General features: G+C 57.6%; 47 protein-coding genes, 1 tRNA gene and 2 pseudogenes (1 of these 50 only partly in view). 38 read left to right on the top strand and 12 right to left on the bottom strand.

All coding sequences use genetic code 11. The features are described from left to right. The first annotated feature begins 49 nt into the window (after positions 1-49). A complete protein-coding gene (locus QPL96_RS00730) occupies positions 50-658 on the top strand; it encodes an isoprenylcysteine carboxylmethyltransferase family protein (protein ID WP_303284927.1) in 609 nt (202 codons plus the stop codon). A gap of 27 nt (positions 659-685) precedes the next feature. Here QPL96_RS00730 and djlA read toward each other — a convergent pair whose 3' ends face one another. Beyond that, positions 686-1465, bottom strand: a complete 780-nt coding sequence (djlA, locus tag QPL96_RS00725; RefSeq protein ID WP_303284926.1) for a co-chaperone DjlA — start codon at positions 1463-1465, stop codon at positions 686-688. A gap of 234 nt (positions 1466-1699) precedes the next feature. Here djlA and alkB point away from each other — a divergent pair, with 234 nt between their 5' ends. From alkB to QPL96_RS00710, 3 genes are all read left to right on the top strand, one after another. Next, positions 1700-2350 carry a DNA oxidative demethylase AlkB gene (gene alkB, locus QPL96_RS00720; protein WP_303284925.1) on the top strand — a complete coding sequence of 217 codons (651 nt, stop codon included), beginning with the start codon at positions 1700-1702 and terminating at the stop codon, positions 2348-2350. A 101-nt stretch (positions 2351-2451) separates the two neighbouring features. Continuing rightward, complete coding sequence (locus QPL96_RS00715) at positions 2452-3939, top strand: SulP family inorganic anion transporter (protein ID WP_303284923.1); 1488 nt, start codon at positions 2452-2454, stop codon at positions 3937-3939. Between the two features lies 1 nt (position 3940). Further along, on the top strand, positions 3941-4867 hold the full coding sequence (locus tag QPL96_RS00710) for a universal stress protein (protein ID WP_303284922.1): 927 nt from the start codon (positions 3941-3943) through the stop codon (positions 4865-4867). Positions 4868-5021: 154 nt separating this feature from the next. Here the strand turns inward: QPL96_RS00710 and QPL96_RS00705 are convergent, their stop codons facing one another. The 4 genes and pseudogenes from QPL96_RS00705 to QPL96_RS00690 all read right to left on the bottom strand — a co-directional run bounded on the left by QPL96_RS00705 (position 5022) and on the right by QPL96_RS00690 (position 8628). Beyond that, the gene (locus QPL96_RS00705; protein WP_303284921.1) at positions 5022-6215 is read right to left on the bottom strand and encodes an NAD(P)/FAD-dependent oxidoreductase; all 1194 of its coding nucleotides are present in this window, start codon (positions 6213-6215) and stop codon (positions 5022-5024) included. A gap of 42 nt (positions 6216-6257) precedes the next feature. Then, positions 6258-6377, bottom strand: a pseudogene (locus QPL96_RS00700) (isomerase); the annotation flags it as partial. A gap of 99 nt (positions 6378-6476) precedes the next feature. Further along, positions 6477-7133, bottom strand: coding sequence for a response regulator transcription factor (locus QPL96_RS00695; RefSeq protein WP_303284919.1), 657 nt, complete (start codon positions 7131-7133; stop codon positions 6477-6479). Further along, a complete protein-coding gene (locus QPL96_RS00690; RefSeq protein ID WP_303284918.1) occupies positions 7126-8628 on the bottom strand; it encodes a sensor histidine kinase in 1503 nt (500 codons plus the stop codon). Before QPL96_RS00690 ends, QPL96_RS00695 begins: the two co-directional genes overlap by 8 nt. A 152-nt stretch (positions 8629-8780) precedes the next feature. Here QPL96_RS00690 and QPL96_RS00685 point away from each other — a divergent pair, with 152 nt between their 5' ends. The 6 genes from QPL96_RS00685 (at position 8781) to QPL96_RS00660 (ending at position 15865) form a co-directional block, all read left to right on the top strand. Beyond that, positions 8781-10409, top strand: a complete 1629-nt coding sequence (locus QPL96_RS00685; protein ID WP_117619975.1) for an acyl-CoA synthetase — start codon at positions 8781-8783, stop codon at positions 10407-10409. Positions 10410-10504: 95 nt separating this feature from the next. Beyond that, positions 10505-11881, top strand: coding sequence for a solute carrier family 23 protein (locus QPL96_RS00680; RefSeq protein ID WP_117619976.1), 1377 nt, complete (start codon positions 10505-10507; stop codon positions 11879-11881). A 241-nt stretch (positions 11882-12122) separates the two neighbouring features. Further along, the gene (locus QPL96_RS00675) at positions 12123-12947 is read left to right on the top strand and encodes a metal-dependent hydrolase (RefSeq protein ID WP_303284916.1); all 825 of its coding nucleotides are present in this window, start codon (positions 12123-12125) and stop codon (positions 12945-12947) included. A gap of 117 nt (positions 12948-13064) precedes the next feature. Next, positions 13065-14015: a DegV family protein gene (locus tag QPL96_RS00670; protein ID WP_303284914.1), complete on the top strand. Its 951-nt coding sequence runs from the start codon at positions 13065-13067 to the stop codon at positions 14013-14015. A gap of 143 nt (positions 14016-14158) precedes the next feature. Further along, positions 14159-15193 carry a hypothetical protein gene (locus tag QPL96_RS00665; RefSeq protein WP_303284913.1) on the top strand — a complete coding sequence of 345 codons (1035 nt, stop codon included), beginning with the start codon at positions 14159-14161 and terminating at the stop codon, positions 15191-15193. A 57-nt stretch (positions 15194-15250) separates the two neighbouring features. Beyond that, positions 15251-15865, top strand: coding sequence for a LysE family translocator (locus QPL96_RS00660; RefSeq protein WP_303284912.1), 615 nt, complete (start codon positions 15251-15253; stop codon positions 15863-15865). Between the two features lie 67 nt (positions 15866-15932). Here the strand turns inward: QPL96_RS00660 and fdxA are convergent, their stop codons facing one another. From fdxA to QPL96_RS00640, 4 genes are all read right to left on the bottom strand, one after another. Further along, the gene (fdxA, locus tag QPL96_RS00655) at positions 15933-16256 is read right to left on the bottom strand and encodes a ferredoxin FdxA (RefSeq protein ID WP_117620474.1); all 324 of its coding nucleotides are present in this window, start codon (positions 16254-16256) and stop codon (positions 15933-15935) included. Positions 16257-16408: 152 nt separating this feature from the next. Next, positions 16409-19054: a DNA mismatch repair protein MutS gene (mutS, locus tag QPL96_RS00650; protein WP_303284911.1), complete on the bottom strand. Its 2646-nt coding sequence runs from the start codon at positions 19052-19054 to the stop codon at positions 16409-16411. Positions 19055-19299: 245 nt separating this feature from the next. Continuing rightward, complete coding sequence (locus QPL96_RS00645) at positions 19300-19626, bottom strand: type II toxin-antitoxin system RelE/ParE family toxin (RefSeq protein ID WP_303284909.1); 327 nt, start codon at positions 19624-19626, stop codon at positions 19300-19302. Continuing rightward, a complete protein-coding gene (locus tag QPL96_RS00640) occupies positions 19623-19904 on the bottom strand; it encodes a type II toxin-antitoxin system Phd/YefM family antitoxin (RefSeq protein WP_303284907.1) in 282 nt (93 codons plus the stop codon). The genes QPL96_RS00645 and QPL96_RS00640 overlap by 4 nt, the downstream gene beginning before the upstream one ends. A 317-nt stretch (positions 19905-20221) precedes the next feature. On the opposite strand from QPL96_RS00640, the gene pncC reads away from it, so the two are divergent. From pncC to QPL96_RS00625, 3 genes and pseudogenes are all read left to right on the top strand, one after another. After that, positions 20222-20722 (top strand): nicotinamide-nucleotide amidase, encoded by a 501-nt coding sequence (pncC, locus tag QPL96_RS00635; protein WP_303284906.1) that lies wholly within the window; start codon positions 20222-20224, stop codon positions 20720-20722. A 164-nt stretch (positions 20723-20886) separates the two neighbouring features. Further along, positions 20887-21933: a recombinase RecA gene (gene recA / locus QPL96_RS00630; RefSeq protein ID WP_303284905.1), complete on the top strand. Its 1047-nt coding sequence runs from the start codon at positions 20887-20889 to the stop codon at positions 21931-21933. Positions 21934-21953: 20 nt separating this feature from the next. Continuing rightward, a pseudogene (locus tag QPL96_RS00625) lies at positions 21954-22097 on the top strand (flavodoxin family protein); the annotation flags it as partial. A 24-nt stretch (positions 22098-22121) separates the two neighbouring features. Here the strand turns inward: QPL96_RS00625 and QPL96_RS00620 are convergent. Beyond that, on the bottom strand, positions 22122-22499 hold the full coding sequence (locus QPL96_RS00620) for a PilZ domain-containing protein (RefSeq protein ID WP_303284904.1): 378 nt from the start codon (positions 22497-22499) through the stop codon (positions 22122-22124). A gap of 217 nt (positions 22500-22716) precedes the next feature. Between QPL96_RS00620 and QPL96_RS00615 the strand changes: the two genes are divergently transcribed. Genes QPL96_RS00615 through QPL96_RS00605 form a run of 3 tightly spaced genes read left to right on the top strand, consistent with a single transcriptional unit; the run spans position 22717 to position 27422 of the window. Next, positions 22717-25125, top strand: coding sequence for a Lon protease family protein (locus QPL96_RS00615; RefSeq protein WP_303284903.1), 2409 nt, complete (start codon positions 22717-22719; stop codon positions 25123-25125). A 39-nt stretch (positions 25126-25164) separates the two neighbouring features. After that, positions 25165-25791, top strand: coding sequence for a response regulator FixJ (fixJ, locus tag QPL96_RS00610; protein WP_303284902.1), 627 nt, complete (start codon positions 25165-25167; stop codon positions 25789-25791). A gap of 47 nt (positions 25792-25838) precedes the next feature. Continuing rightward, complete coding sequence (locus QPL96_RS00605) at positions 25839-27422, top strand: response regulator (RefSeq protein ID WP_303284900.1); 1584 nt, start codon at positions 25839-25841, stop codon at positions 27420-27422. Between the two features lie 13 nt (positions 27423-27435). Here QPL96_RS00605 and QPL96_RS00600 read toward each other — a convergent pair whose 3' ends face one another. Beyond that, entirely contained in the window at positions 27436-28311 is an 876-nt protein-coding gene (locus QPL96_RS00600) for a MaoC/PaaZ C-terminal domain-containing protein (RefSeq protein ID WP_303284898.1), read from the bottom strand. A 276-nt stretch (positions 28312-28587) separates the two neighbouring features. Here QPL96_RS00600 and QPL96_RS00595 point away from each other — a divergent pair, with 276 nt between their 5' ends. Further along, complete coding sequence (locus tag QPL96_RS00595; RefSeq protein WP_303284897.1) at positions 28588-29619, top strand: AraC family transcriptional regulator; 1032 nt, start codon at positions 28588-28590, stop codon at positions 29617-29619. A gap of 153 nt (positions 29620-29772) precedes the next feature. Next, a tRNA-Asp gene (locus QPL96_RS00590) sits at positions 29773-29849 on the top strand. Between the two features lie 200 nt (positions 29850-30049). On the opposite strand, the gene QPL96_RS00585 is transcribed toward QPL96_RS00590, so the two are convergent. Continuing rightward, positions 30050-31099, bottom strand: coding sequence for an AraC family transcriptional regulator (locus QPL96_RS00585; RefSeq protein ID WP_303284896.1), 1050 nt, complete (start codon positions 31097-31099; stop codon positions 30050-30052). A 144-nt stretch (positions 31100-31243) separates the two neighbouring features. Between QPL96_RS00585 and QPL96_RS00580 the strand changes: the two genes are divergently transcribed. From QPL96_RS00580 to ihfA, 20 genes are all read left to right on the top strand, one after another. Beyond that, positions 31244-33313: an NADPH-dependent 2,4-dienoyl-CoA reductase gene (locus QPL96_RS00580; protein ID WP_303284894.1), complete on the top strand. Its 2070-nt coding sequence runs from the start codon at positions 31244-31246 to the stop codon at positions 33311-33313. Between the two features lie 108 nt (positions 33314-33421). Continuing rightward, positions 33422-34669, top strand: a complete 1248-nt coding sequence (locus QPL96_RS00575; protein WP_303284893.1) for a DNA repair protein — start codon at positions 33422-33424, stop codon at positions 34667-34669. Between the two features lie 113 nt (positions 34670-34782). Next, positions 34783-35667 (top strand): NAD(+) kinase, encoded by an 885-nt coding sequence (locus tag QPL96_RS00570; RefSeq protein ID WP_303284892.1) that lies wholly within the window; start codon positions 34783-34785, stop codon positions 35665-35667. Between the two features lie 2 nt (positions 35668-35669). Then, positions 35670-36683: a metallophosphoesterase gene (locus QPL96_RS00565; RefSeq protein ID WP_303284890.1), complete on the top strand. Its 1014-nt coding sequence runs from the start codon at positions 35670-35672 to the stop codon at positions 36681-36683. 43 nt (positions 36684-36726) lie between these two features. Then, positions 36727-37590 (top strand): rhomboid family intramembrane serine protease, encoded by an 864-nt coding sequence (locus QPL96_RS00560; protein WP_303284889.1) that lies wholly within the window; start codon positions 36727-36729, stop codon positions 37588-37590. A 164-nt stretch (positions 37591-37754) separates the two neighbouring features. After that, entirely contained in the window at positions 37755-38045 is a 291-nt protein-coding gene (locus QPL96_RS00555) for a YeaC family protein (protein WP_303284888.1), read from the top strand. Continuing rightward, positions 38042-38881, top strand: a complete 840-nt coding sequence (locus QPL96_RS00550) for a DUF2797 domain-containing protein (RefSeq protein ID WP_303284887.1) — start codon at positions 38042-38044, stop codon at positions 38879-38881. The genes QPL96_RS00555 and QPL96_RS00550 overlap by 4 nt, the downstream gene beginning before the upstream one ends. An 83-nt stretch (positions 38882-38964) precedes the next feature. After that, a complete protein-coding gene (pepN, locus tag QPL96_RS00545; RefSeq protein WP_303284886.1) occupies positions 38965-41607 on the top strand; it encodes an aminopeptidase N in 2643 nt (880 codons plus the stop codon). A gap of 183 nt (positions 41608-41790) precedes the next feature. After that, a complete protein-coding gene (locus QPL96_RS00540; protein ID WP_303284885.1) occupies positions 41791-43179 on the top strand; it encodes a DUF1329 domain-containing protein in 1389 nt (462 codons plus the stop codon). A 148-nt stretch (positions 43180-43327) separates the two neighbouring features. Continuing rightward, a complete protein-coding gene (locus QPL96_RS00535; protein ID WP_303284884.1) occupies positions 43328-44476 on the top strand; it encodes a YCF48-related protein in 1149 nt (382 codons plus the stop codon). A 45-nt stretch (positions 44477-44521) separates the two neighbouring features. Next, positions 44522-46906, top strand: coding sequence for an RND family transporter (locus QPL96_RS00530; RefSeq protein WP_303284883.1), 2385 nt, complete (start codon positions 44522-44524; stop codon positions 46904-46906). Between the two features lie 188 nt (positions 46907-47094). Beyond that, positions 47095-48078: a TAXI family TRAP transporter solute-binding subunit gene (locus tag QPL96_RS00525; RefSeq protein WP_303284882.1), complete on the top strand. Its 984-nt coding sequence runs from the start codon at positions 47095-47097 to the stop codon at positions 48076-48078. 76 nt (positions 48079-48154) lie between these two features. Then, positions 48155-50761: a TRAP transporter permease gene (locus QPL96_RS00520; RefSeq protein ID WP_303284881.1), complete on the top strand. Its 2607-nt coding sequence runs from the start codon at positions 48155-48157 to the stop codon at positions 50759-50761. A gap of 153 nt (positions 50762-50914) precedes the next feature. Beyond that, entirely contained in the window at positions 50915-52840 is a 1926-nt protein-coding gene (gene thrS / locus QPL96_RS00515) for a threonine--tRNA ligase (protein WP_303284880.1), read from the top strand. Beyond that, positions 52837-53382: a translation initiation factor IF-3 gene (infC, locus tag QPL96_RS00510; RefSeq protein WP_303285223.1), complete on the top strand. Its 546-nt coding sequence runs from the start codon at positions 52837-52839 to the stop codon at positions 53380-53382. Before thrS ends, infC begins: the two co-directional genes overlap by 4 nt. A gap of 94 nt (positions 53383-53476) precedes the next feature. After that, positions 53477-53668, top strand: a complete 192-nt coding sequence (gene rpmI / locus QPL96_RS00505; protein ID WP_007151842.1) for a 50S ribosomal protein L35 — start codon at positions 53477-53479, stop codon at positions 53666-53668. A 50-nt stretch (positions 53669-53718) separates the two neighbouring features. Beyond that, positions 53719-54072: a 50S ribosomal protein L20 gene (rplT, locus tag QPL96_RS00500; protein ID WP_099619021.1), complete on the top strand. Its 354-nt coding sequence runs from the start codon at positions 53719-53721 to the stop codon at positions 54070-54072. A 150-nt stretch (positions 54073-54222) separates the two neighbouring features. Next, complete coding sequence (gene pheS, locus QPL96_RS00495) at positions 54223-55221, top strand: phenylalanine--tRNA ligase subunit alpha (RefSeq protein WP_303284875.1); 999 nt, start codon at positions 54223-54225, stop codon at positions 55219-55221. A 62-nt stretch (positions 55222-55283) separates the two neighbouring features. Next, positions 55284-57656 (top strand): phenylalanine--tRNA ligase subunit beta, encoded by a 2373-nt coding sequence (gene pheT, locus QPL96_RS00490; protein ID WP_303284874.1) that lies wholly within the window; start codon positions 55284-55286, stop codon positions 57654-57656. Between the two features lie 3 nt (positions 57657-57659). Next, on the top strand, positions 57660-57671 hold the start of the coding sequence (ihfA, locus tag QPL96_RS00485; RefSeq protein ID WP_007151838.1) for an integration host factor subunit alpha. Its footprint extends 291 nt past the window's final position; 12 of the gene's 303 nt are visible here — the first part of the coding sequence; it begins with the start codon at positions 57660-57662; the stop codon falls past the right edge of the window.

The raw sequence follows: 57671 nt of genomic DNA, 5'->3' as shown, positions 1-57671 counted from the left end.
CGTTATCAGGTAATAAGCTGAAAGGTAGAACCCATTGTAAGCGATCCCGATGGAATTTACAGAACCTCTCGTACGTCACTTTCTTGGTATCTTCTTCCTGATGATCGGCCTGCAGTTTGCCGGCCGTAGCCTTGGGCTGTTCCAGCGCATGGGCTTTTCCCACATCAATTATGGCGAGCGGGGGAGTGCGCCCTGGTGGCACCGGCATATCTTCAATGTGTTCCGGGCACTGATTCTTACCGTTTGTGTGGCGCGGATCTTTGCAGATATCGACGGCTGGCTCGGCGTTTTTGGCTGGCTGTATCATTGGCCGGTGCTGTTGGCCGGAATGTTGTTGCTATTGGTATCGTTCACTGTGGTGAACTATCTGCAGGCTTACATGCATGAGGACTGGCGCTCAGGCATTGATCCCCGGAAGGACCAGCGAAAGCTGCTGACGGACGGGCCCTTTGCCCGCTCGCGGAACCCGTTGTTCCTGACAGTGATGGCGGGGCAACTGGGCTTTTTCCTGGCGCTGCCCAGCGTATTCTCGCTGGTATGCCTGGTGGTCGGTGTGCTGGTTATCACCCGCCAGGCCGGTGAGGAAGAAAAGGCCCTGGCGGTCAAATTCGGAGAGGACTACGAGCGTTACCGGGTTCGGGTGCCGCGCTGGTTCTGAGCCGCCGCCTGCGAAAAGCGCCGGGCTTTACGCCGACGTTTTCCGGGCTTCCTTGATAACATCGTAGGCGTGGCTGATCTCCCGGGTGCGTTCTTCTGCCATTTCCCGCATGCTCTCGGGTAAACCCCGGCCGGCCAGTTTATCCGGATGGTTTTCGCTCATCAGTTTGCGGTAGGCTTTCTTGAGCTCCGCGTCACTGGCTGACGATGAAACCCCCAGGACCTTGTAGGCATCACTGATCTGATCGGCGGAAGATGGCTGGCCAGCTCCGGCCCGATTGGTATGGGCACCCCGTAGCATGGCTTCCAGCTGATCCACCTGGCTCTCGGGCAGTCCCAGGCCGCGGGCGATTCGCACCAGCATCTCATGTTCGGCCGGGTGTACCACGCCATCGGCGGCAACAGCTGAGACCTGAACCTGAAGAAACATCTGCAGGAACGCCGGTTGCCGGCCACTAGCCTGGAGGAACCGGTTCAGCTCTGCGTCCAGATCGAAATCCGGCTCCTTGCCCCGGTTGAAGGCGGCTCTGGCCGTGGCTTTCTGCTCTTCGTTCAGGCGGAAGCGTACGAACATGGCTTCCGCCATCTGGATTTCGTCGCGGGATATAATGCCGTCTGCCTTGCAGAGGGCACCCATGACGGCAAAGACGGACTCGACAAAGCCGGATTGGATACTCTGGAGCTTGCCGATCAGACGGCGCTTGAGGTGGTTGAAGAGAAAGGCACCGATTGCCGCACCCACCAGAAAACCCGGAAATTTGCCAAAGGCGTAACCGATCAGACCGCCAACGATGATTGCAAACAGCATTAAATTGTCCTTACCAGGGATGAACCAGCCTATAGAATATACGTGTTTTTCAGTCCGGCTTCATGAACAGGCTTTCATGGGGGCAAGGTTAAAAACAATTTGCGCTGGAAATTTCGATGCGTCGTTGATCCTGCTGAGTGCGATATCGCGCAGGACATTGGGAGATGGTTCTGGGGCTCAGTGTTGATAGAATCCAGGCGCGGTCGTTTTCATTTTCAGACGAAGCCAAAAGTTATGACACAGGACCTTTTCGGCGAGCTGTCGCCGGAGTTGATCAGGGAGCATCTGATGGAAGGTGCGGTGGTGCTTCGCCAGTTCGCCCTCGCAGACGCTGAATGGCTCCTGAACGACATTCAGCGAGTTACCACTCAGGCACCGTTTCGGCATATGAAAACCCCTGGCGGTCATGCCATGTCGGCCGCTATGAGTTGCTGCGGTGATCAGGGTTGGGTGACCGATACCCGGGGGTACCGCTACCAGTCCGAGGACCCGACTTCAGGCCAGCCCTGGCCGGCGATGCCGGAATCCTTCCGCAATCTTGCCGGGAAGGCCGCAGTCGCAGCTGGTTTCGAGGGCTTTGAGCCGGATGCCTGCCTGATCAACCGCTATGAGCCCGGGGCAAAAATGGGACTGCACCAGGATAAGGATGAGCAGGATTTCAGCCAGCCGATTGTGTCGGTATCCCTGGGCCTGCCCCAGGTATTCCAGTTTGGCGGGCTGAAACGGAACGAACGTCCTGTCAGGGTCCCGCTTGCCCACGGTGATGTGGTGGTCTGGGGTGGCCCGGCACGACTGAGATATCACGGAGTATTGGCGCTGAAGGCCGGGGACCATCCTCTGACCGGCGCCTGTCGATACAACCTGACGTTCCGCAAAGCCCGGTAACCGGTTACTGCCGCGCAGACTCCTGGCGACCTTACTTTCCTGCAAGGGGGCTGATAAGCTTCGCGGCCTTTGAATTCGTAGCAAACCGGAACCCCGAAATTATGGTGAATTCCTTAAAGGCCAACTGGCTGTCAAATACCCGCGGCGATGTCCTTGCCGGCATTGTGGTTGCCCTGGCGCTGATCCCGGAGGCAATTGCCTTTTCCATCATCGCCGGAGTCGACCCCAAGGTCGGGCTTTATGCGTCCTTCTCTATCGCAGTGATTATTGCGTTCGTGGGCGGACGCCCCGGTATGATCTCGGCAGCCACCGGGGCCATGGCCTTGCTGATGGTCACGCTGGTGAAAGACCATGGTCTTGAGTACCTTCTGGCGGCGACGCTGCTGACCGGTGTTATCCAGATTGCCGCCGGTTACCTGAAGCTTGGCGGCCTGATGCGGTTCGTCTCACGCTCGGTGGTTACGGGCTTTGTCAACGCACTGGCGATCCTTATTTTCATGGCCCAGTTGCCCGAGCTGACCAATGTAACCTGGCACGTGTACGCCATGACGGCAGCCGGCCTCGGCATCATATACCTGTTCCCGCTGTTGCCCCGGGTTGGCCGGATCCTGCCTTCGCCTCTGGTGTGTATCGTTGCTCTCACGGGTGTGGCGATGTACCTCAACCTGGATATCCGTACGGTAGGCGACATGGGCGAGCTGCCTGATACCCTGCCGGTTTTCCTGTGGCCGGATGTGCCCCTGAATTTTGAAACCCTGATGATTATCCTGCCATACTCCGTGGGCCTTGCGGTTGTTGGCCTGCTGGAATCCATGATGACCGCAACGATTGTTGATGATCTGACCGATACCACCAGTGATCGCAACCGTGAGTGCAAGGGTCAGGGTATCGCCAACATCGGTTCCGGCCTGCTCGGCGGCATGGCCGGTTGCGCGATGATCGGGCAGTCCATCATCAACATCAAATCCGGCGGTCGTACGCGCCTGTCGACACTGACCGCCGGCGTGTTCCTGCTGGTAATGGTGCTGGTGCTGGACAAGTGGCTGGTTCAGATCCCCATGGCCGCGCTGGTCGCCGTGATGATCATGGTCTCGATCGGTACCTTTAGCTGGGGCTCTGTCAAGGATCTCAGAGAACACCCGCTGTCAACCAACATCGTTATGGTTGTTACCGTTATCGTGGTGGTGGCCACCCATAACCTGGCCTTCGGTGTGCTGGCGGGCGTGCTGCTGGCGGCCCTGTTCTTTGCCAACAAGGTGGGGCACTACATGCTGGTTACCTCGGAGCTGGATGAGACCACGGATACCCGCACCTACCGGGTAGTGGGCCAGGTGTTCTTCAGTTCCTCGGAAAAATTCCTGGAATCCTTTGATTTCAGGGAAGCAGTCGATAACGTGATCATAGACCTGAGCCGGGCACATTTCTGGGACATTACCGCCGTGGGCGCACTCGACAAGACCGTGCTCAAGTTCCGTCGTGAAGGTTCGGACGTTGAGGTTATCGGGTTGAACGAAGCCAGTGCCACCATTGTCGACCGCTTCGGTGTGCACGACAAACCCGAAGCTGTTGACCGGCTGATGGGACACTGACATGACACAGACCCGGGAATCCAACAGCGATCACAGCCAGAATAGCAATTACAGGGATCACGAAGGCGAGGTTGAGATGTTACGAGTAGTTGCCTGCATTGACGGCTCCCAGGCCGCCCCGGCCGTGTGCGATTATGCTGCCTGGGCCAGCAAGCATATGGAAACGCCCATGATGCTGTTGCACGTCCTTGATGAGGAGCGTTATCCGACCGAGCCGGACCTTGCCGGAAGCATCGGCCTGGGAAGTCGCGAACAGTTAATGGAGGATTTGGCGGAGCTTGACCGCAAGCGGGCGAAGCTGGCCCTCGAACACGGGCACCATATGCTGGATGAGGCAGAAAAACGGGTGCGCGACTCGGGCATCAGTGAAGTGGTGCAGCGCCAGCGCCACGGCGACCTCACCGAGTCCCTGCTGGCACTGGAAAACCAGACCCGCCTGCTGGTCATGGGGTTGCACGGTGAAACCTGTTCGGAGCGCGATACCCACATTGGCAGCCAGCTGGAAACGGTGATTCGCAGCATGCATCGTCCGATTCTCCTGGTGCCGGATGAGTTCACCCGGCCCCGCAGTGCCATGCTGGCCTTTGACGGCAGCGCAACGGCGTTCAAAGGTGTGGAGCTTCTGGCCGGTAGCCCGGTGCTCAAGGGTATGCCCCTGCATCTGGTGATGATTGGCGCGGATACCAGTGACCGCCGGGAGCAGCTCAGGAAGGCGGAGAAAATGCTGGCGGGCCTGGAATCCGGGATCACTCTGGCGATCCGCGCCGGCGATGTTGAACCCGCGTTACACGCCTATCAGGAAGAGCACGATATCGACATCCTGGTCATGGGGGCCTACGGCCACTCCCGTATCCGGCAGTTCCTGGTGGGCAGCACAACCACCACCATGCTCAAGACCGCCAAAAAACCGCTGGTGATTCTTCGTTAGTTCCCGGGAGTGGGTCTTCTCAGGCGGTTGTCCGATGCCGCCGTGGACGTGATGGGTTACGCCTGCTTGGTTTTGCCATCATGAGCTGTGGGGCAGGGTAACACCGTGAATCTCAGGCGCGTTTGCACGGAACAGGTGGTTTTGGGGACAATTTTCAGGCATCGTTCCCCGCCGCAACACCGGACGCCCAGGCCCACTGGAAATTGTGGCCGCCCAGATGGCCGGTGACATCCACGACCTCGCCGATGAAGTACAGGCTTGGCCGCTCCAGAACCGCCATGGTTCTGGAGGAAAGCTGGCGGGTGTTCACACCTCCGAGAGTGACTTCCGCACTCCGGTAGCCTTCGGTGCCGGCGGGTTTGATGGACCACCGGTTCAGAATATCCGCTACCTGTTCGATATCGCCGTTCTTGTAACCCTGCAAGGGGCCGGTCCAGCCCTGCAAATCGTTGAAGGCCTGGGCAAACCGTTTGGGCAGGTGCTGGGCGAGGTAATGGCCGACCGTGGCTTGTGGCCGCATTTTTCGCAGGTTGAACAGGTCGTCACTAATCTGGCAGGTCGGTAAAAGGTTAATGGCCAGACTGTCGCCGGGCTCCCAGAAACTGGAGATCTGCAGCATCGCCGGGCCGCTGAGCCCGCGATGGGTTACCAGCATGGGTTCCCGGAAGTGCTGGCCCTGGCAATCGACATCCACGGGGCAGCTGACACCGGATAGAGGCGCAAGCTGCCCCTTGAGTTCCGGGTGCAAGGTAAACGGCACAAGGCCGGCGCGGGTGGGCAGGATATCAAGACCGAACTGCTCTGCCACCTGGTAACCAAAAGCGGTGGCGCCCATGGTGGGGATCGACAAACCGCCGGTGGCGATGACCAGGGATTCGCAGGTCAGGTCACCGGAACCGATACGCAGGCGGTAGCCCGAGTTGGTTTCTCTGATGCGTTCGATGGCTGTCTTCATTCTCACTTCCGCACCTGCCCACTCGCACTCGGTCAGCAGCAGATTGAGAATGTCCTTTGCGCTGCCCTTGCAGAACAGTTGTCCGGGAGCCTTCTCCTCGTGCTCAATGCCATGGCGGTCCACCAGTTCCAGAAAATCCTGGGGGGTATAGCGCTTCAGCGCGGAAATGCAATAGTGAGGGTTGTCCGACAGGAAGTTGGCGGGTGTGCTGTTCAGGTTAGTGAAGTTGCAGCGCCCTCCACCTGACATCAGGATCTTCTTGCCCGGTTTGTTGGCATGATCCAGCACCAGAGCGCGGCGGCCCCGGTATCCGGCGGTTGCCGCGCACATCAGGCCCGCTGCTCCGGCACCGATGATGATTACGTCGTACTGTGATGTGGAGCCTGCCGCCATACTGCCCGCCCTTTCCTTTGATTGGCGGGCAGTATACCAGTCTCAAGGCAGGTGGATGGAGCCTTCCAAATAGAAGGCCGCCTGGCCGGCGATGTCTACGCGGTCGCCTTTCAGCTCGCAGCGCAGCGCACCACCCCTGGCTGAAACCTGACGGGCCTCGAGCCGATTCTTTCTTCACAAAGAGAGGGCCGCTCCTGGAGCGAAAGCGGGTCAACCCCGGCGCTGGGAGCCATGGCCCCTGAAACCGCAGGGGAATGGAACTCAGTTCCTGTCACCACGCAGGTCCAGCGGGTCGAGCAGGCCCGTAACAATGGCTGTGGCGGTGACATCCGGCAATCGGTCCGCGCCGAGGCGTTTCATCACACGCGCGCGATACAGATCAATGGTCTTTACACTGACATCCAGTTGGTCGGCAATTTCCCGGCTGGTGTAGCCCTGGGCCAGCGGAAGGAAAACGTCCCGCTCGCGGCGGGTAAGGGTGGCCAGCAGGGCTCCGGTTGCCTCATCGCCCTGCAGCTGTGTGCCTGATTGGCGATGTTCCTGAAGGGCCTGTTGTACGCTGTCCAGCAGCAGCTGTTCATTGAAAGGCTTCTCGATAAAATCAAAGGCGCCCGATTTGAACGCCCTGACTACAATGGGCACGTCGGCATGGCCGGAAACGAAGATGATCGGCAGTTCCAGCCCCCGTTTCTGTAGCTCCTCCTGAACGTTCAGGCCACCGAGACCGGGCATCCGGACATCCAGAACCACGCAACCGGCTTTCTTGTTGCCTACAGCGTCCAGAAATTTTCGACCGTCGCTGTAGGCCTCGACCTTCAGGCCAACGGATTCCAGCAGCCACTGGGTGGATTCCAGCATGCCGGCGTCGTCGTCAACAACGTAGACGGTGGTGGCTTCCGGGGCAGAGTGATTACTCATCAGGCTGGATCTCCGTGGTTGTGATTCTGTTCTTGTGGCTCTGACTGGCCGGGAACCGGCAGATCAGGGACAGGCCTCCAGTTGCTGCCGGGCGGGCATCCAGGAAGCCTCCGAATCCCTCAATGATCGAGCGGCTCATGGACAGCCCAAGGCCCAGCCCCTGGGGCTTGCTGGTGTAAAACGGCTGAAACATCTGGCGGATGCCTTGCTCATCGAGGCCCGGCCCCTCATCGGTGACTTCAATCAGGGTTTCATTCTGATCGTTGACGCAGGTGGTTATGACGATCTGCGAAGGCGAGCCCGGCTTTCGTTCGCCACGGGCTTCGACCGTGGCTTCAATACCGTTGCGGATCAGATTGATCAGCACCTGTTCCAGCAGCACCGGATCGGCGGTGATCACCGGGGCGCAACGAGCCAGTTTCTCGTAAATCCGCACGTTGTTTTTCTCGGCTTCCCACTGACACAGGCGAGCTACGTTGGTGACCACGTCGTTCAGGGAGATTGGCGCCGTTCGCTTTTGTCCTTTGCGCAGGAAGGCTCGCAGGCGCTTGATCACTTCCGATGCGCGGTTGGCATGGTGGACAATCTTCTGCAGGCCGTCGTCCACGCGATCCAGGCATTCGGGGTTGGTTCGGGCGCTTTTAAGGTAACGCTGACTGGCGCAGGCGAAGTTCACGATGGTGGCCAGGGGCTGGTTCATCTCATGGGCAATGCTGGAGGCCAGCTCCCCGAGGGTGGCGAGCCTGGCGGTATGGGCGAGTTCGTCGGCCAGTCGGCGGTTGTTTTCTTCGGATTCCACCCGGGCGGTAATATCCCGGGAGACGCTGATTACCTCGATGACGGCGCCGGTGTAGGTTTCCCGGATGGCCCGGCTGGCGATTTCGAACCAGCGTCTGGTGCCATCCCGATGAATGATTTCCAGGGTCATGGTGGCGTAGCCGTCGTCCCGGAGTAAGTTGCGGGTTTCGGCCAGTTGCTGGGCCACATTGTTGCCCCGGAAGACCTCCTCGAGCGGTTTGCCCCGAAGCTCTTCCGGCCAGTAACCCAACAACCGCCAGGAAGCGGGTGTGGCATCGATAAAGCGTCCGTCCGGGGCGTGGCGGGAAATGAGATCGGTGGTGTTTTCGGTGATCAGCCGGTAAAGGCGGTTGGATCGGGTTGCCTCTTCCTGGGTAAGGACATCTTCCGTGGCGTCTCTTGCCCGCGCCAGAACCCGGGCTGTTCCGGAGTCGGGAATGAAGGTCCACATGAGGATGGTTCCGGGAATCCGGGCTTCCACATTTTCAATGGCCCGACCCTGTTCAAGGGAGGATTTGGCCAGTGCCTGAATGTTGATTGGCAGGAGCCTGGAGGGCGAAGTCAGACCGGCAACCTGGCACAGATCCCGGCTCGCCCGGTTCCCCTTGAGGACGGCGCCCGCCGCATCCAGAAGCAATCCGGGTTGCGGGTCGGCGTCGTGCAAACTAAATACACTGGGAGGGGAAGAATCGTTCATGGCTCATGGAATATAGTATTATCACTATAATACATTGGTGTAATTTCTAGTATTTATTATATCAAATACTATTTTTCTAACCCGAAGTATAGCTAGTTTAGCGATATTCCTGAATACGCCATAAGAACAACAGCACTCAAGAGGACCACACAATGACCTCGATATTTGACCAGGGCCTAGCGCCCGTTGATGCCAACTACGCCGTTCAATCCCCCATCGATTTTATCGAACGCACCGCTACTGTTTACCCGGAGTATCCCGCGGTTATTCACGGGGCGATCCGTTACAACTGGGCGCAGACCTATGATCGCTGCCGGCGCCTGGCGTCTGCCCTGAAAGGCCGCGGTATCGGCCCTGGTGATACCGTTGCGGTGATGCTGCCAAATATTCCGGCGATGGTGGAATCCCACTTCGGGGTGCCCATGATCGGTGCGGTGCTTAATACCCTGAACGTGCGCCTGGACGCCGAGGCGATTGCCTTCATGCTGGAGCACGGTGAGGCCAGGGTGGTCATTGCAGACCGTGAGTTCGGTGAAGTTATCAGGGACGCCGTGAGCCGGCTGGACACCAGGCCCCTGGTGATAGATGTGGACGATCCCGAGTATGGCGAGGGTGTTCAGGTCAGCGATCTCGATTACGAGGCCTTCCTGCAGGAAGGGGATCCGGCGTTCCAGTGGAGCTTTCCGGAGAACGAGTGGGATGCGATTTCCCTGAACTACACCTCAGGCACTACCGGCAACCCGAAAGGTGTGGTCTATCACCATCGCGGTGCTTACCTGAATGCCATTGGTAACCAGGCCGTGTGGTCCATGGACATGCACCCAGTGTACCTCTGGACCCTGCCGATGTTCCACTGCAACGGCTGGTGTTTCCCCTGGACCATCACCGCCATGGCCGGTACCCACGTGTGCCTGCGCCGGGTTGATCCGGAAAAGATTCTGCAGCTCATTCGCGATCACCAGGTCACCCACATGTGTGGTGCGCCGATTGTGCTCAATGCCCTGCTGAACGTGCCGGAATCCGCCAAGGCGGGTATTGATCACGAAGTGAAGTCCATGACCGCCGGCGCGGCGCCCCCCGCCCAGGTGATCGGGGCCATCGAGGAGATGGGCATTCAGGTGACTCACGTCTACGGCCTGACCGAAGTCTACGGCCCGGTGACCGTCTGTGCCTGGAAATCCGAATGGGATAAACTGCCCCTGCACGACCGTGCCCGGAAAAAGGCCCGCCAGGGCGTTCGTTACCATACCCTGGCCGGTACCTTGGTTGGCGACCCGAACTCCATGGAGCCGGTGCCCAAAGACGGCAAGACCATCGGTGAAATCTTCCTGCGCGGCAACACCGTGATGAAAGGTTACCTGAAGAACCCGAAGGCCACCGAAGAGGCGTTCCGCGGTGGCTGGTTCCACACCGGTGATCTGGCGGTGTGGCACGAAGACGGCTACATGGAGATCAAGGACCGGCTCAAGGACATCATCATCTCCGGTGGCGAGAACATTTCCACCATTGAGGTGGAAGATACCCTCTACCGGCACCCGGCCGTTCTGGAGGCTGCCGTGGTCGCCCGGCCAGACGAGAAGTGGGGTGAAACCCCCTGCGCTTTTATTACCCTCAAGCCGGAGGCCGGACAAGTGAGTGAGGAAGACATCATCAGCTTCTGTCGCGAGCATCTGGCCCGGTTCAAGGTGCCCAAAACCATCGTCTTCTCGGAGCTGCCCAAGACGTCCACCGGCAAGATCCAGAAGTTCGTGCTGAGGGACCAGGCCAAAGAACTGGACTGAGCCCCTTAACGGCTGCGCCGGCCCGGCGCAGCCGATGTTAACCAGAAAAACAACGCTGTCAGGCACACGCACCGCGTGAGCCCGGAGACCTTTTTATGCAAATGTTTCATCGGAAGAACGGGGAAGAGCAGCCATACTGGCCTGCGGGTCCCTTTAAGGTTCGTCTGCCGTTCGTCCACTATCGGTGGGAATTCGCGGAGATGGTGCAGGCCCTGATCATGTTCGTGGTCAGCCTGGCCATGATCCCCCTGCTGGAGAAATACCTGGGTGTTCCCTACGACGTCGCTCTGGCTTACGTGGTGGTTTGTGGGATCGGCTTTATGCTCCCGGCGCTGCTGGGAGTGCCGCTGGTGCCTGGCTGGATAACGCCGGGTATTCCCGTGGTGCTTCTGTTCTTGAGTGATTACGAACCCGGGCCGGAGGCCATTCAGGCGCTGTTTGCCCTGCAGTTCCTGGTGTTCATTATTTTTCTGGTCCTCGGTGTTACCCGCCTCGGCAGCAAGCTGGTGGAACTGATTCCCCGGTCTATGAAAGGCGGGATCATCATCGGCGCCGGTATTGCGGCCCTGATGGGTGAAATCGAAGCCGGCGGTCGCCTGGCCAACACACCGATCTCCCTGATCATCGGTGGCTTGGTCTCCCTGTACCTGATGTTTTCGGTGTCCTTCAAAGGCTTTGTTGAAAGCAATTCCATTGCCCGCAAGATCGCCAACTACGGCATGGTCCCGGGCATGGTGGTGGCTATCCTAGTGGGGTTTGCCACGGGCGAATACGCCGTGCCCAATGTGGAGTGGGGTATTACCAGACCGGCGTTCGGCGAGCTCTGGAACTATCTGCCGTTTACCGTTGGCTTCCCGGACAGCAGCGTATTCCTCTACGCCGTCCCGACCGCTGTGATCGCGTATGTCATTGCCTTCGGCGATATCGTTGTTGGCCAGTCACTGATGAGCCGTGTGGATCACCTGCGCAAAGACGAAGACATTGATAACAGCATTGACCGCGTGCACCTGGTAACCGCACTCCGGAACGGTGGTCATGCCTTTTTTGCTCCGTATCCCGGTCTGGCCGGTCCGATCTGGACGGCGGTTACCGCCACCATGGCCGAGCGCTACAAATACGGTCGCAATGCCATGGATTCCATCTACAGCGGCGGCGGTACTTTCTGGATTACCGGCTTTATTGCGCTGTTTATTCTGCCCCTGGTGAGCTTTTTCCAGCCGGTGTTGCCGATTGCCCTGTCGCTGACCCTGCTTCTTACTGGTTATATCTGTTTGATGGTCGGCCTGGAGCAACTGGAGAACAACACTGAGCGGGGAATTGCCGGCACCATGGGCGTAGTTCTGGCGGTCTATGGCGCAGGCTGGGGCCTGGCCACCGGCGCCGTCCTTTACTTTCTGATTGAACGTACCAAATTGCTTGGCTTTGCAGCGGACCCGGAAGCGCCGGGTGTGAAAGCCGCAGAAGAGCACTAAACCTGCGCCTTCCGGCCCTGCACTGGAAAGCGCTGACCCCCTGTGTGTCCTTGGGAGGCCTCGTGCCTCCTTTTTTTGCTCTGAGCTCTGTTTTGACAGAATGTCATTTCGTGACAATATGTCCGATTTTTCCCCTGGCTCCCTTCCTTCCCTCAGGTTTTCAGGTTTAAACTGCCTTGACTGATGATTTTTTGTCCGCTGTTCATTACTGATAGCAACATTACAAAAACAGGAGGCCGTCATGACCATCAGCTCTACGCCCGAGGGTGTGTCCGTTGAGCCGAGGCATCTGCGGTTTGATGTCAGTGAAGACCTGAAAACGCTCTGGCACGGCAATGATGCCTTCCGGACTGCTTTCTTCAATGCCCTTTCACTCCAGTTTCCCGATGGTGAGCAACAGTTCATCAATGCTGTACGGCTCTACCGGGACAGAATCGAAGACCCGAAGCTGCAGGCCGAGATTCGTGGCTTTATCGGGCAGGAGGCCCTCCACAGCCGCGAGCACAAGCACTACAATGAGGCGCTGAGGGCGCGGGGCTACGATATCGATGCTATTGATCGGCGTTTCGGGAAGCATATGGAGTGGGTGGGCCAACTTCCGCCAAGCCGGCAACTGGCGGGAACCTGCGGTGCCGAGCATTACACCGCGGTACTGGCGAACGCCATCCTGAGCCATCCGGAATGGATGGAAGGGGCCGCCCCGGCCATGGCAAAGCTCTGGCGCTGGCATGCCATTGAGGAAACCGAACACAAGTCCGTTGCATTTGATGTTTACCAGGCGTGCGTGGGTGACGAACGGCTGCGCCGCGTTGTCTTTCTGTTTGTTAGCTGGAACTTCTTCAAGTACACCTTCCTCAATACCTGCAGCCTGCTGAAAACCGATGGCAAGTTCTGGAGCCTGCGTACCTGGATAGCTGGCATTAATTTCCTGTGGGGAAAACCCGGGGTTCTCCGCAAGTGTCTGCCGGAATTTCTGGCCTATTTCCGCAAGGGCTTTCACCCCTGGCAGCAGGACAACCGGGAGCTTCTGGAGCAAAACCTCAAGGAACTGGAAGTAATATCCTGACGGGTAAGCCAGGGTTGCTGAAATTCCAGTCAGGTTATGTAAGACTGAGCGGCATAAAGAATAACGACAATAAAGGGCGCTTCCGGTAGAGAAGCGGCCCGGAGCTGGAGGCCCACCATGCGAGTTGGTTTGATCGTTGATTCTGCGTGTGATTTACCTTACGAGTTCAGCCGCAAGCACGATTTGTTCATCCTACCCGTTACCGCTGTGATCGACGGCCAGACCTACATAGACGAGCACGACCCGGTCCGGACCCAGGAGTTTTACCAGAGTGGTCTGCTGCAGAAGGGGCACCAGGCGGAAACTCGGGCGTTCACCGCCGGGCAGATCCACAACCTGTTCATGGAGAGGATCGTTACCCAGTTTGATGTTGCCATCTGTGAAACGGTCACAAAAACCCGAAGCCTGATTTTTCAGAATGCCACCGAGGCCATGAACAGTGTCCTGGCCCATTATGAAGGTGCGCGGGAAGCCGCAGGCCGCAAGGGCCGGTTTTTCATGCGGGTGATCGACAGCAAACAGATTTTTGCCGGCCAGGGTTTGCTGGCGGCGCATACGCTGAAGCTGATCGACCAGAAGATGTCCAAGAATGCCCTGCGCTATGAGGTGGAAACCTTCACCGACAAGATCTACACCTGCGTGATTCCCCGGGATCTGCACTACATCCGTGAACGGGCCAGGCGCCGCGGCGACAAGAGTGAGTCGGCACTGGTTGCCTTCCTGGGCAAGGCGCTGAACATCACGCCGGTGATCTTCGGGCAGGGCGCAGCAGGGCAGCCGGCAGCGAAGACCCGTAGCTTCGATGCGGCGGTGGAGAAGGTAATGAACTATGCCGCTGCAAGGGTGGAAGCGGGCCTGCTGACGCCCTACGTGAGCCTGTCCTGTGGCCTGGCCTGGACCGAGATCGAGGATCTTCCCGGCCTCAATCGCCTGCGGGACGCCTGTGAGCGCAACGGTGTGGAGCTGATGCTCTCGCAAATGGGTATAACCAGCAGTATCTATGTTGGCCCCGGCAGCCTTTGCCTGGCGCTGGCCGCGGAGCCCCACAGTTTCAACGATTTCCAGTAATCGGCCCGCGATGAGCTGCGGCGGGCTGTGATTACTGGCCCGGCCGCGGCCTCTTCCTTGTGATTTTGGCAAACCGGTCAGCCGGGACTTCGTGTTAGCCTTTGTGCAGTGTGTTTCATTCCAACAACAGGACATCAGATGCCATGACCAAAGGCAAAACGGATCTCGCCACTGAACTTCTGGAACAGCATGTAAAACATGAGCTGGCATCACTAAAGGGCGCCAGGCTGCACAGGTTTCTGGAGCAGGAACTGGATGAGCTCTGGGGTTATGCCGGTGAGATAACCCTGAACCGCATCACTTCGGAAGAGCAGGTGATGGGCGTGATTCAGCGTATTGTGATGGATATGGAACTGGACGCAGGGATTCCCGAGCTGGCGGCGGAAATGGCCACCGAGGTACTCAATGCCGAGGTGCAGTCCAGGACGACCCTGGGCGAGATTATGACCCGTGAACAGGCCACCGGCTTCCTGGAAGAGGCGCTGGAGCTGAAGCGCCAGCGGGAGCGGGTGATCAGCGAGATCATGGCTCATCCGGTGTATCAGGAACTGGTGTCCAATGTGGTGTACCACGGATTGGTGAACTATCTGTACGAGGACAACCTGATCACCAAATCCGTGCCGGGTATTGGCTCGATGATGAAGTTTGGCAAGCGCCTGGCCAACAGGGCCGTGCCGGGCCTGGATGAAACCTTCGAGCGGCGGCTCAAAGTCTGGCTATCCGACAGCCTGCCGGGCCTGATCAGCCGCAGTGAGCAGTTCCTGCACCGGGCGCTGTCCGATGACGAGTTGCGCGACAGCGTGATGGCCGCCTGGGTGTCGCTGGAGGGCCGCACGATTTCGGAACTGCGTGAAGGCCTGGGGGATGTCGAGCTGCAGGAATTTGTGGTGCTCGGGTATGAGTTCTGGTTGCGGTTCCGCAAGACCGAATACTTTGAAGGCTGTGCCCGGGCGGTGGTTTCCCACCTGTTTGTGAAGTACGGCGAACGTCCGATCACTGACCTGCTCGGGGACATGGGCGTCACCCGGGAGGTGGTGATGGCGGAAGTGGATACCTACGCAATTCCGGTTATAGACGTTTTACGGGAAGAGGGCTATGTTGAGGCCCTGGTTAGGCGGCGGCTCACACCTTTTTACACGTCTGCCGCTGCGCGCAAGATTCTTCGGCAGGAGGCCTGATTATTCCCGGCTCCCTGGAATGTTTGGAGAGGTAAGACTTTGATCCCGGACCTGTTCTTGGCCTATCTGGCTGCCATCACATTGCTCACCATGACGCCGGGTGTCGATACGCTGCTGGTGATGCGTAATACCGGCCGCGGCGGCTTGAGGGATGGCTGCGTGACCAGCGTGGGCATCTCTAGTGGTCTGTTTGCTCACGCGACTCTCTCGGCCCTGGGTATTTCCCTCCTGCTGGTGGAGACCGTCTGGGCATTTTCGGCGTTGAAGTGGGCCGGTGCCTGCTATCTGGTGTGGTTGGGAATCGGCTCGTTGCGTCAGGCCCTGAGGCGAGGGGGAGAGCCTTCGGTGCAAGCCGTGACGGTTGCGCGTCGGAGTGTCCCCCTGATGACTTCTTTCCGGGAGGGCTTGTTATCCAACGTGCTGAATCCGAAAACCGCGCTGTTCTATATGGCGTTGTTGCCACAGTTTGTTGACCCTGCCGGTAACGCCTTTCAGCAATCCCTGATGCTGGCCGGGGTCCATTTCCTGCTGGCGATGCTCTGGCAGTGCGGTCTGGCCTGGATGGTGGTGAGTTTTCGGAGCCTGGGCGTGAATGCGAGGCTGAAGCGAGTGCTGAGCGGGCTCACTGGCGGATTTTTTGTGGCCATGGGGGCGAAGCTGGCAAGCATCTGAGGCTTCCGGACACTGAGCAGGCAAAGAAAAAGGGAAGCCTCGGCCTCCCTTTATTCAGTTTCGTAAATCACTTCTCCAGATACTGGAGTTTGTTCGGCTTGCCATCCCATTCTTCGGCATCTGGCAGCGGATCTTTTTTCTCGGTGATGTTCGGCCACTTTGCGGCCAGGTCGGCGTTAATCTCCACAAACTGGACCTGATCGGCAGGCAGCTCGTCTTCCGAGAAAATGGCTTCGGCCGGGCACTCAGGCTCGCACAGGGCGCAGTCGATACATTCGTCCGGGTCGATTACCAGAAAGTTGGGGCCTTCGTAGAAGCAGTCTACCGGGCAGACTTCCACGCAGTCTGTATATTTACACTTGATGCAGTTATCAGTAACGATAAACGCCATAGTCAGATCCCTGGTCCAGTGGTCGGTCAGTCTCATCAGGGGCGCCGTCGTGGGCGCCACCGTTATGTTTTAGTGCGCGATATTGTAGGGAGCGACCCGTATAGCCGCAAGCGTTGGGCTGCTATAACCTTATTACACAGGTCAATTTTCCGCTATTTCTTCATCAGCGCCTTGAGTTCGTACAGCCGATTCATGGCATCCCGGGGGGTTAGCCCATCCAGATCCAGCTCCTTGAGCGCTTCTTCCACGGCGCTGGGCTCAAGACTCGCGAACATATCGCCCTGGTAAGCAGGTTCGCTGACCTGCGTTGCCGGTTTGGCGGGCGGTTTGTCGTTTTGCGGGTCGCCGCCCGCGGCGGCTGGTGCCGTGGGGGTTGCACTGCCTTCCAGATGGGAAAGCTGGGTTTTGGCGTTGCGGATCACATCCTGGGGCACGCCGGCCAGCTTTGCCACCTGAAGCCCGTAGCTCTGGCTGGCCGGGCCATCATGAACATTGTGCAGGAACACGATGCTGTCGTCGTGCTCTGTGGCCGTAAGGTGCACGTTCACCGCGTGTTGCAGCTCATCCGCCAGTTGCGTGAGCTCGAAATAATGGGTGGCAAACAGGGTGTAGCAACGGATTTCCCGGGCCAGGTGCTCGGCAGTCGCCCAGGCCAGCGACAGGCCATCAAAGGTGCTGGTGCCCCGGCCCACTTCGTCCATCAGCACCAGGCTGTGCTCGGTGGCGTTGTGCAGGATGTTGGCGGTTTCGGTCATTTCCACCATGAAGGTGGAGCGACCACCGGCGATGTCGTCCGAGGAACCCATTCGGGTAAATATGCGGTCCACCGGGCCGATTACCGCGCGGTTGGCGGGCACGAAGCTGCCGGTGTAGGCGAGCAGGGCGATCAGTGCGGCCTGGCGCATATAGGTGGATTTACCGCCCATGTTCGGGCCGGTAATCACCAGCATTCGCCGCTGGGTGTCTATCAGCAGATCGTTGGGTACAAAGGGCTCGTCGAGCAATTGCTCCACCACTGGATGACGGCCTTCCTCGATGTCAAAGCCCGGGGATTCGCTGAATTCCGGCGCCGAGAAGCGCAAAGAGGTGGCCCGCTCCGCAAAATTGCTCAGCACGTCGAGCTCGGCCAAAGCCTGGGCCGCATCCTGTAGCGGTGCCAGTTGCCCGGCCAAGGTTTCCAGCACGTCATCGTACAGCCCTTTCTCCCGGGCCAGTGCACGGCTCTTGGCACTCAGGGCCTTGTCTTCGAATTCCTTCAGTTCCGGGGTGATGAAGCGTTCGGCATTCTTCAGGGTCTGCCGGCGGATATAATCGACCGGGGCCCGATCAGACTGGGCCCGGCTGATCTCGATGTAATAGCCGTGAACCCGGTTGTAGCCCACCTTCAGGGTGCTGATGCCGGTGCGTTCCCGCTCCCGGGTCTCTACATCCAGCAGGTACTGGCCTGCGTTTTCGCTGATGTTGCGAAGCTCGTCCAGTTCTTCGTCGAACCCTTCCCGGATGACCCCGCCATCGCGGATCACGACCGGAGGATTGTCGATGATGGAGCGTTCCAGCAGGTCCGCCAGTTCCGGGTATTCGCCAATGGTGGTTGCCAGTTTGACGACATGCTGCGAATTGACCGGTTTCAGGGTTTCCTGCAGGTCCGGCAGGGCCTGGAAGGCATCCCGAAGCCGTGCCAGGTCCCGTGGGCGCGCTGAACGCAGGGCTACCCGGGCCAGGACCCGCTCAATATCGCCAACGGTTTTCAGCAGATCGTGCACGGGTTCGTAATGAAACCCGTCCAGGAGTGCGGACACCGCCTGTTGGCGCTGGCGGACAATATCCACATCCCGCAGCGGTCGGTTCAGCCAGCGCCGAAGCTCCCGCCCACCCATGGCGGTTGCGGTGCGATCCATCACCCAGGCCAGGGTGTACTGATGGCCGCCCATCAGGTTGGTGTCAATTTCCAGGTTGCGGCGGCTGGCGGCATCGAGAATCACCGCTTCATCCCGCCGTTCGCGGGTGAGCTTGCGAATATGGGGCAGGGCGGTGCGCTGGGTTTCCCTGGCATACTGCAGCAGACAGCCGGCGGCACAAACTGCGAGATTCAGGTCCCCACAGCCGAAACCGGTCAGGTCCCGCACCTGCAGCTGCTGGGTGATCACCCGGCGTGCGGTGTCCAATTCGAACAGCCAGGGGCCCTGGCGCCTGATTCCGGTAAAGCCTTCCAGTACTTCCTGATAGGGAAAATCCTCGCTGATCAGGATTTCCGCCGGTCGCAGCCGCTGGAGTTCCCCTTGCAGGGCTTCCAGGTTCTCCAGCTCAGACACGGCAAAACGACCGCTGGAGATATCCAGCGACGCAAAACCGAACTGCTCCCGTTGGTTATAGATGGCCACCAGCAGGTTGTCCCGGCGGTCTTCGAGGTAAGCATCGTCACTCAGAGTGCCGGGTGTAACAATCCTGACCACCTGACGCTCAACCGGACCCTTGCTGGTGGCCGGGTCACCGATCTGCTCACAAATGGCGATGGATTGACCTGCCCGCACCAGTCGGGCAATGTAGCCCTCAGACGAGTGATAGGGAATGCCCGCCATGGGAATCGGGTTGCCCCCGGACTGGCCGCGGGCGGTCAGGGTGATGTCCATCAGCTCGGCCGCTTTCCTGGCGTCTTCATAGAACAGCTCGTAGAAATCCCCCATGCGGTAAAACACCAGTTCATTGGGGTGTTGGCCCTTGATCTTCAGGTATTGCTGCATCATCGGGGTGTGCTTGGATAACTCGCTGGAGGGCGCTTCGTTACTGACTTTCGGCATACTTCCTCATTAGCTTGGGGCAAAACGCACCGCTTTCTGCAACTCTTGCCAGATGAATTCCGGGTCAGATGAAATTTTCATCTGACCCCATTTTCAGACTCCGAATCCATCCACCGGCCATAGACTTTAACCAACATGGAATAGTCCTTGTGACCCATCTGCTTGGCAATGAAAGCAATGTTACCATGTGCGGTTAGAGTCCAGCAGGCGAACCTACTGCGCGAACGCGGAAGTGTAGGTAGCCCCTACCGAACCAGGCGCCGCTCAAGTAACGACTGCATGTCTCGTCGCCCATCCAGGACGCAATGAACAAAGACGTCCTGCCCGATGGCCTCGTAGATGACACGATACGGCTTGAAGTGAACCTCCCGGTAATTCGTCACGCCGACCCGGTCCAGTTCGGGCGGGATATGGCCTCGCATGGGCAGTTCGGCAAGGCTCGAACAGAGCGGTTCCAGTTGCTCCAACACGTACGCTGCCTTCTCCACCGAGTCATGGGTTGCAACGTAACGGTAGATGTCGATCAGGTCCTGTTCCGCTTCTTCTGAAACCCGGACGCGATAGCGTGTCACCCGGTGCTTTCCTTGATGCGTTTGCGGATATCCGCGAAGGCCGTTTTGACGGGCTTGCTGCGCCCCTCTCGAATGCACTTGGAACTCTGGGCCAGCATCTTGAGCAGCGCCAGCGATTCCTGTGTTTGTTCGTAACTGGCGATGTCCTGGAGAACCGCCTTGGCTTCACCGTGTTGGGTAATCACTAGGGTCCGCTGGCCCTCGTTGACATCTCGTAAGGCCTCGGCCGTATGACTTTTGAGGTAGCTGATGGGTTTGACCGATTCGCTGAGTTTCATGATGTGTCCGCCGTATCTCTGATTCCAGAACGTACCAAATATAGACCGTATTTGGTACCAATGCAAAGCGGATTACGGTTTGTAAAAGGCGCCGACCGGAACTGGTGGGAGCAAGTCACTGGCCGTTTAGTGTAGCTTTTATGCTGTTAATCTTAATAATATCCTTATTAAACAAGTGTAAAACACCTGTGAATCATGGGCGTGTGCTTGGAAAGATCGGTCTGAGCTGCTGACATGGACGGGTCCGGATTGCCTTGCTTTGATGAAGGCGTGAATTGTAAGAAAATAATGGCCGCGATGAAATGAAGGAGGTCATTATGCTGGCCAGCGATCACGAATTGGAAGAGGCGGGTAATCGTCTCGGTGAACGGCTGCTGCGGACCGGCCGTACCGTTGCTACCGCAGAGAGTTGCACCGGCGGCTGGGTGGCCAAGGTGCTGACCGACCGGGCTGGTTCCTCGGCTTATGTCCTTGGTGGCCTTGTAACCTACAGCAATGAGGCCAAGCAGGGCCTGTTGGGAGTTACCCGCAAATCGCTGGATGAACACGGAGCGGTCAGCGAGCCGGTAGTGCGGGAAATGGTCGCCGGCGCCCTGGTGGCGACAGGCGCCGACATTGCCGTGGCCATCAGTGGTGTGGCCGGTCCCGGCGGTGGCAGCAAGGAAAAGCCTGTGGGCACTGTCTGGTTTGCCTGGGGGAGTGCCCCGGCTGACACTGTGGCGGTGGTCAGGCACTTTGAGGGCAACCGGGGCCAGGTCAGGCGACAGGCGGTTCTCTTTGCCCTTCAGGGGGTTAGCGAGTTTTTGAATGAACTCTGACGGCTCTCACATCAAGAGGGGTTGGTCTCTCTTGCCGGTTATGTTTTAATACTGTTCAAATATACAGGGAATTGGCTGGTTACACTGTACGGATTCCCGATTCACTATTCCGCTGCCGGAGTCCTCACGGCTCCGGTGGCCAAGGCGACAGAGGGTTTGCACTGATGGAAGACAACCGCAAGAAAGCATTGAGCGCAGCACTGGGCCAGATCGAGCGCCAGTTCGGCAAGGGCGCCGTGATGAAAATGGGCGACCAGCCCCGTGAAGCCATTCCCGCAGTCTCCACCGGCTCCCTCGGGCTGGATGTCGCCCTGGGTATTGGCGGCCTGCCTTACGGTCGTATCTGTGAGATCTACGGTCCGGAAAGTTCCGGTAAAACCACATTGACCCTGCAGGTGATTGCCGAGGCCCAAAAGGCCGGTAAAACCTGTGCCTTCGTGGATGCTGAGCATGCTCTGGACCCGATCTACGCCGAAAAGCTGGGTGTTAACGTAGACGAGCTGCTGGTGTCCCAGCCGGATACCGGTGAGCAGGCCCTGGAAATCGCCGACATGCTGGTCCGTTCCAATGCGGTAGACGTGATTATCGTCGACTCCGTTGCCGCCCTGACGCCGAAGGCGGAGATCGAGGGTGAAATGGGCGACAGCCACGTCGGCCTCCAGGCGCGACTGATGTCCCAGGCGTTGCGGAAACTGACGGGTAACGTGAAGCACGCCAACTGCCTGATGATCTTTATCAACCAGATCCGTATGAAAATCGGTGTCATGTTCGGCTCGCCCGAAACCACCACCGGCGGCAACGCCCTGAAGTTTTACTCCTCCGTGCGTCTGGACATCCGCCGCATTGGCTCGGTAAAGGACGGTGACGAAGTTGTGGGCAACGAAACCCGGGTTAAAGTTGTCAAGAACAAGGTGTCGCCCCCGTTCAAGCAGGCCGAGTTCCAGATCATGTACGGCAAGGGCATCTACCACATGGCGGAAGTCCTGGATATGGGCGTAAAAGAAGGCTTTGTTGACAAGTCCGGTGCCTGGTATGCCTACAAGGGTGACAAGATCGGCCAGGGCAAGGCCAACGCCTGCAAGTTCCTGGAAGAAAACCTGGATATAGCCAACGAAATCGAAGCGGCGGTGCGTGATAAGCTGATGCCTAAGCCGGTCTCCAAAAAGGAAGCCGAAGAGGTGCCGGCTGAAGTCAGCGGCGAATTGCTCTAAACCTGTGCCGGGGAGGATGTATGGATGGCAAAAAGAAACTGCTCATTGTTGCCCATGCGCCTTCCCCGAATACCCTCAAACTGCAGCAAGCCGTGGAGCAGGGTGCCTGCCATGAAGACATCGAAAACGTTGAGGTAACGGTCCTTGCTCCCCTGGATGCCGGGCTTTTCTGACGGCGCGGGAATGGCTTAGCTGGCGAATCGGTTATAGAAGCCTTCGATTCGTGACAGGGCGTTGTCCACCGCTCGTGAATACCCTTTCTTGTCCCGGCAGTAGCTGAACTGCACGCTGATGCGATAACCGGTCTGGAACGGCTGACAGTCCACCACCCGGGCGCACACCCTCGATTCACTGATGTACTTGCCGTCAAAGTCCATGAATAGCCGGGCGCCCGGATCCACTGGCCTGGGGCACAGTATTGCCATGCCGTAGCGGTTAAGATCCAGGCAGGTGACGGGCGTGGCGGGTTTGCCACGGCCAAAAAAGCCGCGCTCCCGAAGCTGAACCTTCAGGCAGGAGGCTGGGTAGCGATCCTTGATTCTGCGATCTGCGGAATCACTGCTCATACACGGGCATCCGTTGCGTGCATTGTCTTTATTGTCGGGAGATGAAGTGTAGTTCCGGAACAACTGCCTGAAAAATGAACGCTGGCAAAACTGTGAACTGACTAACAAATCCCGGCGTATTGTGCGCGGACCCAGAAATCTGGTCGCTGAACGCGACATGGCCGACTGCAGAATCTACAATGACCGGCCAATGAGTCAACCGTTACAGGACCGAACCTTGAAGTCACTGCCCCTGCACCAGCTTTACAAAGCCTGTGTTCTGAAAGATCTGCCGTTCAAAACCACCAGGCAACTGGAACCTCTGGCCGAAATAGTGGGCCAGAACCGTGCCCAGGAAGCCGTGCGTTTTGCCCTGGCGATGCCCCATGGCGGTTACAACGTGTACGCCGTTGGCCGAAACGGCCTGGGCAAGCGCACCATGATGCTGCGTTACCTGGAGCACCATGTGGATACCGATCAGCAGAGCCATGACTGGTGCTACGTAGCCAACTTCGAGGAGCCCCGTATTCCGAAGCTGTTACAGCTTCCGGCGGGTAAGGGGACCCAGCTCAAGCAGGATATGGAAAAGCTGATGAGTCGCCTGGTAAAGGTGATTCCCCAGACCTTCGACAGCGACAGTTTTCTTGAGCGCTCGGAACAGCTGAAGAATGAATACGGCAAAAAACAGGAAGATGAGCTGGGAAAAGTGGCTGCCCAGGCCAAACGCAAAAAAGTCAGCCTGACCGTTACCACGCCTGGCGGTTACCGGCTGGTTGCCATGAATGGCGAGGAACCCCACACCGTGGAATCCTTCCAGGCGTTGACAGATGAGCAGCGTGACAAGTTCGAAGACATCATCAACAAGCTGGAGAAAAAGCTTCGGCAGGCCCTGCGCAAACTCGCGGACTGGGAACAGGAATACGCTGACAAACAACAGGCGCTGAACCAGGAGACCCTGGAGAGTATTTCGGGCCATCAGATTGATGAACTGATCGAGAAGTACAAGGATCTCCCCAACGTGGTTGCATTTTTTGAGGCGGTCCGGGCAGATCTGGTGGAGAACCTTGAGATTTTCCTGGACGATAACGAGGAGCAGGCGGCGATTGCCTACGCGTCCCTCGACAAGAAGATGCCCCGCCGATACCTGGTGAACGTGCTGGTGCACCAGAAAACCAACGAGGTTCCCATGGTGGTGGAGGACAATCCCACCTATCACAACCTGTTCGGGTATGTGGAGAACGTGACCTACAAGGGCACCGTGTTTACCGACTTCTCACTGATCCGCCCGGGCAGCCTGCATCGGGCCAACGGCGGTTACCTGCTGATGGACGCTATCAAGGTGCTGGAGCAGCCTTTCGTGTGGGATGGGCTTAAACGCGCCCTGCGTTCGAAATCGATACAGATTAACTCCCTGGAACGGGAGCTGACCCTTTCCGGCACCATTTCCATCGAACCGGAATCCGTACCGCTGGATGTCAAAATTGTGCTGTTTGGTGATCGCGAAACCTGGATGCTGCTGCAGGAGTACGACCCGGAATTTGCCGAGCTGTTCCGGGTAACGGCGGATTTCGAGAATGAGATGTACCGCTCTGATGACAGTCAGTTGCTGTACGCCAAGTTCATTGCCAGCCTGGTAAGCGAGAAAAAACTGCTGCATTGCTCAAACAAGGCGGTCGCCCGGATCATTGAGCACAGTGCGCGCATGGCCGAGCATCAGGATCGTTTGTCTCTGCATGCGGCGGATATCGCCAATCTGCTTCGGGAATCGGATTTCTGGGCCCGGCAGGCTGGGGCGCGGCTGATCCAGGATACTCATGTGGAGCGGGCTCTGGAAAGCGCCAAATACCGCGGCAGTCGGATTCGCGACCAGTTCTACGATTCCATCCGTGATGGCTCGACACTCGTAACTACTGGTGGAACCTGCGTTGGCCAGGTGAATGCGCTGTCGGTGTTGTCCACGGGCGGGTTTGAATTCGGACTTTCCAACCGTGTGACCGCTACCTGCTATTATGGAGATGGCGCGGTGATGGATATAGAGCGTGATGTGAAGCTCGGCGGCAACCTTCACTCCAAGGGCGTGATGATCCTGAGTTCCTGGCTGGCTTCCCATTTTGCGGTTAACGACCCGATGCATCTGTCGGCCAGTCTGACCTTTGAGCAGAACTACGGTGAGGTGGATGGTGACAGCGCCTCTCTTGCGGAGTTGTGCGCGCTGGTATCTTCCCTGTCCGGCATTCCGGTCCGTCAGGATCTGGCGATTACCGGATCTGTGAATCAGTTTGGCGAGGTTCAGCCCATTGGCGGCGTGAACGAGAAAGTGGAAGGCTTTTTCACAACCTGTCAGCTCAAGGGTGGGCTCTCGGGAACCCAGGGCGTGATCGTGCCAATCACGAACGTGCAGAACCTGATGCTCGATAGCGAATTGGTGCAGGCGGTGCGTGAGGGCCGGTTTGCCGTGTATGCGGTTGCCCGCGTTGAGGAGGCTATTACCCTGCTTCTGGGTAAGCCTGCGGGCAAGGCCGATGACAAAGGCAGGTACCCGAAGCAGAGTGTTTTTGGCATTATCCAGCAACGACTTGAAAAAATGCGGGAACACGAGCGGCAGGAACATGCACGTGATGATCACAAAGACCCGTCAATCCACTGACCGGTAATTCTAAGAAAACGGACAGGAGAGAACACGCCCATGACTGACATCCAGCAAACCGTATACGTGGTAGAGGACGATGAGGCAGTCCGCGATTCCCTGGAGCTGCTGCTGAAATCCGACGGCAAGCCGGTCAGGCCCTATAAGAGCGCAACGGCGTTCCTGAAGGATTATTCCGACAAAATGGCGGGATGTATTGTGCTGGATATCCGCATGCCCGGCATGGACGGCATGGAACTGCAGAAGAAGCTGAATGAAAAGCACTCCATCCTGCCGATTATTTTTGTGACCGGGCACGGTGATGTGCCCATGGCGGTTGATGCCATGAAAGAAGGGGCCGTGGACTTCATCCAGAAGCCCTATCGCGAAGAGGCGCTGCTGGAAAAAATCGAGGCGGCGCTGAAGCAGGATCTGGAACAGCGCAAATCCCTGGATGAAAAGCAGGAGATCATCCGCCGTATCAAGAGCCTGACTCCCAGGGAGCACGAGATCATGGACCGGATGATCGCCGGCCAGGCCAACAAGGTGATTGCCATTGAGCTGGAGATCAGCCAGCGTACGGTGGAGATCCACCGCTCCCGGGTTATGCACAAGATGGGCACCCATTCCCTGGCACATCTGGTTCGTATGGTCCTGTCCGTAAAGGACCTTATCGACGCACGGTGATCCCGTCGGCATCATACGGTTACGTTTTTTTAACCGGCCTTGAATATATGACTGATCCTGTCAGCGAGAACTCGGAGGTGACGGTTCTGCTTGTGGATGACAATCCGCAGAACCTCAAAGTCCTCTATGAGACCCTGAAAGACAAAGGCTACCGGCTGCTGATTGCCAATGAAGGCGAAAAGGCCCTGGACCTTGCCCACCGCCACCAGCCTGAAGTGATTCTCCTGGATATCATGATGCCGGAGATGGATGGTTATGAGGTGTGTGAGCGCCTCAAAGCCGATCCTGAGACAGCGGATTGTGCCGTGGTGTTCCTTTCCGCCCTCGATGATCTGCAGGCCAAGGTTAAAGGCTTTTCCCTGGGTGGAGCCGACTACATTTCCAAGCCGTTCCAGTCCCGGGAAGTGATTGCCCGGGTGAAAACCCATGCCTCGGTTACCCGCCTTGAAAGAGAGCTGCAGGCCCGTAACCGCGAGCTCCAGGGTGACCAGGCCCGCATCCTGAATTCCATCAGCGAGGGCATCTACGGCCTTGATGAGAACGGCGTTATCGAGTTTGCCAATCCAGCAGCGGCACTGATTGTCGGCTGCCCGGTGGAAGAGCTGATCGGCCGAAACTTCTTCGAAACCCATTTCGCCACGGCGGGGGACAATCCGGACGGCCTGCCGGTAAAAGCAACCTGTCAGCAGGGTGTTGCCGAAAACCGGCGGGATATCCGTATACTCCGGGCTGACGGAACCGGTTTTCCGGCGGAGTATCGTTCAACCCCCAAGCGGGATGGAGGCGGGCTCCATGGTGCCGTTGTGGTGTTTCGGGACATCACTGCCGAGCTGGATAACGAGAAGGCCCTGGAAGAGGCTCGGCAACTGGTGCAGGAGCAGCGGGATCAACTGGCCCATACCTCACGCCTGACGACCATGGGCGAAATGGCCGCGGGCGTCGCCCATGAAGTCAATCAGCCGCTGACGGCAATAACCAACTACGCCCGGGTCGCCAAGCGGATGATGGCGAAAGAATCGGTGGATATGGGCCTGCTCCAGGAGACCCTGGACAAGATCGAAGCCCAGTCCCATCGCGCCAGCGAGATCATCCGGCGAATCCGGCGGTTTATGAAGAAACCGGCAACCGGCAAGGAAGTGCTATCGGTATCCGCGCTACTGGAGGACACCCGGCAGTTTGCCGAGGTGGATATGCGCAATAACAAGGGTGCCATAGAGGTTTCGGTGCCAGCGGATTTGCCTGACGTTCTGGCTGACCCCGTTCAGGTGCAACAGGTTGCTCTGAACCTGATCCGGAATGCCCTGGAAGCGACCAGTTGCGTGGATTCAACGGCGCCTGTTGAGGTATCGGCCAGCCGTCAGGGTGACAGCTGTGTGCGAATCCAGGTGCGCGACCACGGAGTTGGCCTGCCTGACGGCGCCGAGGAAAAACTGTTCCTGCCGTTTTTTACCACCAAGGATGAGGGTATGGGCATCGGCCTCTCGACCTGCCGCTCCCTGATTCAGGCCCAGGGCGGAGACATCGGTTTCGTGCGCCCGGAAGACGGCGGCGCCTGTTTCTACTTCACCCTTCCGGTCGCCGGTGCCCAGGGTTCCCCCTGCGCACCGGAAAACGCGGCTTCTCAGAGTTAGGGAAGCTCCCGGGTCAGAGCCAGTCGATGCGTCCGCTCAGGTGTGGCGCGTCGCCTTTGGCATTCAGCACCTGATAGTCCCAGCCTTTGTCCTCCGCTTGCCAGTTCAATTGGGCTGTGCCCGGCAGGAACAGTGGTTTCTTGAATTGACAGCTGACCCTGATGGCGCCCGGTCGCCAACCTTCCTGTTGTTCCAGCAGTGCCAGTGCCTGGGCCTTGGTCCACATGCCGTGGGCGATTGCCTGGGGAAAACCGAAGACCCTGGCGCTCAGGGCGTGCATGTGAATCGGGTTGCTGTCCCCGGACACCCGGGCATACTGGCGGCCAATGGATTCTTCCGCCTTCAGGCTCAGTGTGTTGGGATAGCGTTCCAGTTCAGGCGGGGCCTTTTGGTCCGATGATTTCCCATTACCTTGCGGTTGTCGGAACAGGGTCGTGCTCGCCTCCTCCCAGACTGGCTTACCTGCAGAACGGGCCTGAGTGATCAGATCAAACTCCACCCCACGGCTGCTCTTTACCGAGTTTTCCAGACGTACGCTGATATCCAGGATTTCGCCGGCTGCGATTGGCCGGTGCTGGCTAATGACATTTCTCAGGTGCACCAGGCCGAGTAGCGGCAAGGGAAAGCTGTTCTCAGTCAGCAGCTTCAGGTGCAGAGGGAAAGCCAGTACATGGGGCCAGGTGAGCGGTAAGTGGTTGTGCGGCGCGAACCCGCAAACCTTTTGGTAGCGTTTCAGGGTGTCGCCGCCGGTGCTGACGCCCAGCAGGCTGGCAGACAATGCCGGGATAGTAATGTTGCCACCGCTCTTTCCCTGCCTTGCCAGCAATGCCTTGCCGTAAAGCGGCAGCAAGGACGGCGGTGATTTGTGATAAACGGGAGTCTCTGGCATGGGTCGTTCTCCTTCACCGTCTTTGCCGGTTACGGTCAGTATGGCATTACCATCACGGAAAGTTTTGTCGCGAAGGTCATGGGTATTTTTACAAACTGGTACAACTGTGTGTTTGTGGCCTGATATGCTCTATTATAAGACGATTGTCTAATAGGGCGCTTTTTCAGGCCCGACAAGTCTGGCAAACCCTGCCAGATCTGGCATTGACCTGGCGTGCTACGGCAATTGGCCGGGCGGTCAAAGTAGTCGTAATCCAATAAAAAAAAGCGGGATCTTATGCAGGAACTTCGTGACGCGGGAGTGATGTTGCGCCTGATCTATGAGGCGATGAAAAAGAAGGGAATCGACACCAATGCCATCTTCAGCCGCCTGGGGGTGGATGAGAATTACGTCTATACCGAGCAGCTCCGAACCCCCCACAGTGCCCAGATGTACTTCTGGCAGGCCGTCGAAGACGTCTCCGGCGATCCGGATGTCGGGTTGCACCTGGGGCAATTGTTGCCCGTCTACAAAGGCCAGGTACTGGAATACCTTTTCCTGAGCAGCCCGACTTTCGGCGAAGGGTTACGGCGCGCGCAGAATTACCAGCGGTTGCTGAGCGATGCCGCCAACACGGATTTCTTTATTGAAGGTGACGACGCCTGCATGGTGCTGGACGCTGCGTCTGATGATGTCCGCCGGCTGCGGCATTTCAACGAATGCTTCGTGCAGGGGCTGATCACCTTTTTCCGCTCCATCACCGATGATAACTTCCATCCCTCACGCATCGAGTTTGAGCACGAGCGGGCCGACGGCCAGGATTATGTGCGGGAGGTGCTCGGCTGTGAGGTTTCCTTCGGTGCTGAAGAGAATCGTCTTTATTTCCCTGCTGCTCTGCTTTCCCACGCGTCGCCTCATGCTGAGCCCGAGCTTCTGGACCTCCATGAGCGATTTGCGAGCGAGCAGGTGGCCCGGCTTGAGAAGAGAGATATTGTCGGGCAGGTGGAGCGGATTGTGGCAGAACTTCTGGATAGCGGCGAGGTAACTCTGGATGCGGTGGCTGAGCGCCTGGGCATCAAGCCGCGAACCCTGCGTACCCGCCTGGCGGAAGCCGAAACCAGTTTCAACCAGGTACTGGCTGATTTCCGTTACCGGCTGGCGCGCCAACTGCTGGCAACCACTGACGAATCCATTGATGAAATCGTATATCTCACCGGCTTCTCGGAGCCGAGCACTTTCTACCGGGCGTTCAAGCGCTGGTCTGGTATGACCCCGATCGTGTACCGCAAAACCGCACAGGGCCGGGACGCCATGGTTGGTGCGATGTAAAGGGGTGATGTAAAGCGGCGCGGCTTCTGAACTTTTTTCAGGAAAAGCGTTGACATAACGGGGCGCCTCTTTATAATGCGCCCTCGTTGTCACCGAGCAGTCACACCCTTGACTGCACTGCCTTCTGAAGGCAAGACGTGTGATGACTCACGCGGAGCGGTAGTTCAGCTGGTTAGAATACCGGCCTGTCACGCCGGGGGTCGCGGGTTCGAGTCCCGTCCGCTCCGCCACTTTTCCCTCCTGTTTGTCGTTTTGCCACTTAAGTCTTCACAAGTTAGCCAGTATGTCATTTGCTTGTCATACACCCAATCTAGTCTGTTTCTGAATCAGAAAACAGGAGGATAGTTATGCGGGATTATGAAGAAGAATTGATTGAAAGCCAGTTTGAAGAATATGAAGACGATGCCGGCTGGGACGACGCCACTGAGCTCTAGGGGTTCCTGGTCCGTTTTCGATGCTCCCCGGGGCTAAGGCTGAACCACCGCCGGTAAGCTTTGTGGAACGCAGCGGGATTGGCGAACCCCAGAAGCCAAGCAATCTCTGCCAGTGATATGTTGGTTTCCCGGATATAATCCCGGGCCAGATGTTTCCGTGTTTCATCCACCAGTTCCCTAAACCCCGTCCCTTCCGCTGCCAGCTGTCGTTGCAGTGTCCAGGGCGTAACGCCAAGTTTCATGGCAATAGTGTCCAGGCTGGGTGTTTCGCCCCGGAACAGAGGGGTCAGAAGGTTTTTTACCCGGTCTCCGGTTGTCCAGCCCCGCCGGATCTGCTGCATCTCGCGCTCGCAAAGTTCAGACAGTTTTTCGTGCATGGCTGGCTGCGCCTGCAGGCTCGGGCTTTCCCAGATATCCCGGCGGACAGTGAGGCTGTTTGCCGGTGCTCCGAAGTGTACCGGGCAACGGAACCAGCTTTCGAACACCTCATCCAGGCCGATGGCCGGATATTCAATGGTGACCTTTTCCAGAACGTGATAGTGACCGGTGACGGTGCGAAGGAACTCGGTCCAGGCTGCCAGCACCGAATCCACCACAAAGTAGTTGAAGCCGTTGTAAGGACGAATCGAGTAAAACTGCACCTGTCGGGTTTCCGGCTTGATGGTCGGGTTGCCGCGGCTGTTCCTGCTGGTCAGCAGGGCGTAACGGACCAGCGTGCTGATGGCCGCCCCAGCGGTGCAGGCAGTTTCCCCGGCAAGCCCGGCGATGCCGGCATCGACAGGCCGTGACAGCGCGCCCATACGTAACCCCAGGGCCGGATTGCCGGTTTCACTGATCGCCGCGTGCCCAAGGCGCATGAAGCGAGGGATGCTGATGCGTGCGGCGGGTGAGGTCAGTGTCTGCCGGTCAAGCTGGAAACGGGATGCCAGTTCCGTGGTATCCGCACCCTCCGCCGCGGCAGCCCGCATCAGTACGGAAGCATAGAGAACGCTGATATCTCCGAGGGAATTACGGATTTGCCGGGCGCCTGTCGATTGCGTGCTCATTGAAGCCTTTGTCTGATATGTTATTCAAAGATAATAAAATGTTATTCCAGGATATTGTTGATCGCAAGGCACATCGGTAATTTAGGGCCCAATAACGAGCAGGGCCCTGCAAGCCCGCCGATGATCACGATGAGGAGACAGAACATGACCACAAGCACGACGCCGGGCGTTGCCAAATATCCTAACCTGCTTGAGCCGTTGGACCTTGGGTTTACCAAGTTGCGCAACCGTACCCTGATGGGCTCCATGCACACCGGTCTCGAGGAGGCTAAAAACGGATTTGAGCGCCTGGCGGCGTTTTACGCAGAGCGCGCCCGTGGCGGTGCCGGTCTGATCGTTACCGGAGGAATTGCACCGAATGTTGAAGGTGGCGTGTTTCAGCATGCCGCCAAAATGACCACCGATGAAGAATCCGACAAACACAGGATTATCACCGGGGCCGTGCATGAGGCAGAGGGTAAAATCTGCATGCAGATTCTCCACGCCGGCCGTTATGCCTACTCTCCGGAGCTGGTGGCACCTTCGGCCATCCAGGCACCGATCAACCCCTTCAAGCCCAAGGAACTGGATGAGGCGGGCATCGAAAAGCAGATCCAGGACTACGCGGATTGTGCCGCACTGGCGCAACGTGCCGGCTATGACGGCGTTGAGGTAATGGGTTCGGAAGGCTATTTCATCAACCAGTTCATTGTTTCCCATACCAACCATCGGACCGACCGTTGGGGTGGCAGCTACGAGAATCGTATCCGCCTGCCGATTGAAATTGTGCGCAGGGTTCGTGAGCGGGTGGGTGAGAACTTTATCCTGATTTACCGTCTCTCCATGTTGGATCTCATTGAAGATGGCAGCACCTGGGAAGAGGTGGTGTACCTGGCGAAAGAAATTGAAAAGGCCGGCGCGACCATCATCAATACCGGTATCGGCTGGCATGAGGCCCGTGTGCCCACCATCGCCACGTCGGTTCCCCGCGGTGCCTTTACCAAGGTGACTGCGCGCCTGAAGGGTGAGGTGAGTATTCCGCTGGTAACCACCAACCGGATCAACATGCCGGATGTTGCCGAAAAGATTCTGGCCGAAGGAGATGCCGATATGGTGTCCATGGCCCGTCCTTTCCTCGCGGACGCTGACTTGGTCCTGAAAGCCACGGAAGACCGGGCCGATGAGATCAACACCTGCATTGGCTGCAATCAGGCGTGTCTTGACCACACCTTCAGCGGCAAGCTGACTTCTTGCCTGGTAAATCCCCGGGCCTGCCACGAGACCGAGCTGACCTACGTGAAAACGTCTGCGCCGAAATCCATTGCGGTGGTCGGTGCGGGTCCTGCGGGCCTGGCGTTTGCCTCTGTGGCCGCGGAGCGGGGCCACAAAGTAACCCTGTTTGACGCCGGCAGCGAAATTGGTGGCCAGTTCAACGTGGCCAAGCTGATTCCGGGCAAGGAAGAGTTTTTTGAAACCCTTCGCTATTACCGGGTCATGCTGGACAAGCATCGGGTGGATGTGCGGCTGAACACCCGGGTCAGCGCCGATGATCTCAAGGCCGGCGGCTTTGACGAGGTGATTCTGGCTGCCGGCGTCAAGCCGCGGACCCCGGACATTGAGGGAATTGATCACCCGAAGGTGATTGGCTATCTGGATGCTCTTCTGGAGCGCAAACCGGTTGGCCAGAGAGTGGCGGTTATCGGCGCCGGTGGCATCGGCTTTGATGTCTCCGAGTTTATCGTTCACAAGGGGACCTCTGCGGCGCTGGATACCGAACTCTTCATGCGTGAGTGGGGTGTCGATCTGAGCGTTGAGCATCGCGGCGGCATCCAGGGCGTTACACCAGAGGTTCCCGAACCTGCCCGCGAGGTTTACCTGCTCCAGCGTAAGGCCTCCAAGGTAGGCAAAAACCTCGGCAAGACCACGGGCTGGATTCACCGTACCTCTCTCAAGAATCGAGAGGTTCAAATGGTCCCCGGGGTAACCTACCGCAAGATTGATGACGAAGGGCTTCATATCACGGTTACGCCGAAAGGGGCAGAGCACGGTGAGGATCGGGTGTTGCCCGTGGATACGATCATCGTGTGTGCAGGGCAGGAGCCGTTGCGTGAACTGCAGGCGGATCTGGAGGCTGCCGAGCTGCCGGTTCATCTGATCGGTGGTTCGGATGTCGCGGCGGAGCTGGATGCCAAGCGGGCCATCAATCAGGGAAGTCGCCTGGCTGCGGAGCTGTAAGCGCAAACACGATCACAAAATGTTGCAGTTTTTCCCTGTGCAGCAAGGATTGTCTGGCTAGACTATTACGTTTGAGTCAGTCCAATCTTTGAATCATGGGAGTCAGCAATGGAGTCTGCCGGCCAGGCAGCCGAGGGTTATTCGGCGGTATTTTTCATGGAGGGCAGCCAGGTGGCGCGCGAGATGCGTGCCAGCGAATTCGGCGCCTTCCTGGACGGCTATGTGGGCCTGTCTGATCTCGCCGAAACCGAAGTCAGGGCTGTTCTGGTCGAGCTGAGCGATGATCTTCTTGTGCAGGCTCTGGTGTTTTTCCGGATCTGGTTTGATGAGGAGGGCCGGGCAGACAGCCACTGGAACCTGCCTATTGAGGCGCTGGCAGGGCGTGGTGCCAAGGGGCCCGACATGGGTGGTGGCGCTATCCGCCTTGTTTGCCGTAGCCAGTGCCCTGATCCCCAGTACAAGGAAGACCTGTGGGACCCGGATATGACGCCGGGGAACAACCACTTTCAGGCGATTCGCAAAGCGGTTGAGGTGAATAACCTCAAATTCCGCAAGATTGAACCGGTTCAGGAAGAAAACATTCCGGTTCTAAGTGCCCAGGCCGAGGATTCGGCCGATCCGGAAGAGTCCGCGGCTGCCGCGAATCGCTCCCGCCTGGCACAGCTTATCCGGGAACAGCGCCTGCGGATCAAGACACTGCAAAGCGTTCACCGGGATTCCCTGTCGGATATCCAGCGGGAGCATCGGCTGGAAATGCAGGGCCTGCGCAGTGAAATGGCAAATCTTGAGCAGAAATACGAGCGCCAGCGCCTTCGCAATGAGCAGCTCAAGAAGCGCCTGGCGGAACGCAATGAGCAATACCTGACCATGCAGGAGCAGATGGTCTCCGGTGGCGAGGACAAGCAGCGGGACGATGCAAACGCGGATGCAGAGATGGTGCTGCTGCGGGAGCAGCTCGAGCGCCGGCAAAGGGAGCTGGAGCTGCGGGACGACAAGATTGTAGCCCTTGAGCAGGAAAATCACGAGCTTCGGCACCGGGAGCCCGCCGAAAACTCCATCCTCGATCACCTCAAGCGCCAGTCGGTGTTCCTGGTGGCCTATCATCCCGGCGTCGGGCATGTGACGCTGCCCTACGACGACATCGAAGCCTACTTCAACAACCCCACCGCCTACGCGGCTGATCGATGCGGCATGAACGAGCCTGCCTACCGGGAATGGCTGGAGCACTACGAAAATCCCGTCTGTACCCATGAAGACGAGGGTGGTAAGCGTTGCGGTGAGCCGATTCTTCGTATCAGTCAGCCGGCGGAGTTCCGTCCGGGGATTGATGACTGCTGCGAGAAACACCAGGACTGAGTGCGGGAAGTTTTTTCAGTATCGGGGTGACTTTCGTTAAACTGTACCCCAGATTGTCACCGGGGTAATGGTTTCGTTTGTCCCCGCCGTATCCCGACAGCACAGGAAACCTCATGGATCAGTTCAGGAACATTGGTGTGATTGGTCGTATGGGCAGCGTGAAAGTGGTTGAATCACTACGCCAGCTCAAACAGTACCTGATTACCCACAACTACCACGTCATTCTCGAAGAAGACACAGCGAGCATGCTGCCTGGGCACGGGCTGCAGGTGGCGAGCAAGAAACTGCTGGGCGAAATCTGTGATTTGGTTATCGTGGTCGGGGGTGATGGCAGTTTGCTGGGTGCCGCCCGTGAGCTTGCCAAATCCAAGATTCCCCTGCTTGGGGTGAACCGTGGCCGGTTGGGCTTCCTGACTGACATTTACCCCTCCGATCTTGAGGAACGCCTCGGAAAGGTTCTGGAAGGCGAATACATGGAGGAGACACGATTCCTGCTGGACGGCAACGTTGAGCGCAACGGCCAGCCCCTGGGGTTTGGCACGGCCCTGAACGATGTGGTGCTGCATCCCGGTAAATCCACCCGAATGATCGGTTTTGACCTGTTTATTGATGGCCACTTTGTCTACAGTCAGCGCTCGGACGGCCTGATCGTTTCCACGCCCACGGGATCGACGGCGTACTCACTGTCGGCAGGCGGGCCGATTATGCACCCCAAGCTGGACGCCATTGTTCTGGTGCCGATGTTCCCCCACACTCTCAGTAGCCGGCCAATCGTGGTTGACGGCAAGAGTGAAATCAAGCTGGTGATCGGTGAGACCAACGAAACCTATCCGCAAATCAGTTTCGACGGCCAGATGAACATCGCCTGTGCGCCGGGCGATATCATCCGCATCACCAAAAAGCCGTTCAAGATCCGGTTGATCCATCCCACCGACCACAATTTCTATGCCACCTGCCGTGACAAGCTTGGCTGGGCTAGCGAAATATCAGCGAGTTGATCATGGCTGGAAACAGACAAGCCGCGAGCCGCGGTTATGACATCATTGGCGATGTACACGGCTGTGCGAACACGCTCGCCAGGCTCCTCGATCAGATGGGTTATCGCAAGGTCAACGGTGTGTACCGGCACTCACGCCGGCAGGCCATTTTCATTGGCGATATCATTGATCGGGGCCCCCGTATCCGGGAGGCGCTGCATCTTGTCAGAGATATGGTGGAGCATGGCTCGGCCCGGATTGTTATGGGTAACCATGAATACAACGCCCTGGGCTACTGCACCCGAGCCCGTCCGGGCAGTGGCAAGAAGTGGTTGCGAGAGCACAACGCCCGTCATGACCGCTTGATCAAGGAGACACTGGATCAGTTTGAAGCCTACCCCCACGAGTGGAATGAGTTTCTTGAGTGGTTTTACACTATTCCCCTGTTCATTGAGGGTGAGAGTTTCCGGGCGGTTCATGCCTGCTGGGATGGCGACCTGATCGAGAAATTCAAGCGGGTGCAGGGAGATGCCTGTATTGACGAGGATTTCCTGCACGCCTCGGCGGCCATTGAGTCTTTCGCCGGGCAGGTGATGGATACCCTTCTTCGTGGCACGGATCTGCGGCTGCCCGAGGGCATGTCAATTGCCGGAAAGGACGGCTATGTCCGTGAGTTTTTCCGCACCAAGTTCTGGGCGGATGATCCCCACACGTATGCCGATGTTGTGTTCCAGCCGGACCCACTGCCGCCGGAAGTGGCGCGCCGTGTGTTAACGGAGAACGAACGAAAGCAGTTGATCAGCTACCCCCTGGAGGCACCGCCGGTCTTCGTCGGGCATTACTGGATGGAGGGTGAGCCGGCGCCGCTCAGGTCCAACGTTGCCTGTATTGATTTCAGCGCCGTGAAGTACGGCCGGCTGGTGGCCTACCGGATGGACGGAGAGCGGGCACTTTCCCGGGACAAGTTTGTCTGGGTGGAGGTGGAGCGGCCGGAGCAGCCGGATTATTCCACCAGTGAAGACAGTGTTGCACGCTAGACCCTATGGAAGGGCCCAACCATTTCCGGAGGCAGAGTAAGCGGTGTACCGAGTAAAACAGGTGGATACCACGGTGAATCTGGCCGGTTTCAGCCGCTGGCTGAGCGGGCAGGGTGTTACTCACCGGATTACCGAGGAGGGCGGTTTTCAGGTGATCTGGCTGGAGGATCCGGCCCACGCTGAGCCGGTGCTTGCCGCCCTTGAGCGCTTCATGGCGGAACCGGAGCTCCGGGATGCCGTTGATCGTCAGAGCCGGTCGCCGGTTTTTGTTGGCGGGCGCTGGCAGCCTTCGCCTCGCCATGCGCCATTGGTTCTGGGTATCATCGGCTTTGCAGTGATTATGGCCTGGCTCACGGCCATGGGACAGAATGAGCTCGCTGCCACACTGACGATGATTGACCCGCGTGATTATGACTGGAGCACCATGGCCGGCCGTATTGATGCCTTGTTGGCGACTCTGGCCAGTGGCCAGGTGTGGCGCCTGCTGACTCCGGATTTTCTGCACTTCAGCTGGACCCACATAATTTTCAATTCGGTGATACTCTGGTTCCTGGGCAGTCAGATTGAATGGTTTGACGGGCGGGGGCGGCTAATCACCCTTTTCCTGGTGACCAGCCTGGTCTCCAACGGGTTGCAGTACGTTGTTTCCGGGCCCCTTTTTGGCGGATTGTCCGGTGTTGTCTACGGTATTCTGGGTTATTGCTGGCTGAGCCAGCGGTCTGCGCCAAGGTTTCAGTTTCCGCCGGCATTGGTAACCTTTGCCGTGGTGTGGATGGTGATCGGTTTTACCGCGCTTCCTGAAATGCTCGGTCTCGGGCGTATGGCAAATGAAGCTCATCTGGGAGGGTTTGTCGCGGGGTTGGCCCTTGCGGTGATTTTGCCCGTAAGAGCCAGGCGTGGAGCATAAAAAAGCCCCGCCAAAGGCGGGGCATGAAAAGAGCTGTAAGCTCCTGATGAGAGAGACCAAATGATACGACCGTCGTCATTTGGTAGGGCAATGATAATCATTATCGTTTGGGTCTGTCAAACGATTCCGCCACTTTTTTATGAACGTTTTTTCAGGAGAGCGGGATGACTTACGAAGAACTGATTGATCGACTGGATCCCAGTGTGTACCGGAGCCTCCGGCAGTCCATTGAGCTCGGAAAATGGCCCGACGGCCGCAGGCTGACTCCCGAGCAGCGGGAAATCAGCCTGGAGGCAGTCATCTATTACGAGAACCTGCACAGCATTCCCGAAGAGGAGCGTGTGGGTTACCTCGACAGAGGCAGCAAGGCGGGAACCGCCTGCGATCCTTCCGTACAGCGTAATCAGAGTAACAGCGACGCAGATCCGGACCAGTTTGTTGAGGTCAAGTCTTGAGCAAAACCATGGATGTAACCGGTCGGCTCCGGAAAATGCCGGCCGTGGCGGCAGATCCGGTGGCCTACACCATTGCCGTCGGCGATACCCGTATCCCCCTGAACGAGCTCATTGGCAGGCCGTTGCGGTTTGATTTCGACGGTATCATTCGTTGTATCCACTGTGACCGAACCACTAAAAAGAGTTTTAACCAGGGATTCTGCTACCCCTGTTTTCGCAAGCTTGCAGTCTGTGACAGTTGTATCATGAGTCCGGAAAAGTGCCATTATCATCTGGGAACCTGTCGTGAGCCGGAGTGGGGTGAGACCCATTGTATGGTTGGGCACGTGGTTTACCTCGCGAACTCATCCGGTCTCAAAGTGGGTATCACCCGGGCCTCCCAGGTGCCCACCCGCTGGATTGACCAGGGCGCGGTAGATGCCATTCCCATGGTGCGGGTTGCGACCCGATACATCGCCGGGTTGGTGGAAGTTGCCTGCAAGGCCCACGTTGCCGACCGAACCAACTGGCGGGCGATGCTCAAAGGCGACGTACCGGAGCTGGATCTGGCCGAAGAGCGCCGGAGAATTCTGGGGCTGATTGCCGGGGATCTTAAAGCGTTGAGAGAAACTCACTGCCAGGAGTCTATCCGTGAGGTGGATGAGCAGGGGCTCGCCCTCCGTTATCCCGTTGAGGCCTGGCCAGAGAAGATCAAAACCCATAACCTCGACAAAACGCCGGAAGTTGAAGGCGTCCTTGAAGGCATCAAGGGGCAGTATCTTATTCTTGATACCGGTGTGATTAACATCAGGAAGTTCACCGGTTATGAAGTCCGTTTCCGGGTCGCGGAGAGCTGAACCGCTCTCCACCCGGCCAATCTGTTTATGCCTCTGGGCCCTGATTTTCGGCCTGTGCAGGCAGCGAATTCTGGAGAAATCCAATGCGTACCAGCCAGCCACAAACCATTTACCTGAGCGATTACAAGGTGCCCGCGTATCTGGTCGATACCGTGGAACTGACCTTCGAGCTTTTTGAGGATGGTGCCCGGGTACACAGCACGCTTGAACTTCGTCGGAATCCCGAGTCCGCCGAGGCATCGGCCCCCCTGGAGCTTGACGGTGACAGCCTGAAGCTGGAGTCCGTTGCCCTGGATGGTGCCAAACTGGCGGCGAGTGATTATGAGGACCGGGGCGATCAGCTGGTCATCCGGTCAGTACCGGACCAGTTTTGTCTGACTATCGTGACCTGGATCGAACCCCAGAATAACACCCGGCTTGAAGGTCTCTACAAATCCTCTGGCATGTTCTGTACCCAGTGCGAGGCCGAGGGATTCCGCTGTATTACCTACTTCCCGGACCGTCCCGACGTTATGGCACGCTTCCGTACCCGCATTGAGGCCAGCAAGGACGCGTACCCGATCCTGTTGTCCAATGGTAACGATGTCGAGAGGGGCGAGCTGGAGCGCGGGCGCCATTTCGTGACCTGGGAAGATCCGTTCCCCAAACCCTGTTATCTTTTTGCCCTGGTAGCCGGGGACCTTGTGGAAAAGCGTGACAGCTTTACCACCTGCTCCGGTCGTGACATTGACCTGCGCATGTATGTGGAGCCCCGGAACGCCGAAAAATGTGATCATGCCATGGATTCCCTGAAGCGGTCCATGCGCTGGGATGAAGAGGTCTACGGTCGGGAATACGATCTGGATATTTTCATGATCGTGGCGGTGGACGACTTCAACATGGGCGCCATGGAAAACAAGGGCCTCAATATCTTCAACTCCTCGTGCGTGCTGGCCAGCCAGGAAACGGCAACGGACATGGCGTTCCAGCGCATCGAGGCCATCGTCGCCCACGAATACTTCCACAACTGGTCCGGGAACCGGGTCACCTGCCGTGACTGGTTCCAACTGAGCCTGAAAGAAGGCTTCACCGTATTCCGGGATTCCCAGTTTTCAGCAGATATGGGCTCGCCCACCGTCAAGCGGATTGACGATGTCACCCTGTTGCGCACCGCCCAGTTTGCCGAAGACAGCGGCCCGATGGCGCATCCGGTTCGGCCAGCTTCCTATATGGAAATTACCAACTTCTACACCCTGACCATATACGAGAAAGGGGAGGAAGTGGTGCGCATGATCCACACCCTGCTGGGACCGGACAGGTTTCGCAAGGGAAGCGACCTGTACTTTGAGCGCCATGACGGCCAGGCGGTCACCACCGACGATTTCGTGAAAGCCATGGAGGATGCTTCAGGTCGCGATCTGAGCCAGTTCCGGTTGTGGTACGAGCAGGCGGGAACGCCGGTGCTGACCGTTTCCGATGAATTCGACGCCGGCCCGGGCATTTACCGACTGACGATTGAGCAGAACATTCCGGATACTCCGGGCCAGACCAATAAAAAACCCCAGCACATTCCGTTTTCTTTGGGGCTTCTGGGGCAGGATGGTCAGCCACTGCCCTTGCAGTTGGAGGCAGGTGTGTCTGAGGCACCCACAGAGCGCGTGCTTGAGCTTACCGAGGCCGTCCATACCTTTGAGTTCCACGGCGTTGAGGCGAAACCGGTGCCCTCTCTGCTGCGGCACTTCTCGGCGCCAGTCCGGGTTCGCTATCCGTGGACCCGTGAACAGTTGCTGTTCCTGATGAGTCACGATCCGGACGGATTCAACCGCTGGGATGCCGGCCAGAGACTGGCGGTGGATGTTATTCAGTCCCTGGTCGGTGCCGGGGGCAACGCGGAGGTGGAGCCAAGGCTGATTGAGGCCTATCGGAAACTGGTTTCCGATACCGGTCTTGATCAGGCGCTGGTTGCAAAAATGCTTCAGCTACCGTCTGAGGCGTATCTGATCGAGTTGGCGGAAAACGCCGATGTTGCCGCGATCCACCAGGCCCGCGAAGCAGTGCTCAAATGCCTGGCCCAGGCCCTGAGGAGCGAGCTACTGGCGTGTTACCAGCGTAATCTCGAAACCGGTGTCTATGAAATAACTCCGGAGGCCATTGCCCGGCGCAGCCTGCGTAATACCGCGCTCGCCTGGTTGCTGGTGATCAATGATGACAAAGGCCGCACTCTGGCGGTGAGCCAGCTGAATGAGGCCGACAATATGACAGACCGGATGGGTGCCCTGCGGGCGCTGGTCAACTCCGACTACGGGGATGACCGGCGTCAGGCCCTGGACGAATTCTACAACAGCTTCCGGGACGATCCGCAGGTTGTTGAGCAATGGTTCTCCGTACAGGCGGCCAGCGACCGGGCCGGGCAGTTGCCGGATATCAGGAAGTTGCTGGAGCATCCGGCCTTTGACTGGAAGAATCCCAACAAGATTCGCTCAGTGGTGGGTGCATTCGCCGGGCAGAACCTGGCGGCTTTCCACAATCCGGATGGCTCCGGTTATGACTTCCTGGCGGATCAGGTGCGCCGGCTGGATGACAGCAATCCGCAGATCGCGGCGCGCCTGGTAGCGCCGCTGACCCGGTGGCAAAAGTTTGCGCCGGCCTACAGCGGGCAGATGAAGTCCGCGCTGGAACGCATTCGCGACAAAGACGGCTTGTCCCGGGATGTCTATGAGGTGGTGCACAAGAGCCTTGCCGGCTGATCCCGGAGGTGGATCAGACAGCTGGCTGTGAGTGGGAGCTTTGTCACAGCCGGATACAAAATCGCACTTTCGGTCTATAGACTTTAAGGCGTGATCCATTAATCTGGTCGAAAGTCTGCATTCCCCGCAGACGGCAATAAAAAAGCCTCTGCAGAGGCTTCCAGACGCACTCAAGGTTTCACAATGACATACAAAAAAAATGCGATTCTCGGCGGTCTGCTGGCTTTCTCTGTGGCATCATCGACCGCATTGGCAGCTGTCCCCTCCAGTGAAGCGGCCCGTCTCGGCCAGGACCTGACCCCCTTTGGCTCACCCAAGGCCGGTAACAGTGCCGGTACCATACCGCCCTGGACCGGTGGGCTGACAGAGCCCCCTGCCGGTTATGAAGGCAGCGGTCAGCATCACATCAACCCGTTTCCCGACGACGAAGTCCTTTTCACCATCACGCCTGCCAATATGGATCAGTACGGCGACTATCTGACGGATGGCGTGAAGGCTCTGCTGGAAACCTATCCAACCACCTTCCGTGTGCCGGTATACCAGTCACGCCGGACCCATGCGGTTCCCGACTGGGTGGCAGAGAACACGCGCAAGAACGCCGTGAATGCGGAAATCGTCGGCCAGGGTGAGGGCCTCGACGGCGCGTTCGGGGGCTATCCCTTTCCCATACTGCATGGCGATAACGAGCAGAAAGCCTGGCAGGCAATCTGGAACCACCTGACCCGTTGGCGCGGCGTGTCGATTACCCGTCGCTCCAGTGAGGTGGCTGTCCAGACCAATGGTGACTACACTCTGGTTACGTCGCAACAGGAAGCGTTTTTCAACTTCTATAACCCCGAAGGTGGTGAAGAAGATCTCGATAACGTGATTTTTTACTACCTGTCGTTTACCCAGTCTCCCCCCCGCCTTGCCGGCGGTGCCATTCTCGTCCACGAGACTCTGAACCAGATTGTCACTCCGCGGAACGGATGGGGTTACAATGCCGGCCAGCGCCGCGTGCGCCGGGCACCAAACCTCGGATATGATTCGCCGATCGCGGCTGCGGACAACCTCCGCACCGCCGATGATACTGATATTTTCAACGGCGCCCTGGACCGCTACAACTGGAGTTACGAGGGCAAGCGGGAAATCTATATTCCTTACAACAATTACCGGATCGGCGAAAAGGGTACGCCTTACGAGGAGATCCTCGGGATATCCCATCTGAACCCCGACCTTACCCGCTGGGAGTTGCACCGGGTCCATGTGGTGGAAGCCACGCTGAAAGAGGGCGAGCGCCACATCTACGGCAAGCGCCGCTTCTATATTGATGAGGACAGCTGGAACACCGTTCTGCTGGACCAGTACGACGGCCGTGGTGAACTTTGGCGGGTGACCATGGGTCTGCTGAAAAATTATTATGAATTGCCGGGTGTCTGGACAGTGCTGGACGTCTATCATGATCTTCAGTCCCGGCGTTACCACGTGCTTGGCCTTGATACCGAAGAGGCCAATACCCGGGTGTTTACCAACGACGTTCCGAACAAGCGTTACTTCTCTCCTGCGTCCCTGCGGCGCAGGAGCGTTCGATAAGGCTTGGTTGATCAAGGGATGCGTCCCCCCGCCCATAGGAAATGGCGACCCGGCATACCGGCTACCGTGAGGTAGCCGGTATGTTCACTGTTATTCCCGGCTTGGCCGGTCAGAGATACAGTTCAATACAACACAATAGGCAATCTGAATGGCTAATAGGTTGATGTGCAAGACGATGGGAGTGGCCTGTCTCGGGCTTGCCATGGCGTGGTCCGCCCCTGCGGCGTTTGCGCTTGCAGATGTCATCGAAACCCCGGCCCGGCCAACCGATCTGGCTCCGGAGAATCTTCTGAACGATGCGACCCGGACCGGAGATCGCATCGTGGCTGTGGGAGAGCGGGGCCATATCATTTATTCGGATGATGAGGGGAAGACATGGGTTCAGGGTGAAGTTCCCGTCTCGGTCACCCTGACCGGAATCGATTTTGGTTCAGAAACTCATGGCTGGGCTGTAGGGCACAGTGGTGTGGTCCTGCATACCGAGGATGCCGGTGCCACCTGGAGCCTTCAGCTTGACGGTATCAGGGCAGCGGAGATGGCCATCGAGAGCAGGGAAGATCAGATTGCTGCGATAGAGAAGCGCATTGAAGAGGCTCCCGAATCTGAGAAAAGTGACCTGGAGTGGGCGCTTGATGACCTCTACTTTGCCCTGGAAAACCTGCGGGCCGATCTGGATGTCGGGCCGGTAAACCCGTTGCTGGATGTCTGGTTCGAGAACGATAGTCACGGTTTCGTTGTGGGCGCCTACGGAATGTTCCTGCGAACAACCGATGGCGGTGAAACCTGGGTGGACTGGGCGCCCCGGATCGAAAACCGGCAGAATTTTCACCTAAATGGTATTACCCGGGTCACCGGCGGTGCTTTGGTAGTGGTTGGTGAGGCTGGGCAGATCCATGTCTCGGTGGACGGTGGCGAGACGTTCCAGCGCCGCGAGTCTCCTTACGAAGGCTCCCTGTTTGGGGTGATTGGTACCGGCCAGGTGAACGAAATCCTGGCGTTTGGCCTGAGAGGCAACATGTTGTTCTCAACCGATCTTGGCAAGAGCTGGCGCATGATTCCCAATTCGGCGGGCGCAACTCTCAACAACGGCGCTGTTGCAGAAGACGGCCGGATTACCCTGGTGGGCAACGGTGGCGCGGTGCTTCTCAGTACCGACGGAGCAGAAACCTTCCGGGAGAATTTCCGTAGTGATCGGGATGGTGTCATGAGTGTGGTACCCATTTCAGGGACAGATCTGCTGCTTGTCGGCGAGGGTGGCGTAAAAATAACAGACGCCCGCGGAAAGAACCTTCAATAACGCCCTGATGTGGCAACAACCGAACGAATAATAGAGGGGCTTTGAATGTCCAACCCTAAGCATGACAAGGGCGAACACTACCTGACGACGCCCAAGGCAGAACCTTTCCTGGAGCGACTGATTTTCAACAACCGGGCACTCATCCTGATTGCCTTTGCCGTGTTGACGCTGTTTCTAGGTTACAACGCCATCAAGATCCAGCCTGATGCCAGTTTCGAGCGTATGATCCCGCTGGAACATCCGTACATCGTTAACATGCTGGAACATCGGGACGACCTCGAAAATCTCGGTAACTTCGTCCGTATCGCCGTAGAGGCAAAAGAAGGCGATATCTTTACCCAGGAGTACATGGAAACCCTGAAGCAGATCACGGACGAGGTTTTCTATCTGGATGGCGTGGACCGCTCGGGTCTTAAATCCCTGTGGACCTCGAACGTCCGCTGGGTGGAAGTGACCGAGCAGGGTTTCCAGGGCGGAACCGTCATTCCGGATAACTACGATGGTTCAAGGGACAGTCTTGAACGGTTGCGTCAGAACGTTCTGCGCTCCAATGAAGTCGGGCGCCTGATTTCCGATAACTTCCGGTCAACGATTGTATACGCGCCGTTGTATGAAAAAAATCCGGAGACCGGTGAGGCTCTGGACTATGGTGAATTCTCCCGTCAGTTGGAAGAAAAGATCCGTGAAAAGTACGAGGCCCAGAATCCGAACATTAAGATTCATATTGTCGGTTTTGCAAAAAAGGTTGGCGATCTGATTGAAGGGATTGGCTCCATCGCCTGGTTTGCCGGCATCACCATCGTGCTGACCACACTGCTGCTGTTCTGGTATTCCCGTTCGATTGCCGGAACCCTGGTTCCCGTCTTTACCTCGATCATTGCGGTTTTTCTGCAGTTGGGAACCCTGCGGTTGATGGGGTATGGCCTGGATCCGTATTCGGTTCTGGTGCCGTTCCTGGTGTTTGCGATTGGTATCAGTCATGGCGTCCAGATTGTTAACGCCATGGCGGTCGAGGCGGCCAAGGGCTTTGACTCGGTAACCGCTGCCCGCCTTGCCTTTCGCGCCCTTTATATCCCGGGTATGTTGGCGCTGATTTCCGATGCGTTCGGCTTCCTCACACTCATCTTCATTGAAATAGACGTAATCCGGGATCTGGCGGTGGCAGCGGGTATTGGCGTTGCCTTCGTTATCCTGACCAATCTGGTGCTGCATGTTCTGATCATGTCTTACATCGGGATTTCCCAGAGCGGTATTCGCCATGTGCAGAACCATGGGGAAAAGCAGGACCGGAAGTGGCGCGTCATGTCCTACTTTGCGCATCCGGGCGTGGCGCCCATCTCCCTGCTGATCGCCGTGATTGGCCTTGGGCTTGGCCTTTACTACAAACAAAACCTCAAGATTGGCGATCTGGACCGGGGTGCCCCCGAGCTGCGTGCGGATTCCAGATACAACAAGGACAACGCCTACATCATCGACAACTACTCCACCAGTGCCGATGTGCTTGTGGTAATGGTAAAGACGCCGAAAGAGCAGTGTACCCAGTACAATGTGCTGCGTGCCATGGACGCCCTGCAATGGGAATTGCAGAATACACCGGGTGTACAGTCTTCCGTTTCGCTGGCGGACGTGTCCAAAATGGTGACCAAGGCGCTGAATGAGGGTAACTGGAAGTGGTACGAGATTTCCCGCAACCAGACCATCATCAACGCCTCCATTCGCGAGGCACCGGCCGGGCTGATCAATACCGACTGCAGCCTGACACCCGTGCTTGTGTTCCTTGAGGATCACAAGGCGGAAACGCTGGAAACGGTTGTTGAGCGTGTTGAGGAGTTCGCCAGCGCCAACAGTACCGAGGAGCACAGGTTCCTGTTGGCAGCGGGTAACTCAGGCGTTGAGGCGGCGACCAACGAGGTGATTTCCAGCGCCAAGGACAAGATGCTGTTGCTGGTTTACGGCGTGGTGAGCTTACTGTGCTTCGTCACATTCCGTTCAATTCGCGCGGTGCTCTGCATTGTGATACCGCTTGGCCTGACGTCTGTCCTTGGTGAGGCGATCATGGCGGTGTCCGGTATTGGCATCAAGGTAGCGACGTTGCCGGTTATTGCCCTGGGGGTGGGTATTGGTGTCGACTACGGCATCTATATATACAGCAAGCTCGAGAAGTATCTTCTTGAGGGCAAGCCCCTTCAGGAGGCCTATTACGAGACACTGCGCTCTACCGGCAAGGCGGTTATGTTCACCGGTGTGACCCTGGGCCTCGGTGTGGTGACCTGGATATTCTCACCGATCAAGTTCCAGGCGGACATGGGCTTTCTCCTGTTCTTCATGTTCCTGTGGAACATGGTTGGCGCCATCTGGCTGCTGCCGGCGCTTGCCCGGTTCCTGTTGCGGCCGGATCAGATGCTTGCAAAGGCGCGCGCGGCGAAATAAGATTTGCAGCGACGTGAACAGCAAAAAGCCCGAAATGCGGACTTTTTGCTGTCTGATCAATCGGTTAGCGAGCCAGTCCACACTTTATTTCTGGCCTGAAGTGGTCTATGTTCTAGGATGATGAGAGTGTTCGCTCGCAGCAAAAGGCGGGCAATTGATGATAACGACCAGAAAAAAGAAGAATTCACATGACACTGAAACTCAAAGCCTCTGCGTTTGCCGTTGCTGCCGCTGTTGGCCTGAGTGTGGCCTCAGCGCCCGTGACCGCACAGGAGCAGCAGTTCGTGACCATCGGTACCGGCGGTGTGACTGGGGTTTATTACCCGGCCGGCGGTGCCATCTGCCGTCTGGTGAACATGGATCGCAAGGAGCATGGCATTCGCTGCTCCGTCGAAAGCACCGGCGGTTCCGTCTACAACCTGAACGCCATTCGCCAGGGCGAGCTGGATCTGGCGGTTGCCCAGTCCGACTGGCAGTACCATGCCTACAATGGCACCAGCCAGTTTAAGGACGGCGGCGCCAACAAGAAGCTTCGTGCGGTTTTCTCCCTGCACCCGGAACCGTTCACCGTTGTTGCCAGCAAGGGCTCCGGCATCAGGACTTTTGAAGACCTTGAAGGCAAGCGTGTGTCCGTGGGCAACCCCGGTTCCGGCCAGCGTGCAACGGCTGAAGTGCTGATGGATGAGATGGGCTGGACCATGGACAAGTTTTCTCTGGCGGCTGAGCTGAAAGCGGCGGAGCAGTCCCAGGCGCTGTGTGATGGCAACATTGATGCTTTCTTCTACACGGTCGGGCATCCCTCCGGCGCCATCAAGGAAGCGACCACTTCCTGCGACAGCGTCATCGTTGAAGTGGATAATACCGCCACCCAAAAGCTGATCGACGAGAACCCGTACTATCGTAAAGCCATCATTCCCGGTGGCATGTACCGCGGAACCGACGAGGATGTGGCCACCTTCGGGGTAGCAGCAACCTTTGTGTCCTCTACCGATGTGTCCGAGAAGGTGGTTTACGAAGTGGTCAAGGCAGTGTTTGAAAACTTTGACAGTTTCAAACGCCGGCATCCGGTATTTGCCAACCTGGAGAAGTCAGAAATGGTATCTGATGCCCTGAGCGCGCCGCTGCATCCGGGTGCCCTGAAGTACTACAAGGAAGCGGGTCTGATCAAATAACGATTGGCCGGACAATCGGGTGTGGCCTGTGCCACCCCGATTGTTGTTTCCTTCCCCTCCTTCACAGGACATACCTATGACCGGCAAAGATCCTGGCTCCGGGGATTCCGCAGATACCTCAGCCGTAGATCAGTTCCTGCAAACAGAAACCGGCGGGCGTGCCGGCACCGGATATGCTGCGGTGCTTCTGTTTGTTATTCCTGTGGTCTGGTCGCTGTTTCAGTTGTGGATTGCTTCGCCACTGCCCTACCTGTTTGAAGTAGGGGTGTTTAACTCAACAGAGGCACGTTCGATCCACCTGGCGTTTGCGTCTTTCCTGGCGTTTGCTGCCTTCCCCATGGTCAAGGGGCGGCACGGTACCTCTAACGCAGTGCCCTTTTATGACTGGATTCTCGCGCTCCTTGCTGCGTTCTCGTCGGCGTACCTGTACATCTTCTATAAGGAGCTGTCGGCTCGGCCGGGTGCGCCAATCCTGCAGGATCTGATCATCGCAATGCTCGGCCTGGTGCTTCTGCTTGAGGCGACCCGCCGTGCCCTTGGCCTGCCGCTCACGATTGTGGCTGCCGTGTTCATTTTCTATTCGCTCGCGGGCCCCTACATGCCGGATGTGATTTCCCATGGAGGCGCCAGCCTGGAAAAGCTCGCGTCGCATCAGTGGTTGGGTACCGAGGGTGTGTTCGGTGTTGCCCTGGGTGTCTCCACGAGCTTCGTGTTCTTGTTCGTGCTTTTTGGGGCCTTGCTGGAGAGAGCCGGAGCGGGTAACTATTTCATCAAGGTTGCCTATGCCTCGCTGGGCCACATGAAGGGTGGTCCGGCGAAGGCGGCGGTGGTGTCCAGTGGCTTGAGCGGAATCATCTCCGGCTCCTCCATTGCCAATGTGGTTACCACTGGCACCTTTACAATTCCGCTGATGAAGCGGGTCGGATTTCCAGCCACAAAAGCCGGTGCCGTAGAAGTGGCGGCGTCCACCAATGGCCAACTGACGCCGCCAGTAATGGGGGCAGCAGCGTTCCTGATGGTGGAGTATGTGGGCATTTCCTACCTGGAGGTGATGAAACACGCGATCCTTCCCGCAATGATTTCCTATATTGCCCTGATCTATATTGTCCACCTTGAGGCCTGCAAACTGAACATGCAGGGGCTGGAACGGCCGAACAAGCCGACGCTTGCCCAACGGTTGCTGACCTGGGTCTTTATGCTCCTGGGCCTGTCGGTGCTGACCCTGGCGGTGTACTACGGAATTGGCTGGACCAAAGAGGTATTCGGTGCCGCAGCGGTGTGGGTTCTGGGGCCCGTTGTGCTGGCCATCTACATCGGATTGGTGGGTTATGCGGCCAGATTCCCGGACTTGCAGGAAGATGATCCGGCCGATTCGATGGACGAGCTGCCACCACTGGGGCGCACGGTGAAAACCGGTCTTTACTACCTCTTGCCTGTTGTGGTCCTGATCTGGTGCCTTACGGTGGAGCGTTTCTCACCGCAGCTTTCCGCATTCTGGGCGACCATGTTCATGATCTTCATAGTGGTTACCCAGGTACCGCTCAAGAACCTGTTCCGCAAACGGGGAGCCATCGGAGGGGCGATCAGACAGGGCGTTGTGGATGTCGTGAATTCACTGGCAACCGGCGCCAGGAACATGGTTGGCATTGGTGTGGCGACGGCATCAGCGGGTATCGTTGTTGGCACGGTCACGCTCACGGGCATTGGCCTGGTGATGGCCCAGTTTGTCGAGTTTATCTCGGGCGGCAACCTGATGCTTATGCTGGTTTTTACGGCTGTGATCAGTCTTATCCTGGGCATGGGGCTGCCGACCACCGCCAATTACATTGTGGTATCGACCCTGATGGCGCCGGTTATTGTGACACTGGGGGCCCAGAATGGGCTGATCGTGCCGCTCATTGCTGTGCACCTGTTCGTGTTCTACTTCGGGATACTGGCGGACGACACGCCGCCGGTAGGGCTTGCGGCTTACGCCGCCGCTGCGATTTCCGGGGCTGACCCGATTCGAACGGGTGTTCAGGGGTTCACCTACGATATCCGGACCGCGATCCTGCCGTTCATGTTTATCTTCAACACCCAGTTGCTGCTGATCGGGCTGACCGGATGGTTCGATCTTCTGGTCACCGTATTCAGTGCGGTGACGGCCATGCTGGTTTTCTCCGCGGCAACGCAGGGGTTCTGGTTCACCCGCACCCGCTGGTGGGAAACCCTTTTCCTGCTATTGATAACCTTCACTCTTTTCCGGCCCGGGTTCTGGTGGGATAGGGTCTATCCTCCGGTTGAGAGTCGCTCGGGGACCGAGATTATGGAGTATATCGAGACGGTTCCGGCGGGTGAGGATATTGTCATCAAGGCCACGGGCATGACCATAGATGGCGATGAGAAGTCGACATTCCTGCAACTGCCATTGCCTGCGGGCGAGACTCCCGAAGCCCGGCTCCGGGAATCGGGTCTTGGTTTGCGCCGGGACGGCGATCAGATGGTTGTGGACTTTGTATCCTACGGCAGTGTGGCCGAAAATGCCGGCCTGTACTTCGACTGGACGATCAATGCCTTTCAGGTTCCGCTGGAGCGCCCGCCGAAAGAGCTGATGTTTATTCCGGCACTGGTGCTTCTCGGGCTGGTTGCCTTCGGGCAGTTGCGCCGGCGGGCCAGGGAAGAGGGGGCGGTGGAGTCAGCCTGACGAATGTTTCTGTCCGTAAAAGCCCGGCATTAACCTGTCGGGCTTTTTTCTGTTAGACTTCGCCCCGAATCGGCCCGCGGTTTGTGTCGCGCAGTGCCGTCAACATGTGGTCTCTGGTATAGATCACCGCTGAGTAACCAACAGGAGCTTTCCATGCCCGTCGTAACCCTGCCCGATGGCAGTCGCCGCAGTTTTTCCGAGCCCGCCACCGTTCATGATGTCGCCGCCGATATTGGTGCCGGCCTCGCCAAAGCCGCTCTTGCAGGAAGGGTGGATGGCCGGCTTGTAGACACCAGCTACCGCATTGAAGACGATGCCGAGCTGGCCATTGTCACCGAGCGTGATGAAGATGGCGTCGATATCATTCGTCACTCCACTGCCCATTTGCTGGCAATGGCCGTCAAGGAGCTGTTTCCGGCCGCCCAGGTTACTATTGGTCCGGTTATCGATAACGGCTTCTATTACGACTTCAAGTTTGATCGCCCCTTTACCAACGAGGATCTGGCACGGATCGAGAAACGCATGGAGGAACTCTCGAAACAGGACATTCCGGTTTCCCGGTCTGTTATGTCCAGGGAAGACGCCGTCAAGCTGTTTGAGGAGATGGGTGAGGAGTACAAGGTGCGCATCATTGAGGACATTCCCGGTGATGAGGACCTGTCCTTCTATCGCCAGGGCGACTTCATCGACCTGTGCCGCGGCCCCCATGTGCCCAGTACCGGCAAGCTGAAGGCGTTCAAGCTGACCAAGGTTTCTGGCGCTTTCTGGCGTGGTGACACCAGCAACGAACAGCTGCAGCGCGTTTACGGCACGGCCTGGGGCAACAAGAAGGACCTGAAGGCGTACCTGCACCGCCTGGAAGAAGCCGAAAAGCGTGATCACCGAAAGGTTGGCAAAAAGCTCAATCTGTTCCACATGCAGGAAGAAGCCCCCGGGATGGTGTTCTGGCACCCGGACGGCTGGTTGCTGTACCAGGAAATTGAGCAGTACATGCGCCGCAAGCAGCAGGAGCATGGTTACAAGGAAATCAAGACGCCTCAGGTGGTGTCCCGTACTCTGTGGGAAAAGTCGGGTCACTGGGACAAGTTCAAGGACGACATGTTTACGACGGAGTCGGAGAAGCACGACTACGCCATCAAGCCCATGAACTGCCCATGCCACGTACAGGTCTTCAACCAGGGGCTGAAGAGCTACAAGGATCTTCCCCTGCGACTGGCCGAGTTCGGTTCCTGCCATCGTAACGAGGCGTCAGGCGCACTGCACGGCCTGATGCGTGTTCGCGGCTTTACGCAGGATGATGCCCACATTTTCTGCGAAGAGAATGCGATCCAAAAGGAAGTGTCGGCCTTCATTGGGATGCTGCATGAGATCTACACGGATTTCGGCTTTACCGAGATCCTGTACAAGTTGTCCACCCGCCCTGAGAAGCGGGTCGGTTCCGACGAAGTCTGGGACAAGGCCGAGGCCGCGCTGGAAGAGGCGCTGAATCGTGAGGGCGTGGATTGGGAGTTGTTGCCGGGCGAAGGCGCTTTCTACGGCCCTAAAATCGAATTCTCCCTGAAAGACTGTATCGGCCGGGTATGGCAATGCGGTACCATTCAGGTCGATTTTTCCATGCCGGGCCGCCTTGGCGCCCAGTATGTGGCAGATAATTCCGAGCGTAGGACGCCGGTCATGCTGCACCGGGCGGTGCTCGGATCGTTCGAGCGGTTCATCGGTATTCTGATTGAGGAATACGAAGGCGCATTCCCCACCTGGCTGGCGCCAACCCAGGCTGTGGTTCTCAATATCACCGACAATCAGCGTGATTATTGTCAGAATCTGGCGAAAAAATGGGGTTCCTTGGGCTTTAGGGTTAATGCTGACTTGAGAAACGAGAAGATCGGCTTTAAAATCCGCGAGCATACTATTAATAAAGTTCCCTTTTTGATTGTTGTCGGAGACAAAGAAATCGACAACAACGCCGTCGCGGTGAGAACCCGTAAAGGTGAGGATCTGGGAACCATGTCGCTTGAGGCGTTCGAACAGCTGCTGGCTGATGACATTCAACGCAAGGGCAGAACCAAAACGGAGATCTGATTATTAAACAGCGAGCGAATCGGGGTGGGCGCACACCAAAAGCGCCGATCAATGAGAATATTGACGCAACGGAAGTCCGCCTGATTGATGCCGAAGGCAATCAGGTTGGTGTCGTACCGATTGAAGATGCAATCAAGCAGGCAGAAGAAGCGTCTCTTGATCTGGTTCAGGTTACGGATTCCGATCCGATCGTCTGTAAGATAATGGACTACGGCAAGAAAATCTTCGATGAGAAGAAGGCCAAGGCGGCTGCCAAGAAAAAACAGAAGCAGACGCAGGTCAAAGAGCTTAAGTTCCGTCCAGGAACTGAAGAAGGGGATTATCAGGTAAAACTACGCAACCTGGTACGTTTCCTTGAAAACGGGGACCGCGGCAAAATCACGATCCGCTTCCGTGGCCGTGAGATGGCACACCAGGAAATTGGTATGCAACTCATGCAACGCATAGAAGCAGACGTGGAAGAGCTTGCCCAGGTAGAGATGCGGCCGAAAATGGAAGGCCGGCAGATGACCATGGTTGTGGCGCCCCGCAAGAAGAAGTGAACCTGATCGGGTGCTTGTCCCCCGCGGATGCGGGGGATTTGTCGTTCAGGGGCACATCATTGTGTATTTAAAAATAGAATGCGGAGTTTTAAAAATGCCTAAGATGAAAACCAAAAGCGGAGCCACCAAGCGGTTCAAGAAAACCGCGACTGGCTTCAAGCACAAGCAGTCCTTCACCAGTCATATCCTGACCAAGAAGAGCCCCAAGCGTAAGCGTCAGCTCCGTGGTACCAAGCTGATTGCCAAGTCTGATGTGGCCTCCATCAAGCGTATGACAGCGTGCTGATTCAGCCGCTAACGATTCCTGCAAAGGTTTAAAGGTAGAAGGATTAAAGTATGGCTCGTGTAAAACGTGGTGTGGTCGCACGCCGTCGTCACAAAAAGATTCTCAGTCAGGCCAAAGGTTATTACGGCGCTCGCAGTCGTGTATTCCGTGTGGCCAAGCAAGCGGTTATCAAGGCCGGTCAGTATGCTTACCGCGACCGTCGTAACCGTAAGCGCGCTTTCCGCGCTCTGTGGATTGCCCGTATCAATGCCGGTGCCCGCGCCAACGGTCTGTCCTACAGCCGCCTGATCGCTGGCCTGAAAAAGGCAAACGTTGAAATTGATCGTAAGGTTCTGGCCGATCTGGCCATGAACGAGCAGCAGGCGTTTGCCGCTGTTGTTGAGAAGGCCAAAGCGTCCCTGTGATTGCTTAGCTCTTTCATCGATTACTGATCGATACAGGCGCCTCATGGCATCATGATGGCGTCTCCTGATAGGGGAAGGGCACGCTCTTCCCCTATTTTTGTTTGTGAAACTGCGTTTTAGCACTTCCATTTCTGGTTTGGAGCAGGGTCAATGGAAAACCTGGAGCAACTGGTTCAGGACGGTTTGGCGGCAGTAGACAAAGCCGACAGCCTGCAGGCACTTGATCAGATTCGTGTTGAGTATCTGGGCAAAAAAGGGGTTATTACCCGGCAGGCCAAAGCCCTGGGCAAGCTTTCCGCTGAAGAGCGTCCGGCAGCTGGCCAGAAGATCAATGAAGCCAAGGGGCAGGTGGAGCATGCGATCAACGCAAGACGAGGCGATCTTGAGCGCGTCGCCATCGAGCAGAAACTTGCCAGTGAATCCATTGACGTTACCCTCCCGGGCCGCGGCCAGGAACTTGGCGGTTTGCATCCGGTTACCCGCACCCTGCAGCGGATTGAGCAGTTTTTTTCCCGGGCTGGCTATACCGTTGAGCAGGGGCCGGAAATCGAAGACGACTACCATAACTTCGAGGCCCTGAACATTCCCGGGCACCATCCTGCCCGTGCCATGCACGACACCTTCTATTTCAATCCCGGCACCCTGCTGCGCACCCACACCTCGCCGGTTCAGATCCGCACCATGGAGGCCGGCAGGCCTCCGTTCCGAATGATCTGCCCGGGCCGGGTGTACCGCTGCGATTCGGACATGACCCACACGCCCATGTTCCATCAGGTGGAAGGTTTGCTGGTGGAAAAGAATGTCAGCTTTGCGGATCTGAAAAGCACGGTGGAGGAGTTTCTCCGGGTGTTCTTCGAGCGGGATTTGCAGGTTCGCTTCCGTCCGTCCTACTTCCCCTTCACCGAACCCTCCGCGGAAGTGGATATTGAATGGGGGCGGGAAGCGGATGGCAGCATCAAGTGGCTGGAAGTGATGGGCTGCGGAATGGTGCACCCCAAGGTATTTGAATATTGTGGAATTGATGCCGAGCAGTACCGTGGCTTTGCGTTTGGTATGGGCGTTGAACGCCTGGCCATGCTTCGTTACGGCGTGAACGACCTGCGCATGTTCTTTGAAAACGACCTGCGCTTCCTGCGCCAGTTTCGTTAACAAGGCGGCCGTCAGGGCATTCAGACAAACAGGAAAATCCGCATCAGGACAAGGCAATAACCATGAAATTCAGTGAACAGTGGCTGCGCGAGTGGGTTAATCCGCAAATCGGTACCCAGGAATTGATGGACCAGATCACCATGGCGGGTCTGGAAGTGGACGGTTTTGAGCCGGTGGCGGGCCAGTTTAGCGGTGTGGTTGTCGGTGAAGTGCGGTCAGTGCAGCCCCATCCGGATGCGGACAAACTCCGGATCTGCCAGGTCAGCGATGGCATGCATGTTGTCCAGGTGGTTTGCGGTGCCCCCAACGCCCGGGAAGGCCTCAAGGTGCCGTTTGCCGTGGTTGGTGCGGTTCTGCCCGGTGATTTCAGGGTCAGGAAAGTCAGGCTCCGCGGTCAGCCTTCCGAAGGTATGCTGTGCTCCGAGTCAGAACTGGGGCTGTCCGAGAATCATGACGGACTGATGGAGTTGCCGTTCGATGCACCGGTTGGCCAGGATGTTGCAGCTTATCTCAAGCTGAACGATGTAACCATTGATGTGGATTTGACTCCCAATCGGGCCGACTGCCTTTCTATCAAAGGCATTGCCCGGGAAGTGGGGGTGCTCAATCGCCTACCGGTAGAGGCCCCGGCCATCGAGCCGGTAGAAGCGGCACACTCAGAAGTGCCGGATATACGGGTCGAGGCCCCGGCCGGTTGCCCGCGCTATCTCGGCCGGATTCTTCGTAATGTGAACCTGCAGTCTGAGTCGCCGCTGTGGGTGCAGGAGAAGCTGCGCCGTTCCGGCATTCGCTCCATCGATGCGGCGGTGGACGTAACCAACTACGTAATGCTGGAGCTTGGCCAGCCCATGCACGCGTTCGACCGTGACGAGATTTGTGGTGGCATCGTTGTGCGTATGGCGAGGGTCGGTGAGAAACTGGTGCTGCTCGACGGCCAGGAAGTGGAACTGACCCAGGGCACACTGGTGATTGCTGATCATGAAAAGCCAATTGCCATTGCCGGTGTTATGGGCGGCAAACATTCCGGCGTCGGCCCGAAAACCCGGGATCTGGTTCTGGAGTCGGCCTACTTCGACCCCATTATTCTGGCCGGCAAGGCACGTCATTATGGCTTGCATACGGATGCCTCCCACCGCTTCGAGCGGAGTGTGGATTACAAGCTGGCCCGTGACGCCATGGAGCGTGCAACCCGCCTGCTGATGGACGTCGTCGGCGGTGAGCCGGGCGAAATTGTCGAGGTGGTCAGCGAGGAGGATATTCCCGGGGATCGTGTAGTCGACCTCCGGGCCCGGCGCCTCAATGATATTCTGGGTGTGGAAATTTACCGCACCACGGTCGAGGAGATCCTGGCCAGGCTCGGGTTCAGGATAGAGAAGCTGCTGAAAGACGGGTGGAGGGTAAGCGTGCCCAGCTTCCGTCCGGACATTTCAATCGAAGAAGACCTGATCGAAGAAGTGGGGCGGATCTACGGTTACAACAACCTGCCTGTTACCGAGCCTGCCGGTCCCCTTGGGCTGCGCCCGGAGAAAGAGGCTGTCCGCCCGTTATCGGCCATTCGCAATTTCTTTGTGGATCATGGTTACCAGGAAGCGGTGACCTACAGTTTCGTGGATCCGAAGGTGCAGCGACTGGTTGACCCTGGGCGCGAGGGTATCGCTCTGGCCAATCCGATTTCCTCCGACCTCTCGGTGATGCGCACCAGCCTCTGGAGTGGTCTGCTGAAAACGGTGGCCTATAACCAGAACCGGCAACAGTTGCGTATTCGCCTGTTCGAGACCGGTCTGCGTTTCCTTCGGGAGGGCGAGCGGATTGACCAGCAGCCGATGCTTGCCGGTGTGGTGGTTGGCAGTCAGTATCCCGAAAACTGGGCGAACGGCCGCAGAACGGCGGATTTCTTTGATGTAAAAGGGGATTTGGAGAGCCTGTTCCGTTTGCTGGGCATCGAAATTCAGTTTGTCGGCAGTCAGCATCCTGCCCTGCACCCCGGACAGACCGCGGAGCTGTTGCGGGACGGAGAACATGTCGGTTGGCTAGGCACGTTGCATCCACAAGTTCAGAAAAATCTTGAACTTAATGGCACGGTCCTGATGTTTGAGCTATTCTTGAATTCGGTCGTTACCGGGCATGTGCCTAATTTCAGAGAAATTTCAAAATTCCCGGAAGTTCGGCGGGATTTGGCTATTATTATCGGGAGCGATGTGGCGTTTGCGGATGTGGAGCGTGTGGCCAAAAAGCATGCCGGTGAACGCCTGACAGCGTTACGTGCGTTCGATGTCTACGAAGGCGAGAGCCTGGGTGAGGGTAACCGAAGCCTGGCTCTGAGCCTGTTCTGGCAGCACCCCGAGCGGACATTGAACGAGGATGAAGTGCATTCGCTCTTCGGCGGTGTGATCGACGCATTGAAAGAAGAGCTGGGGGCAACACTGAGGAGTTGAGATATGGCGGCTTTG

Source organism: Marinobacter sp. SS8-8 (genome assembly GCF_030540945.1).
Lineage (GTDB): Bacteria > Pseudomonadota > Gammaproteobacteria > Pseudomonadales > Oleiphilaceae > Marinobacter.
This window is presented reverse-complemented; position numbering and strand designations above follow the sequence as displayed.

Coding starts and splice junctions, on each gene's coding strand:
- QPL96_RS00595 (WP_303284897.1), top strand. CDS start 28,588: ATGCAGGAACTTCGTGACGCGGGAGTGATGTTGCGCCTGATCTATGAG.
- QPL96_RS00525 (WP_303284882.1), top strand. CDS start 47,095: ATGACACTGAAACTCAAAGCCTCTGCGTTTGCCGTTGCTGCCGCTGTT.
- QPL96_RS00665 (WP_303284913.1), top strand. CDS start 14,159: ATGACCAAAGGCAAAACGGATCTCGCCACTGAACTTCTGGAACAGCAT.
- alkB (WP_303284925.1), top strand. CDS start 1,700: ATGACACAGGACCTTTTCGGCGAGCTGTCGCCGGAGTTGATCAGGGAG.
- QPL96_RS00580 (WP_303284894.1), top strand. CDS start 31,244: ATGACCACAAGCACGACGCCGGGCGTTGCCAAATATCCTAACCTGCTT.
- fixJ (WP_303284902.1), top strand. CDS start 25,165: ATGACTGACATCCAGCAAACCGTATACGTGGTAGAGGACGATGAGGCA.
- QPL96_RS00555 (WP_303284888.1), top strand. CDS start 37,755: ATGACTTACGAAGAACTGATTGATCGACTGGATCCCAGTGTGTACCGG.
- QPL96_RS00520 (WP_303284881.1), top strand. CDS start 48,155: ATGACCGGCAAAGATCCTGGCTCCGGGGATTCCGCAGATACCTCAGCC.
- QPL96_RS00575 (WP_303284893.1), top strand. CDS start 33,422: ATGGAGTCTGCCGGCCAGGCAGCCGAGGGTTATTCGGCGGTATTTTTC.
- QPL96_RS00620 (WP_303284904.1), bottom strand. CDS start 22,499: ATGAGCAGTGATTCCGCAGATCGCAGAATCAAGGATCGCTACCCAGCC.
- QPL96_RS00540 (WP_303284885.1), top strand. CDS start 41,791: ATGACATACAAAAAAAATGCGATTCTCGGCGGTCTGCTGGCTTTCTCT.
- QPL96_RS00670 (WP_303284914.1), top strand. CDS start 13,065: ATGCGAGTTGGTTTGATCGTTGATTCTGCGTGTGATTTACCTTACGAG.
- QPL96_RS00675 (WP_303284916.1), top strand. CDS start 12,123: ATGACCATCAGCTCTACGCCCGAGGGTGTGTCCGTTGAGCCGAGGCAT.
- QPL96_RS00535 (WP_303284884.1), top strand. CDS start 43,328: ATGGCTAATAGGTTGATGTGCAAGACGATGGGAGTGGCCTGTCTCGGG.
- QPL96_RS00640 (WP_303284907.1), bottom strand. CDS start 19,904: ATGAAACTCAGCGAATCGGTCAAACCCATCAGCTACCTCAAAAGTCAT.
- thrS (WP_303284880.1), top strand. CDS start 50,915: ATGCCCGTCGTAACCCTGCCCGATGGCAGTCGCCGCAGTTTTTCCGAG.
- pepN (WP_303284886.1), top strand. CDS start 38,965: ATGCGTACCAGCCAGCCACAAACCATTTACCTGAGCGATTACAAGGTG.
- QPL96_RS00565 (WP_303284890.1), top strand. CDS start 35,670: ATGGCTGGAAACAGACAAGCCGCGAGCCGCGGTTATGACATCATTGGC.
- QPL96_RS00680 (WP_117619976.1), top strand. CDS start 10,505: ATGCAAATGTTTCATCGGAAGAACGGGGAAGAGCAGCCATACTGGCCT.
- rpmI (WP_007151842.1), top strand. CDS start 53,477: ATGCCTAAGATGAAAACCAAAAGCGGAGCCACCAAGCGGTTCAAGAAA.
- QPL96_RS00705 (WP_303284921.1), bottom strand. CDS start 6,215: ATGGCGGCAGGCTCCACATCACAGTACGACGTAATCATCATCGGTGCC.
- QPL96_RS00530 (WP_303284883.1), top strand. CDS start 44,522: ATGTCCAACCCTAAGCATGACAAGGGCGAACACTACCTGACGACGCCC.
- djlA (WP_303284926.1), bottom strand. CDS start 1,465: ATGCTGTTTGCAATCATCGTTGGCGGTCTGATCGGTTACGCCTTTGGC.
- QPL96_RS00570 (WP_303284892.1), top strand. CDS start 34,783: ATGGATCAGTTCAGGAACATTGGTGTGATTGGTCGTATGGGCAGCGTG.
- QPL96_RS00710 (WP_303284922.1), top strand. CDS start 3,941: ATGACACAGACCCGGGAATCCAACAGCGATCACAGCCAGAATAGCAAT.
- QPL96_RS00715 (WP_303284923.1), top strand. CDS start 2,452: ATGGTGAATTCCTTAAAGGCCAACTGGCTGTCAAATACCCGCGGCGAT.
- QPL96_RS00685 (WP_117619975.1), top strand. CDS start 8,781: ATGACCTCGATATTTGACCAGGGCCTAGCGCCCGTTGATGCCAACTAC.
- QPL96_RS00605 (WP_303284900.1), top strand. CDS start 25,839: ATGACTGATCCTGTCAGCGAGAACTCGGAGGTGACGGTTCTGCTTGTG.
- fdxA (WP_117620474.1), bottom strand. CDS start 16,256: ATGGCGTTTATCGTTACTGATAACTGCATCAAGTGTAAATATACAGAC.
- rplT (WP_099619021.1), top strand. CDS start 53,719: ATGGCTCGTGTAAAACGTGGTGTGGTCGCACGCCGTCGTCACAAAAAG.
- pheT (WP_303284874.1), top strand. CDS start 55,284: ATGAAATTCAGTGAACAGTGGCTGCGCGAGTGGGTTAATCCGCAAATC.
- pncC (WP_303284906.1), top strand. CDS start 20,222: ATGCTGGCCAGCGATCACGAATTGGAAGAGGCGGGTAATCGTCTCGGT.
- QPL96_RS00600 (WP_303284898.1), bottom strand. CDS start 28,311: ATGCCAGAGACTCCCGTTTATCACAAATCACCGCCGTCCTTGCTGCCG.
- mutS (WP_303284911.1), bottom strand. CDS start 19,054: ATGCCGAAAGTCAGTAACGAAGCGCCCTCCAGCGAGTTATCCAAGCAC.
- QPL96_RS00690 (WP_303284918.1), bottom strand. CDS start 8,628: ATGAACGATTCTTCCCCTCCCAGTGTATTTAGTTTGCACGACGCCGAC.
- QPL96_RS00730 (WP_303284927.1), top strand. CDS start 50: ATGGAATTTACAGAACCTCTCGTACGTCACTTTCTTGGTATCTTCTTC.
- QPL96_RS00695 (WP_303284919.1), bottom strand. CDS start 7,133: ATGAGTAATCACTCTGCCCCGGAAGCCACCACCGTCTACGTTGTTGAC.
- QPL96_RS00585 (WP_303284896.1), bottom strand. CDS start 31,099: ATGAGCACGCAATCGACAGGCGCCCGGCAAATCCGTAATTCCCTCGGA.
- recA (WP_303284905.1), top strand. CDS start 20,887: ATGGAAGACAACCGCAAGAAAGCATTGAGCGCAGCACTGGGCCAGATC.
- pheS (WP_303284875.1), top strand. CDS start 54,223: ATGGAAAACCTGGAGCAACTGGTTCAGGACGGTTTGGCGGCAGTAGAC.